The sequence below is a fragment of the Nocardia sp. NPDC058705 genome, assembly GCF_042749305.1.
In the GTDB taxonomy this organism is placed as follows: domain Bacteria; phylum Actinomycetota; class Actinomycetes; order Mycobacteriales; family Mycobacteriaceae; genus Nocardia.
In genome coordinates, this window is sequence record NZ_JBHYRN010000034.1 from 1 (window position 1) to 55,102 (window position 55,102).

61 protein-coding genes (1 of these 61 cut by a window edge) are annotated in these 55,102 nt (G+C 67.3%); 43 read left to right on the plus strand and 18 right to left on the minus strand.

Annotated features, from left to right (window positions below; genetic code table 11):
• Positions 1-191 precede the first annotated feature (191 nt).
• The 6 genes from ACFW6D_RS28130 (at position 192) to ACFW6D_RS28155 (ending at position 5,281) form a co-directional block, all read left to right on the plus strand.
• Entirely contained in the window at positions 192-1,013 is an 822-nt protein-coding gene (locus ACFW6D_RS28130) for a crotonase/enoyl-CoA hydratase family protein (protein ID WP_379333019.1), read from the plus strand.
• Between the two features lie 106 nt (positions 1,014-1,119).
• Positions 1,120-1,608: a MarR family winged helix-turn-helix transcriptional regulator gene (locus ACFW6D_RS28135; RefSeq protein ID WP_379333021.1), complete on the plus strand. Its 489-nt coding sequence runs from the start codon at positions 1,120-1,122 to the stop codon at positions 1,606-1,608.
• 5 nt (positions 1,609-1,613) lie between these two features.
• Positions 1,614-3,371 (plus strand): DHA2 family efflux MFS transporter permease subunit, encoded by a 1,758-nt coding sequence (locus tag ACFW6D_RS28140; protein WP_379333121.1) that lies wholly within the window; start codon positions 1,614-1,616, stop codon positions 3,369-3,371.
• 7 nt (positions 3,372-3,378) lie between these two features.
• On the plus strand, positions 3,379-4,113 hold the full coding sequence (locus ACFW6D_RS28145) for a sensor domain-containing protein (protein ID WP_379333023.1): 735 nt from the start codon (positions 3,379-3,381) through the stop codon (positions 4,111-4,113).
• Positions 4,110-4,628 carry a sensor histidine kinase gene (locus ACFW6D_RS28150; protein WP_379333025.1) on the plus strand — a complete coding sequence of 173 codons (519 nt, stop codon included), beginning with the start codon at positions 4,110-4,112 and terminating at the stop codon, positions 4,626-4,628. The genes ACFW6D_RS28145 and ACFW6D_RS28150 overlap by 4 nt, the downstream gene beginning before the upstream one ends.
• Positions 4,616-5,281, plus strand: a complete 666-nt coding sequence (locus ACFW6D_RS28155; RefSeq protein ID WP_379333027.1) for a LuxR family transcriptional regulator — start codon at positions 4,616-4,618, stop codon at positions 5,279-5,281. Before ACFW6D_RS28150 ends, ACFW6D_RS28155 begins: the two co-directional genes overlap by 13 nt.
• A 14-nt stretch (positions 5,282-5,295) precedes the next feature.
• On the opposite strand, the gene ACFW6D_RS28160 is transcribed toward ACFW6D_RS28155, so the two are convergent.
• On the minus strand, positions 5,296-6,483 hold the full coding sequence (locus tag ACFW6D_RS28160) for a serine hydrolase domain-containing protein (RefSeq protein ID WP_379333029.1): 1,188 nt from the start codon (positions 6,481-6,483) through the stop codon (positions 5,296-5,298).
• Positions 6,484-6,678: 195 nt separating this feature from the next.
• Here ACFW6D_RS28160 and ACFW6D_RS28165 point away from each other — a divergent pair, with 195 nt between their 5' ends.
• A complete protein-coding gene (locus tag ACFW6D_RS28165; protein WP_379333031.1) occupies positions 6,679-6,906 on the plus strand; it encodes a hypothetical protein in 228 nt (75 codons plus the stop codon).
• A 59-nt stretch (positions 6,907-6,965) separates the two neighbouring features.
• Here ACFW6D_RS28165 and ACFW6D_RS28170 read toward each other — a convergent pair whose 3' ends face one another.
• Positions 6,966-7,454, minus strand: coding sequence for an inorganic diphosphatase (locus tag ACFW6D_RS28170; protein WP_266297542.1), 489 nt, complete (start codon positions 7,452-7,454; stop codon positions 6,966-6,968).
• A gap of 163 nt (positions 7,455-7,617) precedes the next feature.
• Between ACFW6D_RS28170 and dacB the strand changes: the two genes are divergently transcribed.
• From dacB to hpt, 4 genes are all read left to right on the plus strand, one after another.
• Positions 7,618-9,078 carry a D-alanyl-D-alanine carboxypeptidase/D-alanyl-D-alanine-endopeptidase gene (gene dacB / locus ACFW6D_RS28175; RefSeq protein ID WP_379333033.1) on the plus strand — a complete coding sequence of 487 codons (1,461 nt, stop codon included), beginning with the start codon at positions 7,618-7,620 and terminating at the stop codon, positions 9,076-9,078.
• A gap of 12 nt (positions 9,079-9,090) precedes the next feature.
• Positions 9,091-10,149: a zinc-dependent metalloprotease gene (locus tag ACFW6D_RS28180; protein WP_379333035.1), complete on the plus strand. Its 1,059-nt coding sequence runs from the start codon at positions 9,091-9,093 to the stop codon at positions 10,147-10,149.
• Positions 10,150-10,344: 195 nt separating this feature from the next.
• Positions 10,345-11,499 (plus strand): tRNA lysidine(34) synthetase TilS, encoded by a 1,155-nt coding sequence (gene tilS, locus ACFW6D_RS28185; protein ID WP_379333037.1) that lies wholly within the window; start codon positions 10,345-10,347, stop codon positions 11,497-11,499.
• A gap of 24 nt (positions 11,500-11,523) precedes the next feature.
• A complete protein-coding gene (hpt, locus tag ACFW6D_RS28190) occupies positions 11,524-12,075 on the plus strand; it encodes a hypoxanthine phosphoribosyltransferase (RefSeq protein WP_101464749.1) in 552 nt (183 codons plus the stop codon).
• A gap of 48 nt (positions 12,076-12,123) precedes the next feature.
• Here hpt and ACFW6D_RS28195 read toward each other — a convergent pair whose 3' ends face one another.
• Complete coding sequence (locus tag ACFW6D_RS28195; RefSeq protein ID WP_379333039.1) at positions 12,124-14,520, minus strand: serine/threonine-protein kinase; 2,397 nt, start codon at positions 14,518-14,520, stop codon at positions 12,124-12,126.
• Positions 14,521-14,743: 223 nt separating this feature from the next.
• Between ACFW6D_RS28195 and ACFW6D_RS28200 the strand changes: the two genes are divergently transcribed.
• Positions 14,744-16,093 carry an amidase gene (locus ACFW6D_RS28200; RefSeq protein ID WP_379333123.1) on the plus strand — a complete coding sequence of 450 codons (1,350 nt, stop codon included), beginning with the start codon at positions 14,744-14,746 and terminating at the stop codon, positions 16,091-16,093.
• Positions 16,094-16,151: 58 nt separating this feature from the next.
• On the opposite strand, the gene ACFW6D_RS28205 is transcribed toward ACFW6D_RS28200, so the two are convergent.
• Positions 16,152-17,048 (minus strand): LysR family transcriptional regulator, encoded by an 897-nt coding sequence (locus ACFW6D_RS28205; RefSeq protein ID WP_379333041.1) that lies wholly within the window; start codon positions 17,046-17,048, stop codon positions 16,152-16,154.
• 343 nt (positions 17,049-17,391) lie between these two features.
• On the minus strand, positions 17,392-17,664 hold the full coding sequence (locus tag ACFW6D_RS28210; protein WP_379333043.1) for a DUF2277 domain-containing protein: 273 nt from the start codon (positions 17,662-17,664) through the stop codon (positions 17,392-17,394).
• A gap of 125 nt (positions 17,665-17,789) precedes the next feature.
• On the opposite strand from ACFW6D_RS28210, the gene ACFW6D_RS28215 reads away from it, so the two are divergent.
• Positions 17,790-18,647 (plus strand): DUF1266 domain-containing protein, encoded by an 858-nt coding sequence (locus ACFW6D_RS28215; RefSeq protein WP_379333045.1) that lies wholly within the window; start codon positions 17,790-17,792, stop codon positions 18,645-18,647.
• Between the two features lie 192 nt (positions 18,648-18,839).
• Here the strand turns inward: ACFW6D_RS28215 and ACFW6D_RS28220 are convergent, their stop codons facing one another.
• The gene (locus ACFW6D_RS28220) at positions 18,840-19,838 is read right to left on the minus strand and encodes a hypothetical protein (protein WP_379333046.1); all 999 of its coding nucleotides are present in this window, start codon (positions 19,836-19,838) and stop codon (positions 18,840-18,842) included.
• A gap of 212 nt (positions 19,839-20,050) precedes the next feature.
• On the opposite strand from ACFW6D_RS28220, the gene ftsH reads away from it, so the two are divergent.
• The 20 genes from ftsH (at position 20,051) to ACFW6D_RS28320 (ending at position 39,543) form a co-directional block, all read left to right on the plus strand.
• A complete protein-coding gene (gene ftsH, locus ACFW6D_RS28225) occupies positions 20,051-22,417 on the plus strand; it encodes an ATP-dependent zinc metalloprotease FtsH (RefSeq protein ID WP_379333048.1) in 2,367 nt (788 codons plus the stop codon).
• A 316-nt stretch (positions 22,418-22,733) separates the two neighbouring features.
• Positions 22,734-23,327 (plus strand): GTP cyclohydrolase I FolE, encoded by a 594-nt coding sequence (gene folE, locus ACFW6D_RS28230; RefSeq protein WP_379333125.1) that lies wholly within the window; start codon positions 22,734-22,736, stop codon positions 23,325-23,327.
• A complete protein-coding gene (gene folP / locus ACFW6D_RS28235) occupies positions 23,324-24,205 on the plus strand; it encodes a dihydropteroate synthase (RefSeq protein WP_379333050.1) in 882 nt (293 codons plus the stop codon). Before folE ends, folP begins: the two co-directional genes overlap by 4 nt.
• Positions 24,202-24,624 carry a dihydroneopterin aldolase gene (gene folB, locus ACFW6D_RS28240; protein WP_379333052.1) on the plus strand — a complete coding sequence of 141 codons (423 nt, stop codon included), beginning with the start codon at positions 24,202-24,204 and terminating at the stop codon, positions 24,622-24,624. Before folP ends, folB begins: the two co-directional genes overlap by 4 nt.
• The gene (folK, locus tag ACFW6D_RS28245; protein ID WP_379333054.1) at positions 24,621-25,160 is read left to right on the plus strand and encodes a 2-amino-4-hydroxy-6-hydroxymethyldihydropteridine diphosphokinase; all 540 of its coding nucleotides are present in this window, start codon (positions 24,621-24,623) and stop codon (positions 25,158-25,160) included. Before folB ends, folK begins: the two co-directional genes overlap by 4 nt.
• Complete coding sequence (locus ACFW6D_RS28250) at positions 25,154-25,627, plus strand: DUF3180 domain-containing protein (protein ID WP_379333056.1); 474 nt, start codon at positions 25,154-25,156, stop codon at positions 25,625-25,627. The genes folK and ACFW6D_RS28250 overlap by 7 nt, the downstream gene beginning before the upstream one ends.
• Before the next feature lie 68 nt (positions 25,628-25,695).
• On the plus strand, positions 25,696-26,898 hold the full coding sequence (locus ACFW6D_RS28255; RefSeq protein WP_379333058.1) for a DUF6779 domain-containing protein: 1,203 nt from the start codon (positions 25,696-25,698) through the stop codon (positions 26,896-26,898).
• 259 nt (positions 26,899-27,157) lie between these two features.
• Complete coding sequence (locus ACFW6D_RS28260) at positions 27,158-28,198, plus strand: Rossmann-like and DUF2520 domain-containing protein (protein WP_379333060.1); 1,041 nt, start codon at positions 27,158-27,160, stop codon at positions 28,196-28,198.
• Positions 28,198-29,154, plus strand: a complete 957-nt coding sequence (gene panC / locus ACFW6D_RS28265) for a pantoate--beta-alanine ligase (RefSeq protein WP_379333062.1) — start codon at positions 28,198-28,200, stop codon at positions 29,152-29,154. The genes ACFW6D_RS28260 and panC overlap by 1 nt, the downstream gene beginning before the upstream one ends.
• Before the next feature lie 12 nt (positions 29,155-29,166).
• Positions 29,167-29,586 (plus strand): aspartate 1-decarboxylase, encoded by a 420-nt coding sequence (panD, locus tag ACFW6D_RS28270; RefSeq protein ID WP_379333064.1) that lies wholly within the window; start codon positions 29,167-29,169, stop codon positions 29,584-29,586.
• 21 nt (positions 29,587-29,607) lie between these two features.
• Entirely contained in the window at positions 29,608-30,390 is a 783-nt protein-coding gene (locus ACFW6D_RS28275; RefSeq protein WP_379333066.1) for a type III pantothenate kinase, read from the plus strand.
• Between the two features lie 128 nt (positions 30,391-30,518).
• On the plus strand, positions 30,519-31,115 hold the full coding sequence (locus ACFW6D_RS28280) for a cysteine dioxygenase family protein (RefSeq protein ID WP_364584063.1): 597 nt from the start codon (positions 30,519-30,521) through the stop codon (positions 31,113-31,115).
• A gap of 8 nt (positions 31,116-31,123) precedes the next feature.
• Positions 31,124-31,546: a rhodanese-like domain-containing protein gene (locus ACFW6D_RS28285; RefSeq protein ID WP_379333127.1), complete on the plus strand. Its 423-nt coding sequence runs from the start codon at positions 31,124-31,126 to the stop codon at positions 31,544-31,546.
• 286 nt (positions 31,547-31,832) lie between these two features.
• Entirely contained in the window at positions 31,833-33,299 is a 1,467-nt protein-coding gene (gene lysS / locus ACFW6D_RS28290; protein ID WP_379333129.1) for a lysine--tRNA ligase, read from the plus strand.
• Positions 33,300-33,414: 115 nt separating this feature from the next.
• Positions 33,415-33,777: an Lsr2 family protein gene (locus tag ACFW6D_RS28295; RefSeq protein WP_266297504.1), complete on the plus strand. Its 363-nt coding sequence runs from the start codon at positions 33,415-33,417 to the stop codon at positions 33,775-33,777.
• Positions 33,778-33,896: 119 nt separating this feature from the next.
• A complete protein-coding gene (locus tag ACFW6D_RS28300) occupies positions 33,897-34,508 on the plus strand; it encodes an FHA domain-containing protein (protein ID WP_379238722.1) in 612 nt (203 codons plus the stop codon).
• Between the two features lie 124 nt (positions 34,509-34,632).
• Positions 34,633-35,286 carry a DUF1772 domain-containing protein gene (locus ACFW6D_RS28305; protein ID WP_379333068.1) on the plus strand — a complete coding sequence of 218 codons (654 nt, stop codon included), beginning with the start codon at positions 34,633-34,635 and terminating at the stop codon, positions 35,284-35,286.
• A 77-nt stretch (positions 35,287-35,363) separates the two neighbouring features.
• Positions 35,364-36,296, plus strand: coding sequence for an esterase/lipase family protein (locus tag ACFW6D_RS28310; protein WP_379333070.1), 933 nt, complete (start codon positions 35,364-35,366; stop codon positions 36,294-36,296).
• A gap of 274 nt (positions 36,297-36,570) precedes the next feature.
• Positions 36,571-39,138 carry an ATP-dependent Clp protease ATP-binding subunit gene (locus ACFW6D_RS28315; RefSeq protein ID WP_379333072.1) on the plus strand — a complete coding sequence of 856 codons (2,568 nt, stop codon included), beginning with the start codon at positions 36,571-36,573 and terminating at the stop codon, positions 39,136-39,138.
• Positions 39,139-39,240: 102 nt separating this feature from the next.
• Positions 39,241-39,543, plus strand: coding sequence for a putative quinol monooxygenase (locus ACFW6D_RS28320; protein ID WP_379333073.1), 303 nt, complete (start codon positions 39,241-39,243; stop codon positions 39,541-39,543).
• 4 nt (positions 39,544-39,547) lie between these two features.
• Here ACFW6D_RS28320 and ACFW6D_RS28325 read toward each other — a convergent pair whose 3' ends face one another.
• Complete coding sequence (locus ACFW6D_RS28325) at positions 39,548-40,006, minus strand: YfbM family protein (protein ID WP_379333075.1); 459 nt, start codon at positions 40,004-40,006, stop codon at positions 39,548-39,550.
• Positions 40,007-40,131: 125 nt separating this feature from the next.
• Between ACFW6D_RS28325 and ACFW6D_RS28330 the strand changes: the two genes are divergently transcribed.
• Positions 40,132-40,779 carry a VWA domain-containing protein gene (locus tag ACFW6D_RS28330; protein ID WP_379333077.1) on the plus strand — a complete coding sequence of 216 codons (648 nt, stop codon included), beginning with the start codon at positions 40,132-40,134 and terminating at the stop codon, positions 40,777-40,779.
• 2 nt (positions 40,780-40,781) lie between these two features.
• On the opposite strand, the gene ACFW6D_RS28335 is transcribed toward ACFW6D_RS28330, so the two are convergent.
• Genes ACFW6D_RS28335 through ACFW6D_RS28350 form a run of 4 tightly spaced genes read right to left on the minus strand, consistent with a single transcriptional unit; the run spans position 40,782 to position 43,547 of the window.
• Positions 40,782-41,093, minus strand: a complete 312-nt coding sequence (locus tag ACFW6D_RS28335) for a helix-turn-helix domain-containing protein (RefSeq protein WP_379333079.1) — start codon at positions 41,091-41,093, stop codon at positions 40,782-40,784.
• A 6-nt stretch (positions 41,094-41,099) separates the two neighbouring features.
• The gene (locus ACFW6D_RS28340) at positions 41,100-41,456 is read right to left on the minus strand and encodes a type II toxin-antitoxin system RelE/ParE family toxin (RefSeq protein WP_379333081.1); all 357 of its coding nucleotides are present in this window, start codon (positions 41,454-41,456) and stop codon (positions 41,100-41,102) included.
• A 45-nt stretch (positions 41,457-41,501) separates the two neighbouring features.
• Positions 41,502-42,212 carry a response regulator gene (locus ACFW6D_RS28345; protein ID WP_379333083.1) on the minus strand — a complete coding sequence of 237 codons (711 nt, stop codon included), beginning with the start codon at positions 42,210-42,212 and terminating at the stop codon, positions 41,502-41,504.
• Between the two features lie 36 nt (positions 42,213-42,248).
• Positions 42,249-43,547: a sensor histidine kinase gene (locus tag ACFW6D_RS28350; RefSeq protein WP_379333085.1), complete on the minus strand. Its 1,299-nt coding sequence runs from the start codon at positions 43,545-43,547 to the stop codon at positions 42,249-42,251.
• A 144-nt stretch (positions 43,548-43,691) separates the two neighbouring features.
• Between ACFW6D_RS28350 and ACFW6D_RS28355 the strand changes: the two genes are divergently transcribed.
• Positions 43,692-44,591 (plus strand): ABC transporter ATP-binding protein, encoded by a 900-nt coding sequence (locus ACFW6D_RS28355; RefSeq protein ID WP_379333087.1) that lies wholly within the window; start codon positions 43,692-43,694, stop codon positions 44,589-44,591.
• Entirely contained in the window at positions 44,588-45,448 is an 861-nt protein-coding gene (locus ACFW6D_RS28360; RefSeq protein ID WP_379333089.1) for an ABC transporter permease, read from the plus strand. The genes ACFW6D_RS28355 and ACFW6D_RS28360 overlap by 4 nt, the downstream gene beginning before the upstream one ends.
• Before the next feature lie 153 nt (positions 45,449-45,601).
• On the opposite strand, the gene ACFW6D_RS28365 is transcribed toward ACFW6D_RS28360, so the two are convergent.
• On the minus strand, positions 45,602-46,198 hold the full coding sequence (locus tag ACFW6D_RS28365; protein ID WP_379333091.1) for a TetR/AcrR family transcriptional regulator: 597 nt from the start codon (positions 46,196-46,198) through the stop codon (positions 45,602-45,604).
• Between the two features lie 103 nt (positions 46,199-46,301).
• Between ACFW6D_RS28365 and ACFW6D_RS28370 the strand changes: the two genes are divergently transcribed.
• The 4 genes from ACFW6D_RS28370 (at position 46,302) to ACFW6D_RS28385 (ending at position 48,297) form a co-directional block, all read left to right on the plus strand.
• A complete protein-coding gene (locus ACFW6D_RS28370; RefSeq protein ID WP_379333093.1) occupies positions 46,302-46,955 on the plus strand; it encodes an FMN-dependent NADH-azoreductase in 654 nt (217 codons plus the stop codon).
• Positions 46,952-47,272: a DMT family transporter gene (locus ACFW6D_RS28375; RefSeq protein ID WP_379333094.1), complete on the plus strand. Its 321-nt coding sequence runs from the start codon at positions 46,952-46,954 to the stop codon at positions 47,270-47,272. The genes ACFW6D_RS28370 and ACFW6D_RS28375 overlap by 4 nt, the downstream gene beginning before the upstream one ends.
• Before the next feature lie 68 nt (positions 47,273-47,340).
• The gene (locus tag ACFW6D_RS28380; RefSeq protein ID WP_379333096.1) at positions 47,341-47,787 is read left to right on the plus strand and encodes an SRPBCC domain-containing protein; all 447 of its coding nucleotides are present in this window, start codon (positions 47,341-47,343) and stop codon (positions 47,785-47,787) included.
• Positions 47,788-47,859: 72 nt separating this feature from the next.
• On the plus strand, positions 47,860-48,297 hold the full coding sequence (locus ACFW6D_RS28385) for an OsmC family peroxiredoxin (RefSeq protein ID WP_379333098.1): 438 nt from the start codon (positions 47,860-47,862) through the stop codon (positions 48,295-48,297).
• 77 nt (positions 48,298-48,374) lie between these two features.
• Here ACFW6D_RS28385 and ACFW6D_RS28390 read toward each other — a convergent pair whose 3' ends face one another.
• The 4 genes from ACFW6D_RS28390 to ACFW6D_RS28405 form a co-directional block, all read right to left on the minus strand.
• The gene (locus ACFW6D_RS28390) at positions 48,375-48,827 is read right to left on the minus strand and encodes a hypothetical protein (protein WP_379333100.1); all 453 of its coding nucleotides are present in this window, start codon (positions 48,825-48,827) and stop codon (positions 48,375-48,377) included.
• A 36-nt stretch (positions 48,828-48,863) separates the two neighbouring features.
• On the minus strand, positions 48,864-49,637 hold the full coding sequence (locus tag ACFW6D_RS28395) for a CbtA family protein (protein ID WP_379333102.1): 774 nt from the start codon (positions 49,635-49,637) through the stop codon (positions 48,864-48,866).
• Positions 49,628-49,828: a CbtB-domain containing protein gene (locus ACFW6D_RS28400; RefSeq protein WP_019044677.1), complete on the minus strand. Its 201-nt coding sequence runs from the start codon at positions 49,826-49,828 to the stop codon at positions 49,628-49,630. The genes ACFW6D_RS28395 and ACFW6D_RS28400 overlap by 10 nt, the downstream gene beginning before the upstream one ends.
• 227 nt (positions 49,829-50,055) lie before the next feature.
• Positions 50,056-50,379, minus strand: coding sequence for an antibiotic biosynthesis monooxygenase (locus ACFW6D_RS28405; protein ID WP_101464713.1), 324 nt, complete (start codon positions 50,377-50,379; stop codon positions 50,056-50,058).
• Between the two features lie 177 nt (positions 50,380-50,556).
• Between ACFW6D_RS28405 and ACFW6D_RS28410 the strand changes: the two genes are divergently transcribed.
• Positions 50,557-51,300 (plus strand): alpha/beta fold hydrolase, encoded by a 744-nt coding sequence (locus ACFW6D_RS28410; protein WP_379333104.1) that lies wholly within the window; start codon positions 50,557-50,559, stop codon positions 51,298-51,300.
• A gap of 2 nt (positions 51,301-51,302) precedes the next feature.
• Here the strand turns inward: ACFW6D_RS28410 and ACFW6D_RS28415 are convergent, their stop codons facing one another.
• Entirely contained in the window at positions 51,303-52,181 is an 879-nt protein-coding gene (locus tag ACFW6D_RS28415) for an A/G-specific adenine glycosylase (RefSeq protein WP_379333105.1), read from the minus strand.
• Between the two features lie 90 nt (positions 52,182-52,271).
• Between ACFW6D_RS28415 and ACFW6D_RS28420 the strand changes: the two genes are divergently transcribed.
• Together ACFW6D_RS28420 and ACFW6D_RS28425 are read left to right on the plus strand one after the other, a co-directional pair.
• Positions 52,272-52,895 carry a carbonic anhydrase gene (locus ACFW6D_RS28420; protein WP_379333107.1) on the plus strand — a complete coding sequence of 208 codons (624 nt, stop codon included), beginning with the start codon at positions 52,272-52,274 and terminating at the stop codon, positions 52,893-52,895.
• A gap of 83 nt (positions 52,896-52,978) precedes the next feature.
• Positions 52,979-53,644: a hypothetical protein gene (locus ACFW6D_RS28425; protein WP_379333109.1), complete on the plus strand. Its 666-nt coding sequence runs from the start codon at positions 52,979-52,981 to the stop codon at positions 53,642-53,644.
• A gap of 154 nt (positions 53,645-53,798) precedes the next feature.
• On the opposite strand, the gene radA is transcribed toward ACFW6D_RS28425, so the two are convergent.
• Positions 53,799-55,102, minus strand: the 3' portion of a protein-coding gene (gene radA, locus ACFW6D_RS28430) for a DNA repair protein RadA (protein WP_379333111.1). Its footprint extends 97 nt past the window's final position; the window shows 1,304 of its 1,401 coding nt (coding positions 98-1,401); its start codon lies beyond the right edge, outside the window; it ends in the stop codon at positions 53,799-53,801.

The window sequence follows — 55,102 nt, forward strand, 5'->3', positions numbered from 1 at the left end:
CAGCGCTTCGCGCATGCGCAACGGCGGCTAACTCGCGGCCGGGCCGCTACCGCCGCTGCGCGGCGGGACCCTCCTCGAGGTCGGGTCGTGGTGGTTGGGAGTGCGGGCATGGCGGATTTGGGGTGTGTGGTCGCGGGTTGTTGCTGCGGGGGTGGGGGTCGGTGCGGATCGAGGCAGGCGATAATCGGCGGATGAGTGAATGGAAGGCCTTTGCTGTCGAGATTGCCGACAACGTTGCCCAGGTGACCTTGACGGGGCCGGGTAAGGGCAATGCGATGGGTCCTGATTTCTGGCGTGAGTTGCCGGAGGTCTTCGCTGAGCTCGACGCTGATCCGCAGGTGCGGGCCGTGGTCATCACGGGGTCGGGTAAGCATTTCTCGTATGGGCTCGACCTGGCCGCGACGGCGGGGACGTTGGCGCCGGTGCTGGCCGACGATGCGAAGGCGGCGCCGCGTACGGAGTTCCTCAAGGAGATCCGGCGGATGCAGGCCTCGGTGACGGCGCTGGCGGAGTGCACCAAGCCGGTGATCGCGGCGATCTCGGGGTGGTGCATCGGTGGTGGGCTCGACTTGATCGCGGCCGCTGATATCCGGCTGGCCAGCGCTGATGCCAAGTTCAGCTTGCGTGAGGCGAAGGTGGCGATCGTCGCCGATATCGGGTCGCTGCAGCGGCTGCCGGGGATCATCGGTGAGGGCAATCTGCGGGAGTTGGCGTTCACGGCCAAGGACATCGACGCGGCGCGCGCCGAGCGGATGGGGCTGGTGAACGAGGTGTTCGACGATCAGGAGGCCGTGCTTGCCGCCGCACACGCGATGGCGCGCGAGATCGCGGGCAACCCGCCGCTGGTGGTGCAGGGCATCAAGGACGTGCTCGAGCAGCGGACCAGCCCGGCGGTGGCCGAGGGCCTGCGCTATGTGTCGACGTGGAACTCGGCGTTCCTGCCCTCGAAGGACCTCACCGAGGCGATCACGGCGGTGTTCCAGAAGCGTGCGCCGCAGTTCAAGGGCGAATAAAGGCTCAAGGGCGAGTAAAGGCGGTTCAAACGGTTGCCCCGGCGACCGTTCTGCCCACATACTTGCATCACGCAACTAATTGATTGATGCAAGTAAAGGTAAAAGTGTGACCGATAGTGAACCCGCGATCGACGCGATCGCGATCCAGCTCGTGCGATTGCACCGGCTGCGGGATAGGGCGATGGCCCAGATCAAGGACCGTTCCGGTATCGACCCGGCGGGCTTTGTCGTGCTGTTCCGGCTGGTGTGCGACGGGCCGATGCGCTCGGGCGCGCTCGCCGAGGCGGTGCACTCGGACGCGTCGACGGTGAGCAGGCAGGTCGCGCAACTGGTGGAGCGCGGCCTGGTGGTGCGCGTCGCCGACCCCGACGACGGACGCGCCACCGTGCTCGAGGTGACCGACCACGGCCGCGAGACCGCCGACCGGATCCGGGCGCGACGCCGGGAATCGATCGCCATCATCACCGAGGACTGGCCCGCGCAGGACCGCGAGCACTTCGCCGCGCTGCTGACCAGGTTCGTCGAGGACTACGACGCGGCCCGCCCGGTCCTGCTCACCAGGCCGCCCGCTCTGAGCAGTACGGAGAACTCGTGACGACAATCGCAGCCCCGGTGGAATCACCCGCGGGCTTCACCCACCGCCAGATCCTCACCATCCTGTCCGGCCTGATGCTCGGCATGCTGTTGGCCTCGCTCGACCAGACGATCGTGTCGACCTCCATCCGCACCATCGCCGACGACCTCGACGGCTACTCGCTGCAGGCCTGGGCGACCACCGCCTACCTGATCACCGCGACGATCAGCACCCCGCTCTACGGCAAGCTCTCGGACATGTTCGGCCGAAAGCCGTTCTTCCTGGCGGCAATCGGGCTGTTCATCATCGGTTCACTGCTGTGCACGCTGGCCACCTCGATGTATCAGCTGGCCGCGTTCCGCGCCTTCCAGGGGCTGGGCGCGGGCGGGTTGATGTCGCTGGCGCTGGCCATCATGGGCGACATCATCGGACCCCGCGAACGTGCCCGCTACCAGGGCTATTTCCTTGCGGTATTCGGTATTTCGAGTGTGCTCGGACCGGTGCTCGGCGGCCTGCTGGCCGGGCAGGACACCATCTTCGGCATCACCGGCTGGCGCTGGGTGTTCCTGGTGAACGTGCCGCTGGGACTGCTCGCGCTGGTGGTGGTGACGCGGGTGCTGCACCTACCGCGTAAGCCGCACGCCACCCACCGCATCGACTTCGCAGGCGCGATGGTGCTCGCGGTCGGACTCGTTCCGCTGCTGATCGTGGCTGAGCAAGGGCGCGTATGGGGTTGGGGCAGTACGGGTTCGATCATTTGCTACGTGATCGGCGCGATCGGTCTGGTCGCTTTCGTCGCGGTCGAGAAGTTCATGGGTGACGCGGCGTTGATCCCGCTGCGGATCTTCAACAACGTGACTTTCGCACTGGGCGTGGTGATCTCGTTCGTCGTCGGTGCGGCGATGTTCGGCGGCATGTTGCTGCTGCCGCAATACCTGCAGGTCGTGCGCGGTGCGGGGCCGACCGAGGCCGGTCTGCAGATGCTGCCGATGGTGCTCGGGCTGATGATCGGTTCGATCCTGTCGGGTCGGTTGATCTCGAAAACCGGTCGCTACCGGGCCTTCCCGGTGATCGGCGCGATCATGCTGACCCTCGGGTTGTTCCTGCTGCACCTGCTCGACGCGAACAGCCCGCTGTGGCTGGCGATGCTGTTTATGGCGGCCACCGGTTTCGGCCTCGGCAATCTCATGCAGCCGCTGACCCTGGCGCTGCAGAATGCGTTGCCGCCCAAGGACATGGGCGTCTCGACCGCATCGGCGACCTTTTTCCGTCAGATCGGTGGCACCCTCGGCGCTGCGGTGTTCCTGTCGATCCTGTTCTCACTGCTCACCCCCGACATCACCGCCGAAATGCAGCAATCGGCCAAGGATCCCGCCTATCAGCAGGCCGTGATCGAAGGTGCGCAAAGCGCGAACCCCGTCGATGCCGCGCTGGCGAAGGGTCTTCTCGCACATGACACTTCGGCCGCCGGTGAGGTGCTGCAGGACAGCTCGATCATCCAGGAACTCGATCCCGAACTCGCCAAGCCGTTTCAGGCGGGCTTCGCCGACTCGATGTCGACGGTGTTCCTCGTCGCGGCCGGTGTCGCGCTGATCGCGCTGCTGCTGGTGCTGTTCTGGAAGGAGGTCCCGCTGCGGATGTCGGGCGGCATCCAGGCGGCAGGTGACGCCAAGGCGGCCGAAGGCGTCGGTGCGCTGGTCGACCCAACCGCCCAGTCCAGTGCTCCCGCCGAGGATCGCGCTGAGGAAGGGCGTCGCCTGGGACAGAGTGCGCCACCGGCATGATCATCGGGTGAGTCGATTCGGCAGCGGCGGTGTAAGGCGACGGGTGCGTCGCCTACCCGCCGCTGTCGGCTATCTGGTGGTCGGTGGCCTGACCGGGGTGGCGTCGTTGTTCGCGGTGGTGGCACTGGCGATTGTCGCTGCCGCGAGCCTGATCGGGATCGGGATTCCGGCCCTGCCGGAGGCGGTCAAGTTGATCCGGCCGCTGCTGGCGGTCGAGCGGCGCAGGGCAGGCAAGCGGCTCGGGACCGCGATCGTGCCCGCCTATCAGCCCTTGACCGGCGACCTGCGACGTCAACTCGCCACGTTGGCCGCCGATCCGGCGAATCGGCGCGATCTCGCCTGGCTGGTGCTTCACGCGATCATCGGATTGCCGCTGGCCGCGCTGGCGGTGGCGCTGCCGCTGAGCGCGGTGCAGCATCTCGGGCTGCCGATCTACTGGAGCTTGTCGGCCGAGGACACCGTGACGAGCGGCGGGATCGTCATCGGGTCGCCGACCGCGGCCGTGGTGTGCGCGGTGGTCGGCATCGTCTACGGTGCGGTCGCCCTGCGCTCGCCCGAGGCGGCGAATGCGCAGGCCCGGCTGGCGCGAGCATTGCTCGCACCGGACGAGAACGCTCGGCTGGCCGATCGGGTCGTCGAACTGCCGCGACAAGGGCCGCCGCGCTGGACGCGCACGGTGCCGAACTACGCCGCATCGAACGCGATCTGCACGATGGCGCCCAGGCCAGAATCGCGGCGGTGATCATGCAGCTCGGGCTCGCCGAGCAGTTGCGCGACCGTGACAGCGACGCCGCCGATCGGATGGTGCGGACCGCGCAGGACACGGCGTCGGCGGCCCTGGCCGAACTACGCGATGTGGTGCGCAGCGTCTACCCACCCGTCCTCTCGGATCGAGGCCTGAACAGCGCCGTGTCCGCGCTGGCTGCCCGCAGCCCGATTCCGTGCGTGCTCGAGACGAACGGCAGTGCCCGGCGGCCGATGGCAGTGGAAGCCGCCGCCTACTTCGTGATCGCCGAGGCCATCGCCAATGCGACCAAGCACTCCGGCGCCGACCTGCTGTCGATCGAGCTCGGCGGGCCACCCGCTCTGCTCACCGTCGAGATCCGCGACGACGGCGCGGGCGGCGCGAAGGTGACCGACGGCGGTGGCCTGGCAGGTATCCGGCGCAGGGCCGAGGCGCTGGACGGGCGGATGACGCTGAGCAGTCCTGCCGGTGGGCCTACTGTGGTGCGGGTGGAGCTGCCGTGCGGGTCGTGATCGCCGAGGACGATGCCCTCCTGCGGGAAGGCCTCGCCCTGCTGTTGCAGACGGCCGGGATCGATGTGATCGCCGTCGTGGACAACGCCGACGACTTCCTCGCCGTCGTCGTCGCCGACCGCCCGGACGCGGTGGTTGTCGACGTTCGACTCCCACCCACCTTCACCGACGACGGTCTGCGCGCGGCCGTGCGCGCCAGAGCGGTGCACCCCGGTCTGCCGGTGCTCGTCCTTTCCTCCTACGTGGAGGACAGTTACGCCGCCGAGCTGCTCGGCGACGGCGGCGGTGGCGTCGGCTACCTGCTCAAGGAACGGGTCGGCAGAGTCGACCGATTCCTCGAATCCCTGCACCGGGTCGCCGCGGGCGGTACCGCGATGGACCCGGAGGTGATCGCGCAGCTGCTGGTGCGCCGCAAGGCCGACGATCCGCTGTCCACCCTGACGGTTCGCGAACGCGAGGTGCTCGCGTTGATGGCGGAAGGCCAAGACAACTCCGCCATCGCCGAACGCCTGACAGTCACCGAAGGCGCTGTGCTCAAACACATTCGCAGTATCTTCGCCAAACTCGGTCTGTCGGCCGACGAATCGGGCCATCGCCGGGTTCTCGCCGTGCTGGCCTACCTCAATGCCCGTCCAGGACACACCCGAGAGTGACTTCGGTGCGCGGCTCACGACGCGCACACAACGGTGTCGAAGGCCTGCTCGATGATCTTCGACTCGTCCGCACTGGTCGGCAGCTCGTTCACGGTGAGGGTCACCGCTACCCCCTCGGCGGTGACACCGGTGCGGGTGTCGAAACCGGGGATGCTGCCGCCATGGGCGAAGGTCTTCTTGCCGCACGAGGTGGTCTGCTCGACCAGGCCCAAACCGTAACCAGCGGAAGGCATTCGGTCGAAGGGTACCGTCTGGCGCATCTGCTCGAGTTGCGCGGGCGGGAGTAGCTCGCCTGCCAGCAGGGCGATGAAGAAGCGGTTCAGATCCGAGCCGGTGGCAATCATCGCGCCCGCGGTACCGCCCCAGGAGGGGTCGAAATCGGTGAAATCGATACGGGTGCCGTTGATTTCCTGATAGCCACGCGGGTGTGGGGCGCGCAGGCCGGTATCACCGGCGGTGGGGAAGTAGGTATCGCGCAACCCGAGTGGCTCGATGATCCTGGTCGCGATCTCGGCGGCGGCGGGGCGGCCGGTGACCTGATCGATCAGCATGCCGAGCAGGATGTAGTTGGTGTTGGTATAGACCGAGCGGGCGCCGGGTTCGTACTGCGGCGGCATCGTCATCGCGATGCCGACGAGCTCGGCGGGCGAAAAGTGGCGCAGGCGAATGAGTTCCGGGTCGGGCTCGATCTGCTGTGTGCCTCGGTCGGCGCGCAGGCTGGGATCGCCACCGGCCAGGTAGTCCGGTAGGCCGCTGGTGTGCTGGAGCAGTTGACGCACGGTGATGCGGTTGCCGTCGTTGCCGCTGCCACGGACGACGCCGGGTAGATACCGTTCGACAGGGGCGTCGAGTTCGACCTTGCCCTCGGCGACCAACTGCAGGACCACGGTCGCGACGAAACTCTTGGTATTGCTGCCGATTCGGACGTATGCGTTGTCGGGAATCGGTGCGCCGGTACCGATATCACCTACTCCAGCGGAGACCGTCCGCTCGCCGGAGGGGCTGGTGATCACGGCCTGGACGCCCGGAAATCCTGCCCGCATCACCGTTTCCAGCGCCTGCCGAATCTCGGGCCGATCCGGTTGCGCCGTGGCGGCACGGCTCTCGGGGCCGCAGGCGGTGACCGCGAGCAGGGCGAGCAATCCGGTTCCGGCCACGACGGCGCGCAGTGACTTGGTCGAGAAAATGGCGTTGATCTGCATGATTCGAGCCTAGGAACGTGCGGTTGCCGTGCCTATGACGCGCGCACCCGAATCGACGGTAGTGCCGGCACTACCAAGGGTGGGCAAGGTGAAACGACCAAGGGGAGGTTGAATTTACCCCTAGGGGTGGCTGTTGAAACCTGTGCGCCGCAATAACTTCGAGAAGTCGAAATTGCACGCATCAGGAGAGACAACATGCGCATCAAATCCACCATCGCCGCCGCCCTGCTGGCCGTCGCGACCGTCGCCGGGGTGTCGGCGGTCGGGGCGGGCAGTGCTGCCGCCGCGCCGTACGGGACGTACTACGGCACGTACTACGAGCTCTACCAGTGCCGCGCGGCAGGCGAGGACCCCTACACCGGTGGGTACTACTGGGAGTGCACCGAGACCTGGGACGGCTGGGAGCTCTACATCTGGTACTGACAGCAAAACGGGAAGTCCGAAAATCATTCGGACTTCCCGTTTTTCGTGGACAGCCCAGCTCAGTGGCCGGATTCCTTCAGGCGAGCGAAGGACTCGTCGATGATCTTCTCGGCCTCGGCGCGGCCCAGCCACTCCGAACCCTCGACGTACTTGCCGGGCTCTAGATCCTTGTAGCGCTCGAAGAAGTGCTTGATCGCCGACAGTTCGAACTCCGAGACATCGCCCAGGTCCTGGATGTGGTCCCAGCGCGGGTCGCCCGCGGGAACGCACAGCACCTTGTCGTCGCCGCCTGCCTCGTCGGTCATGCGGTACACACCCACCGGGCGGGCCTCGACGATCACGCCGGGGAACACCGACTCGGGCAGCAGCACCAGCGCGTCCAGCGGGTCGCCGTCCTCGCCGAGCGTGTTCTCGATGAAGCCGTAGTCGGCCGGGTAGCCCATGGAGGTGTACAGGTACCGGTCGAGCTTCACCCGGCCGCTCTCGTGATCGACCTCGTACTTGTTCCGAGAACCCTTGGGAATCTCGATGGTGACGTCGAACTCCACGCCATCTCCTTGTTCGTTCGAGTGCTTGTGTGCCGAATCGCCAGATCGTTCTGGGGAACCGTTGCGCAACGAGGATAGTGTGGTGTGCTGGTACACCGACGCGGCAGGCGGGCGTAGTCGCGCAGTCGAGGCGTGTCGGGCGGCGTTATAGGGAGACACGGTCGTGACAGACGGCAGTAATCCGGGATCGCAGACGCAGGGGCGTCGCAGGTCCCGCTGGATCTGGTTATCGGCGGTGGTCGTGGCGCTGCTGGTGATCGCGGGCGGATTCGCCGCGATCGCCCAGCCGTGGACGCCGGAATTCCGGCACGGCGGGCTCACCGTGGCCGCGCCGCCGGACACCGGCCAGGTGTTTCCCGAGGTAGCGCCGGCCCGATCGGACGCGCCCGCACCGACGGTGGCGGGGATCGCCGCGGCGCTCGCCCCGGTGATCGGCAATCCTGATCTCGGCGCGTTCGCCGGTCAGGTGAGCGATCCGGGCAGCGGGACGGTGCTGTGGAGTCAGGAGCCGACCAAGGCGATGATTCCGTCGTCGACGGCGAAGATCATGCTGGTCGCGGCCGCATTGCTGACGTTGCCCGATGATCAGCGGGTCGCCACGAAGGTCCTCGCCGGTGCGCCCGGTGAGCTGGTGCTGGTCGCCGGTGGCGATCCGACGCTGACCCTGCAGGCCGACGGTGGCTACTTCACCGACGGCGCCAAGATCTCCGACCTCGCCGCGCAGGTGCGGGCCGCGGGCAAGCAGGCGAACGCGATCGTGGTCGACACCTCCCTGTACTCGGGCCCGACGATGGCCTCGGGCTGGGATCCGATCGACGTTCCCGAAGGCTCGATCACGCCGATCGAACCGATCATGATCGACAGTGGCCGCGCCGAATTCTCGGTCGACTACTCCCCGCGCACGTCCACCCCCGCGCTCGACGCGGGCCGCGCGCTGGCCGCCGAGCTCGGGATCGATCCCGGCGCGGTGCGCGTCGGTCAGGCCGCGCAGAACGGGACACAGATCGCGAAGGTCGAATCGGCGCCACTGCGAGTTCGACTGCACGACATGATGATTCACTCCGACAATGTGCTGGCCGAGACCATCGGGCGGGAACTGGCGATCGCCTCGGGTCAGCCCGCCTCGTTCGCCGGGGCAGCTGCGGCCACCTCGGCGGCGCTGTCGGCAGCCGGATTCGATATCAGCGGACTGCATTTGGCCGACAACAGCGGACTCTCCGTCGACGACCGGGTGCCACCGAAACTGCTCGAATCGATCATCGCGACCGCGGCAAAGCCGACCGGCAGCGGGGCCGTGGTGCCCGCCGGAACGCAAGCCAGGCCCGAAAACGACCCGCGCGCAGCGGCACTCGCGCCACTGCTGGACGACCTGCCCGTCGCGGGCGGCACCGGCACCCTGGCACCGCGCTACGCCCGCTTCGTCACCCAGAACCGGCAGGGCGCGGGCTGGGTGCGCGCCAAGACCGGAACTCTGAGCGTGGCCAGCGCGTTGGTGGGATATGTACTCGACCGCGACGGACGGGTACTCACCTTCGCCCTGATGTCCAACGACCGGCTGCCGGAGGTCAGCAGACCGGCCCTGGACGCGGTGGCCGGTGCCCTGCGCAACTGCGGTTGCTCGTAGAGAGCGGGTGGTATGACCGACAAGACCGAGCGCAAGAGTTCCGGGTTCAGCGGGGCAGTGGATTGGCGGCTGGCCGCGCGGACCGGGGCGCTGCTGGCGCCCGCCGGGCCGCGCGTGTCCAGGCAGACCGCCGAGCAGGTCGTGGCCGAACTGGCGTCGGCCTCGGTGCTGGCCGAACTGCCGGTGCGTGAGGTCAGCGGGCTGCTCGACGATCGGCCGGTGCCGGAGGCGCGGATCGTCGATCGGCCGGGGTGGATCTCGGCGGCCGCCGATTCGATGGCGGTACTCACCGGGACCGAATCCGCTGATGGCGGCAAGTTCGTCGGCAAGCCTGCGGGGGTGCAGGCCGGGACGATGCTGGCGTTTCTGTCCACCGCGATACTCGGGCAGTACGACCCGTTCACCGGTGAGGACGGCACCTTGCTGCTGGTCGCGCCCAATATTCTCGGCGTCGAACGTGCGCTCGGCGTCGATCCCAGCGACTTCCGGCTGTGGGTGTGCCTGCACGAGGTGACGCACCGGGTGCAGTTCTCGTCGGCGCCCTGGCTCGCCGGGTACATGCGCTCCAACGTGGACATTTTGAGCGAGGTCGGCGAGGAACCGATGAGCGAGATGCTCACCCGGTTGCTCGGTGAGGTGCGGGCCCGGCGCAACGGGGACAACGCCGATGATCCGAATTCACGGGGTGTGGTCGGGTTGTTGCGTGCGGCTCAGGCGCCGCCGCAGCGCGAGGCGCTCGACCGGTTGCTGATGCTCGGGACGCTGCTCGAGGGGCACGCGGATCATGTGATGGACGCTGTCGGGCCCGCTGTGGTGCCGACGGTCGCCGATATCCGGGCGGCCTTCGATCGGCGCAGACAGCGGCCTTCGAATCCGATTCAGCGGCTGCTGCGGGCGTTGCTCGGGGTGGACGCGAAGGTCGCGCAGTACGTGCGGGGGAAGAAGTTCGTCGACGCGGTGGTCGAGCGGGTGGGGGTCGCGGAGTTCAACACGGTGTGGACGAATGCGGACACGTTGCCGCTGCTGGACGAGATCGATGAGCCCGAGCGGTGGATTCGCCGAGTGCTCTAGCTTGCCGGCGACGTTTGGCCGGACTGAGGTGTGCGGAGTCGGGTATGCGGCAAGACTCCGTAGGGGGAGGGTCACCCGGGCCCGTCGGTGAGCGGCGGCCGAGCGCAGACATCACTGGGCACTGTCGGTACAGCTCGTTCCCGGTGAGTTACCCATGTCCTCCCGGGGGTTCGTTGCGCTGGGTAGCCTGCTCAGATGAGGGAACCGGGTGGTGTGCGGCTGCCGGAGACGGCGGCGGTGCTCGCTGTGCGGCGGGGTGTGCGGGAGTGGGTGGCCGCGCGGGGTGGGCGTGGGCCGGTGGTTGTCGGGTTGTCCGGTGGGGCTGATTCGCTGGCTTTGGTGGCCGCCGCTGTTGTCGAGGCGGGGCCGGTGACTGCAGTGGTTGTCGATCATCGACTGCAGGAAGGCTCTGGGGAGGTGGCCGAGCGGGCGGTCGCGCATGCGATGGGGCTCGGGTGTGTAGGGGCGGTGGTTGTGCCCGTTGATGTGGGGCGGGCCGGGGGTGTGGAAGCGGCGGCTCGGGTGGCTCGGTACGCGGCGTTGGAGTCGGTGCGGGACGGGCGGCCGGTGTTGCTCGGGCACACCCTCGACGATCAGGCCGAGACGGTGTTGCTCGGTTTGGCGCGAGGGTCGGGCGGGCGGTCGATTCAGGGGATGGTGGCGTGGAATGCGCCGTGGGGGCGGCCGTTGCTGGGGGTGCGGCGGGCGCAGACGGTGCGGATGTGCGCGGATATGGGCATCGAACCCTGGCACGACCCGCACAACACCGACCCCAGCTACACCCGGGTTCGTGTGCGCGACGAGGTGCTGCCGCTGCTCGAAGACGTCCTGGGCGGCGGCGTGGCGCAGGCACTCGCCCGCACCGCCGACCAATTGCGCGAAGACGGTGCGGTGCTCGACGGTTACGCCGACACCCTGCTGCGGGCCGCACGCACTGCCGATCCGGCTGATTCCGTCGATGTCGTCGCGGGTGCGGAGTCGACCACCGAGCGGCGATCCTTGGAGGAGTCCGACGCGACCACCGGGCGGCCCGCAGACTCATCGCCCTGTCGCCCCGACTCGACCTCGGATCGACGGCGCGGTGGGTTCGACGACATCCATCGGCCCGCACTATCGATCGAGATCCTGGCCACTGCGCCCGCCGCACTGCGTCGCAGGGCAGTTCGCGCGTGGCTCGTCGATCAGGGTGTCACCGGGCTCGTTAACGCCCATTTACAGGCAATCGACGAGTTGGTGAGCAACTGGCACGGGCAGGGCGGAGTGGCCGTCGGGGGCGGCACAAGGGACCACAGGTTGGTCGTGACGCGCGAACGTGGCACGCTGGCGGTGCGAGCACAGCCGCGCATTTGATGCCACGAAGGGACACCCACTTCCGTGTACGGAGACGACATCGCATCGGTGCTGATCACCGAAGACGAGATCAAAGCCAAGATCGAAGAACTGGCCGAGCTCGTCGCCAAGCGGTACCCGCCCGATTCCCCCGAAGGTGACCTCCTGCTGATCTGCGTCCTCAAGGGCGCGATCTTCTTCATGACCGACTTCGCCAGGGCGCTGCCGATCCCCACCCAGCTCGAATTCATGGCCGTGTCGTCCTACGGCTCGTCCACCTCGTCCTCGGGCGTGGTGCGCATCATGAAGGACCTGGACAAGGACATCGCGGGCCGCAACGTCCTGATCGTCGAGGACATCATCGACTCGGGTCTGACCCTGTCCTGGCTCAAGCGCAACCTGTCCACCCGCAACCCGGCCTCGCTGGAAGTAGTCACCCTGCTCCGCAAGCCCGACGCGCTGCGCACCCCCGTCGACGTCGCCCACGTCGGCTTCGACATCCCCAACGAATTCGTCGTCGGCTACGGCCTCGACTACGCCGAGCGCTACCGCGACCTCCCCTACATCGGCACCCTCAACCCGGCCGTGTATTCCTGAACGATCCCCCGTCCCCGTATCTTGTTGCGGGGGCGGGGATTTCGAATGTCAGCTGACGACGCGTTCGAGCGCTTTCAGATCGGCCTCCAGCTCCCGGAACAGCACGTACGAGCCGACGAACGCGATGATGCCGCCGATGCACAGCACGCGAACGGCGACGATCACCGACGGAATATCGGCAGGCGGTAGGAAGGTCAGGCTCGCGACCGCCAGCAGTGGCACCGACGCCGCCACGGCCAGATACCAGGTGCACCGGCGGCTCAGTGCGCGCAACCAGGTGCCGTCGTCGTCGCTGATCTCGCCGTGGCGCATGAACACCGGGTAGATGCAGCGCACGAGGTAGAAGGTCACCAGGAAGAACGGGTAGGCCACCGCTATCGCACCGCAGACCAGCAGTGATGCCAGGAAATGGACCACCGCGCGACTCGGGACGTCGCCGGTGGACAGTTGCAGGGCGAGCGGGAACGTCAGCCCCGCCAGCGCCCACAGCGAGAACGCGACGATCACCGCGCGGTCGCCGAGCCGTAGGGAGTCCTGTCTGGCGCGGCGCAGGGTGTCGGGGTCGTAGCGGCGGCCCTTGCGCAAGCCACCGGGTACCCACAGGACGAATCGCGACAGATAGATCAGCAGCGCGGCGCCCGCGGGGAAGAAGATCAGGTTCACACCCGCGGTGATGAAGATGAAGGTCTGCTGGGCGGTTTCGCCGAGGCGACTGACCACCAGGGTCTGGTTGTGCTGGATGTTGTACCAGGATGCGAGGCCGTTGGGGATACCGATCGCCAGCACCAATACCAGCAGCGGCCACTTGCGCCACACCATCCGCCAGCTGTTCGGCGGCGGGTCGACGAGGTCGCGGGCACGGGCGTCCAGACACAGGTCGAACTGTTTGGCCAGCACCCCACCGTCGGCCCAGCGACCCGAACGATCCGGGTCGAGGCAGGTCAGCAGGACCCGACGCAGCGCCGCGGGACAGTTCGCGGGAACCCGGTCGAGCGCGGCCGGGTCGACGCCGCCGGTACGCCGTTCGAGCATCGCCTCGAGGGTGGTCTCGTCGCCGTGCCCCTCGGCTTCGGCGGTGTTGTCGTCGAACGGTTTCGCCCCCGTCAGCAGCTCCCACAGGACCACGCCGAGCGAGTAGATGTCGGCGCGGGTGTCGAGGTCGGCGGCGCTGCGGCCCAGACTCGGGTGACAGGCCTCGAGCTGCTCGGGCGACATGTACGACAGCGACCCGCCGAAGTAGGCGACCGGGCTGGTACCCGCGACGGTGCGGCTGAAGCTGATGTTGAAGTCGGCGAGCTTTGGCACGCCTTCGGCGGTGAGCAGTACGTTCGCCGGTTTCACATCGCGGTGCAACACCCCGTGCTCGGCCGCGTAATCGAGCGCCTCGGCCAACCGTCGGCCCAACCAGGCCACCGTCTCCGGCCAGCTCAGCGCGGCGATCTCGGTGCGCACGCTCGAATCGGTCGGGCGGATCTCGCCCTTCTCCGCCATCGCCGTGTCCACCGCGTCGAGCAGCAGTTTGCCACTGCGCTCGGCGGGCGGGGTCTCGCGCACCCAGCGCAGCAGGCCGAGCAGGGTGCCGCCGGGCAGGAATTGCATGTAGAGCAGGCGAAGGCGCCGCCTTGCCGAGGGGGCCGAGTCGGTGTCGAGCAACTGCTGGTCGAACACGCGCACGATGTAGTCGTGGTCGAGCTGGGCCAGAGTTTGCGGTTCGGTGCCGCGATCAGCGGAGATCTTCACCGCGACCAGCCGCTGCATCGACGTCTGCCTAGCCAGGAAAACGCGCGCGAACGCACCCGAACCGAGCCCGGTCAGCAGTTCGAAATCGCCGATGCGCTGGCCGATCTCGATGCGGTCGAGCGGCTCGAACGCTCCCGGCGCTGAGTGCGCTGCCGTCGCGGCCGAGGTGGCGGTCGCGGTGAAGTCGAGCTGCGGGCTGGTCATCTGGGTACTACGAATCGAGTCGGGAGAGTGGTTCACCGTGGCGTCGGATTCGTCGGCGCGATGGGTGCTCTGGTCGAGCTCGTCGGTATTGAGCAGGCCGCGCAGACTGGCCGCCTGCTCCGGATATTCGCGCAGGCAATCGCGCGGATCCACGCGTTCGCCGCTGTGCCTGCGGATGACGAATTCCTCGAAGACCAACCCGGCGGGCAGCGCGGCCTGCTCGAGTTCGGGGAACTCGGCGCAGTAGTGGGTCAGCCGTTTGCGGGTGATGTCGGTGCTCGCGTGATGCAGCCAGCGGTGGCGCAGGTCGACCCGGATCAGTTCGTGCAGGGCCTGCGCGCGCAAGGTGGCCGCGTCGGGCAGGAACTCGGCGATCTCGGGCGGCCGCCCGGAGGCCGTGCCCCACGCGGCCGCGAACGCCTCGACCATGTCGACGCGCACATTCGTGGCCCGACCGGGAGTCGCGTCGGGATGTTCCCCGTTTCCGGTGTTCTCGCTCATCAACCGACCTAAAGGTTTGCGCGGATCGGTGCGAAATTCATTCCGCCACACCCGCCGCCATCGCCGGAGAGCTGTACTTGAAATGATAACTTGCGCCTCTAGAGCTGATCACCCGAATTTCGACGACCGTGCGACGGGGGCGAATCCGCAGATGAACGAAGACCTCACAGCGGTAGCATGGGAGTCCGTCGACGACGACGGCGTGACGGACGCTGAGGTGACGATGGATTCCCCCCGCCCGCCCGCTGACGAATACCCCATCGGTGGCCCCGCGGCGGCGCTGGCCGCCCGGGTTCGCGCGGGCACCATCACGCCCGCCGACGTCACCGCCGACGCACTCGCCCGCATCGCCTCGGAGAACCGCAAGATCAACGCGTTCACTGTGGTTCGAGCCGAGCAGGCCAGGGCCGAAGCCCGGGAATTGGCCGCCAGAGCCGACCTCGACGAGCTGCCGCTGGCCGGGGTGCCGGTGGCGGTGAAACAGAACATCGCGGTCGCGGGGGAGGCGACCAGGGTGGGTTCGGCGGCCACCTCCGCCGAGCCGGCGAGCGCCGATCACCCGGTGGTGGCCAGGTTGCGGGCGGCGGGCGCGATCGTTGTCGGGTTGACGGCCATGCCCGAACTGGGCCTGTGGGCCAGTACCGATTCGCTCGGCTGTGTCACCCGCAATCCGCGCGATGTCGGCCGGTCGACGGGCGGTTCCTCCGGTGGTGCGGCCGCGGCGGTTGCCGCCGGACTCGTCCCGATCGCCCACGGCAACGACGGACTCGGCTCGATCCGGGTGCCCGCCGCAGCCTGCGGAGTGTTCGGCATCAAGCCGGGTAGACACGTGGTGCCCGCGCAGATCGGCGCCGATTCCTGGGCCGGACTCGCCGAGAACGGCGTGCTCGCGACGACGGTGTCGGATGCGGCGCTGGCGCTGTCGGTACTGGCCGGACGCTCCGACCTGGCCGAGCTGCGCAAGCCACAGCGACTACGCATCGGACTTGCCGTGGCTCCGCCGTCGCGGCTGGTTCGAGTGGATCGACACTGGACGGCGGCAGCGCGCACCGCGGGTGCGCGCGCGGCGGTGGCCGGGCACGAGGTGCAGCCGGTGGAACTGCCCTATGGTGACGCGGCGTTGTTGATGTTGCTGCGCTGGCCGAGTGCGGGTCTGGCCGACGCCGACGCGCTCCCGAATCCCGAACTGCTCCAACACAGAACCAAGCGCCATCTGGCGATCGGCAGGGTGATCCAGCGACTCGGCCTGGTCCGCCCCAGCCAGATCGACCGGACCGAAGCCCGACTGCTGGAATTCTTCGAGGACTTCGACGTGGTGATCACCCCGACGCTCGCCGCGCCGCCACCCAAGGCCAAGCAGTGGAGTGGGCGCGGGTGGGCCGCGAATGTGGTGTCCTCGGTGCGTTACGCGCCGTTCACCGGACTGTGGAACCTGCTCGGCTGGCCCGCGGCGTCACTGCCGATGGGTACTCATCCGGAGGCGCACACGCCGTTGGCCGCGCAGCTGGTCGGCCCGCCGGGCAGCGAGGCCACCTTGCTCGGCCTCGCCGCCCAATTGGAAATGTCGAGTTAGGCCGAACCTGCGCGCTCCGGCCGTGCGCGGCTGAGGAGCGCCGACGCGCCTGTGGCTCTCAGACCGCGATCGGCTGCGGCTGCGGTGTCGGCTCGGAGAAACCACCGTCGACTGCGCGACCGGCGAATTCCAGAATGGTCGGGCGAGTGTCGTCGGCCCGCCACGCCACGGCCAGCTCACACGGGGTGAGACCGGCGACCGGACGCGCGGTGAGCCCGGGCCAGCGGTACATCGGCACATTGTTCTCGGCCAGCAGGCACACGCCGAGACCGAGGCTCACGGCCTCGAGCTTGTCCTCGGGGGTGGCCGCCTCGGCGCCGATCTTGGCCGCCTTGCCGCCACGGGCGTCGTTGCCGAGCCAGAAGTCGCGGACCGCGCCCGCTTCGGTGGGCAGGGCGACGAAGGGCTCGTCGAGTAGGTCGGCGAAGTCGATGCTGTCCTGCTCGGCCAGCGGGTGCGTTTCGGGCAGCAGCACCCAGCGGGGCTCGGTGCGCAGCACCTGCCAGCGGTAACGGTTGGGGTCGGGCAGCGGCAGCCACACCAGCGAGAGGTCGGCCTGTCGACCGGCGAGGCCGCTGGACGGGTCGTTCCACGACGCGGCGTGCAGGGCGAGGCGGTGACCGCTTGCGCTCTCGAGGTCGTTGAGCAGACCACGGCCGAGCGCGGACTGGATCCCCACGCGCAGCACCTCGCCTGCTTCCTGGAGGGACACGTTGGTCACCTCCCACAGCTCGAGGATCTTGCGGGCGCCTTCGAGCAGTTCCTTACCGGCGACGGTGAGGGCGACGCTGCGCTGGTTGCGGTCGAACAGGACCACGTCGAGCTGGCGTTCGAGCTGGCGGATCTGGCGCGACAACGTCGGCTGAGCGATGTGCAGCCGCTGTGCGGCGTTGGTGAAATGCAGTTCCTCAGCGACGGCGACGAAATACCGCAGATCGCGCAAATGCGGGTCCATAGCACCTTGCTATCAGAATCGGTCGGGAAAATCCAGCCAAAACGGGCAAGGAAGTTCGCGTAAGTGGGTCAAAACAGTCACCAGGTTGGTAACGCACAGCATATGGCCTGACATGGTGAGCTGCACCATCGGATCATCGATTGTTCGCATTGGCGGGCGGCCGAGTGGGTCAGCGGTCCATCTGGGCGTCTGACCAGGGGAAATGCGCCGTCTTTCACATTCGGCATCCGGCTGTGGCCTGCGCCGCGTCGTGGTCGCTCGCGCGCAAAGGTGCCGCTGACCACGGTTCGCGCCCGAATGTCCCGGATTGAGTGACTTTAGTCACAAAGAAGTTTCGAGACGGCTACTGGGTCTCCTGAACCTCACCCTCGCGAGCCGCGATGCGGCGCAGCGGAGGTTCGGTGGGCGGGGGGACCCGGCGATCGGGCAGCTCCTCGAGCAGGGTGGTCGTCGCCGCGGCGATGGCGGCGACGGCTTTGTCGACGGCGGGTTTGGTGGCGCTGCTCAGGCCGGAGATGCCGCCGACCTTGCGCACATATTGCAAGGCGGCCGCGTAGATCTCCTGCTCGGTGGCGGCAGGCTCCAGACCACGCAAGACGGTGATATTTCTACACATGTCAGAACCATAGACCTGGTGAGCATGACGCGACAGGCGAAGAAACAGGTGATCTGAAATTCTCGTGACGCACGCGAGATTCGCAGGCCGCCCGTGATCGGGGTCACCGCACTAGACTCGGCCGCATGCCTGCCAGGGGAGTACCAGCGCTGACCACCTTTCCCTATCCGGAACTGGACGAGCGCGAAGAAGATCACTGGTCGGGCGCGGGTGTGAGCGACGACGAACTGCGCGCCCTCGCGCTCGGCGCCTTCTACTCCACCCGCTGGGACGCCTTCCACGACGCGATGCTGCTCGGCCCCGAACGTGAACACCCACTCGGTGACCGTCGCGAACTGGCCATCGACACCCTCACCGGCGCCTGGGGCATCACCGACGGCACCGAAGCGCGCGCCTCGATGGAACAGCTCCTCGAAGGCATGCATGCACCGCTGTACTCCTTGGTGCATCCGCTGGTGATGGCCTCGGTCAATGCCAGTGAGCGCGACCGTTTCGGTGAGCGGGCCGACAAGCAGCGCGCCTTCCTGCGTCAGGTCGGATCGTTCCGTGGCATGGACAATCCCGAAGCACTGGTCCGTGACTACGACATCTGGGCCCAGGCCATCAAGATCGGCTTCACCGACCACCTGTCACGCCCGCTGCCCAACGACATCCACGCCTGGGACCTGGCCCGCGTCGTCGCGGTGGCTCGCATGGCGTTCACCGCGGGCTATATCGACGCCGACGTGGCGTGGGAATACTGCATGCGCGCGCTCGCCCCCGCGCAGCGCCGCTACCGCAACTGGCGCCAGTTCGGCGACGCCTACCTCACCGGCTGGACCTACTGGCAGGCCACCGAGGACCTCGCCGAACTGAAGAACGGCGGCGTCGACCGGCGGATGGAACTGGTGCGCCTGTGGACCCGCCCCACCAGCCCGTGGCGGCGCATCGAGCTGAATGAGCCGGAGCAGAAGGCCGAAACCGAAGGCGCCGAGCCGAATTGATCCGCCACCCGACGCTGAAATCCTGACCCAGCCCCGCACCACCCGACCTCGAGGAGGGTCCGGCGCGCCAGCGGCGGTTGCGGCCCGTCCCGTCGATCGGGCGCCGTTGCGTAGGCGACGAAGGAGCAAGCAACGGTGTCCGATCGACGGGACACAAGGGGGCTGCGACTCGAGCGCGCCAGCGCTCCAAAATTACAGGCTGCGCAGAATCCCGCGGCCGTAGCGCTGGAATTGGGTGTCGTCGACCATGCCGAGCGAATGCCGCTCGACCAGTAATTCCCATTCCGCGTATAGCTGATTGACGCCCGGATCGGCAGGCCCTGGCGCGCCGTCGGCCGCCTGCCTGCGCACAGCGAAATTCACCGCGCAGGTGACACGTTCGGTATCGGCACGATCCACGCCGGCGAAATGCAGTGTGCGATTGCCGTCGTTGATGTCGATGCCGGAGCCGCCGTGGCGGGTATCCACTTCACCGGGAGCCGAGCGCGTGCCTTCGACAGTGCGGGCGCCGAGAATCGCGGCCACCGCCAATTCGAAGGCATAGCGTTCGCCGGTGCCGATGGAGATGAACAGCACCCGGGTGGTGGTCGCCGCGAGCAGGCCGGTGCCCGATCCCGCTGGCGGTGCGGCGACCGCGATGGCGGTTTCCAGCACGTATTCGTCGGGGGTGACATATCGATTCAGCGCGGTGACCGCCGAACGCGCGTCCTTGCGCGGGGCCATCCGGCGCACGGCGCGCTCGACATCGGCGCGGGTCGGCCCCGACTTGCCCCACTCTGGCGCGGGCGGGGTGAGATCCGGCGCTGCCACATCGATGCGCTGGGTGGCCATGATCTGGTCGTTGATCCGGTCGACGATGCCGAGGGCGGCAGGCACGTCGTGCTCGGCGATGAGCACCGGAAGGGGAGTGCGGTCGGCGGGAACGCCGGTGAGGACCGCAGTGGGATAGCGCAGGTAGATCTCGATCACCACCGCCTCGTCGGCGCGCCGGTTGAGGCGCACCTTGAGCAGCTCGGCAATGGGAACGTCGAGAACACGTTCGCCGTCGGTACCCGGCCGGAGGACGACGAGCCGTCCACCGCCGTGGCGCAGAATCGCTGTGGGTGTTCGTAGCTCGACGATCTCAATACCCCCTGCGCTGTAGTTGTGTCGTCGCCCACGATAAGGCGGGCATGACATGATTGTGGCCACTTGCCACAACCCGGTCGAAGCGTTCGGGAACCACTTGCGTTCTCCGGCCGTTTACCAGTGCAACTGCACCAGCAGCCGAACAGCGCGATGTATCGAACTAGACCGTACGCGGTAACGTGGCATGTCCGCATCCGAAACCCGCCGATCTCGACGCTTCGCACGCACACCCGGAGTAATAACCGGAAAGGACTGGGCCGTCCGGCCGACGCTCTATGAACCGCAAGACAGTGTTTCGCACCTTGGCGATCATCTCGGGCATCATGCTCATGATCTGGCTGTTCAGCTTTCTCAGCGATGACACGCGCGGCTGGGAGAGTGTCGACACTTCCGTTGCGCTGGCCCAGCTCGAGGACAAAGCGAACGTCAAGAACGTGCAGATCGATGACAAGGAGCAGCAGCTCCGCATCGAACTGAACAACGGCAACGAAGCCACGAGCAACAACTCCAAGATCGTCGCCAAGTACCCCAGCGGTGGGGAGAACTCCGCGCAGGTCCTCGATGCCGTGCAGAAGTCCGGCGCGCCCTACGACACGGTGGTCAAGCAGGAGAGCTGGCTTTCCCAGCTGCTGCTGTTCATCGTGCCGATGGTGCTGCTGGTCGGCCTGTTCATCTTCGTGATGTCGCGCATGCAGGGCGGTGGTCGCGGCGGCATGATGGGCTTCGGTAAGTCCAAGGCCAAGCTGCTGACCAAGGACATGCCCAAGACCACGTTCGCCGATGTGGCCGGTGCCGACGAGGCCGTCGAAGAGCTGTACGAGATCAAGGATTTCCTGCAGAATCCGGCCCGCTACCAGGCACTCGGCGCGAAGATCCCCAAGGGTGTGCTGCTCTACGGGCCGCCCGGAACCGGTAAGACGCTGCTGGCCCGCGCGGTCGCAGGCGAGGCCGGGGTGCCGTTCTTCACCATCTCCGGTTCGGACTTCGTCGAGATGTTCGTCGGTGTCGGTGCTTCCCGCGTGCGTGACCTGTTCGAGCAGGCCAAGCAGAACAGCCCCTGCATCATCTTCGTCGACGAGATCGACGCGGTCGGCCGCCAGCGCGGCGCGGGCCTCGGCGGCGGTCACGACGAGCGTGAGCAGACGCTCAACCAGCTGCTCGTCGAGATGGACGGCTTCGGCGATCGCTCCAATATCATCCTGATCGCGGCCACCAACCGGCCCGACATCCTCGATCCCGCGCTGCTTCGCCCGGGCCGGTTCGACCGGCAGATCCCGGTCGGCAACCCTGACCTGGCCGGTCGCCGCGCGATCCTGCGGGTTCACTCGGCGGGCAAGCCGATCGCCCAGGACGCCGATCTCGAGGGTCTGGCCAAGCGCACCGTCGGCATGTCCGGCGCCGATCTGGCCAACGTGATCAACGAGGCCGCGCTGCTCACCGCCCGCGAGAACGGTTCGGTCATCACCGGCGAATCGCTCGAGGAATCGGTCGACCGCGTGATCGGTGGCCCGCGCCGCAAGAGCCGCATCATCAGCGAGCACGAGAAGAAGATCACCGCCTACCACGAGGGTGGTCACACCCTGGCGGCGTGGGCGATGCCCGATATCGAGCCCGTCTACAAGGTCACCATCCTGGCGCGCGGTCGCACCGGCGGTCACGCCATGACCGTGCCCGAGGACGACAAGGGCCTGATGACCCGCTCGGAGATGATCTCCCGGCTGGTCTTCGCGATGGGTGGCCGGGCGGCCGAGGAGCTGGTGTTCCACGAGCCGACCACCGGCGCGTCCTCCGATATCGACCAGGCCACCAAGATCGCTCGCGGCATGGTCACCGAGTACGGCATGAGTGCCCGTCTCGGTGCGGTGCGCTACGGCCAGGAGCAGGGCGACCCGTTCCTCGGTCGCTCGATGGGCGTGCAGGCCGACTACTCGCACGAGGTCGCCCGCGAGATCGACGAGGAGGTGCGCAACCTCATCGAGGCCGCGCACACCGAGGCATGGTCGATCCTCAGCGAATACCGCGAGCAGCTCGACACCCTGGCCACCGCGCTGCTCGAGCGCGAGACGCTGCACCGCAAGGACCTCGAGAAGATCCTCGCCGGTGTCGAGAAGCGTCCTCGTATCACCGCGTTCAACGATTTCGGCGACCGACACCCGTCGGACAAGCCGCCGGTGAAGACGCCGGGTGAGCTGGCCGTCGAGCGTGGCGAGCCGTGGCCGCCGGTGCAGCCGGCGCCGGTTCCGGTGCCCAACGGCGCACCGCCGGTCGACCCCAACGGTTACCCGGGCCAGCCCTATGGCCAGCCCGCGCCGCCCGCCGCCGGTTACCCGTTGCCCGCCGCGCCGACCCAGGCGTTCCCCCGGCAGTCGGGAACGCACGGTTCGCGGCCGGATTACGGTGCTCCGGCCGGGTGGTCGGCTCCGGGTTGGCCGCCGCGCGACGAGCAGCAGCAGCAACCGCAGCCGCCGCCGCAGCAGCCCCAGCCGCCGCAGGATCAGGGCAGTGCGTGGGGACGTCCCGAACAGCAGCAGCCACGGCACGCCAGCGACGGTTTCCAGCCGTGGGGTGCCCAGCCGCAGCCGCCCGCGCGTGACGCCGATTCGGAGAACAAGGACTGGGAAGGGCCGAACGGCCGCCACTGACCGGTGGCCGACTAGGCTCGATCGTCGAATGCCGGATGATCATCGGCGTTCGGAACTGGTTCTCGACCTACGCTCGACTGTCGAATACTGGGTGATCACCGGCATTCGGTAGTGGTTCTCGGCCCGCCCGCCTCTGGCTTTCCAGTGCAGGTCTGCCAGATCGGACTGACCGTTGTCAGTGCGACGAAGGAGTGCGCGGGAAACAGGGCCGAGAACCGGCGGCGTCAGCCGCAAATATCACGGAGGTGCGGAGAAGTTGTCGGCGAACAAGCAGGATCTCGATCCGGCGGGTGAACTCGGTGCGACGAGTCCGTCGGTGCTGACGGCGCTGGCGACCGGTGCGCCGTTCGATCAGCTGCGAGCCGAGAACGCGGTGCGTGAATTGTTGATCGCGGTCGGCGAGGACCCCGACCGTCCCGGTCTGCTCGACACCCCCGCACGGGTGGCACGGGCCTACCGGGAGATGTTCGCGGGGCTCTACACCGAGCCCGACGCGGTGCTGGCGACCACCTTCGACGAGGGTCATCAGGAACTCGTCCTGGTCCGCGATATCCCGATGTACTCCACCTGCGAGCACCATCTGGTCTCGTTCCACGGCGTCGCGCACGTCGGCTATATCCCCGGTCCGCACGGCCGGGTGACGGGCTTGTCGAAGCTGGCCCGCGTCGTCGATCTCTACGCCAAGCGTCCGCAGGTGCAGGAGCGGCTCACCAGCCAGATCGCCGACGCGGTGATGCGCAGGCTCGACCCGCGCGGCGCGATCGTGGTGATCGAGGCCGAACACCTGTGCATGGCCATGAGGGGAATCCGCAAGCCCGGCGCCAGTACCACCACCTCGGCGGTGCGCGGCCAGCTACAGACCGATGCCGCCTCGCGATCCGAGGCGCTGGACCTGATCCTGCGCAAATGAGCCAGCCACTGGTGACCGCCCGCGACCAGCGCTCGTGCGTGGTCATGGGGGTGGTCAATGTGACCGCTGATTCCTTCTCCGACGGCGGTCGCTACCTCGATCCCGAACTCGCGATCGCCCATGGTGTCGAGCTGTACGAGGCGGGCGCCGACATCGTCGACGTGGGCGGTGAGTCCACCAGGCCGGGCGCCGACCGGGTCGATCCCGCCGCCGAGGTCGCCCGGGTCACTCCGGTGATCCGCGGGCTGGTCGCCGCGGGCGTGCCGACCAGCGTCGACACCATGCGCGCCGAGGTCGCCGAGGCCGCGCTGGCGGTGGGCGCTTCGATCGTCAACGACGTTTCCGGCGGTCGCGCCGACCCGAACATGGTGAAGGTCGTCGCCGAAGCCGGCGTGCCGTGGATCCTCATGCACTGGCGCGCCGCCGCCGACTACCGGCACATCGGCCCCGCCGATCATTACGACGACGTGGTCGCCGAGGTGCGCGCCGAACTCGCCACCCAGGTCGACCTGGCAATCGCCGCGGGCGTGACCCCAGACCGCCTGATCCTCGACCCCGGCCTGGGTTTCGCCAAGAACGCCGAACACAACTGGGAACTCCTGGCGGCCCTGCCTGAACTGGTCGCGGACGGACTCCCGATCCTCATCGGCGCCTCCCGCAAACGCTTTCTCGGCGCCCTCCTCGCCGACGATTCCGGCCCCCGCCCGCCCGACGGCCGCGAAACCGCCACCGCCACCCTCTCCGCCTTGGCCGCCACCCACGGTGCCTGGGGTGTCCGAGTCCACGACGTCCGCGCCTCCCTGGACGCCATCGCCGTCGCGGACGCCTGGCGCCGAGCAGCCACCGCCCGAATCACCGTCCGAGGAGTCACGCGATGAACTCACCCCTGTTGCCGCCGCCTGCCGGTAGGCCCGCGTCTTCGCGGATCGAGTTGCGTGGGCTGCGCGCGTTCGGCAGGCACGGTGTGTTCGATTTCGAACGTGAGGACGGTCAGGAGTTCGTCGTCGATCTGACGGTGTGGGTCGATTTCGCCGCGGCCGCCGCCTCCGACGACCTCGCCGACACCGTCGATTACGGCGCGCTCGCCGAGCGGGCCGTACGCATCGTGACCGGCCCGCCGCGCGATCTGATCGAGACGGTGGTCTCCGAGATCGCCGACGACGTGATGGCCGACCCGCGGATCGAGGCGGTGGAGGCGGTGGTGCACAAGCCGTCGGCGCCGATCCCGCACACGTTCGAAGACGTGCGCGTGGTGGCGACGCGGTATCGCACGGTGGCTCCGGGGTCGCGGCGATGACTCGCGCCGTGCTTTCGATCGGCTCGAACCTGGGCGATCGGCTCGCACATCTACGCAGCGTGCTGGACGCGCTGGGGGAGCGGACCATTGCAGTTTCGCCCGTCTACACCACCGCGCCGTGGGGCGGTGTCGACCAGGACGACTACCTCAATGCTGTTGTCGTAGCGGAAGATCCGGCCTTCGATGACTACGCGTGGCTGCGTTTCGGTCAGGAGCTCGAGCAGGCCGCTGACCGTGTCCGTGAGATTCGTTGGGGCGCACGCACTCTCGATGTCGACATTGTCCAGTGCGCCGACGATGCGGGCACGTCGATCGCCCGCGACACAGATCCCACGCTGATCCTTCCGCACCCGCAAGCCCCCAACCGGGCCTTCGTGCTGATCCCGTGGATGGCAGTCGACCCCTCCGCGCACCTCCTCGTAGACGGCGCCGCCCGCCCGATCGTGGAGCTGCTCGCCGAACTCGACCAGTCCGAAAGAGACGGCGTGCTCCGCACTGACCTGGTGCTACGCGACGAAAGCGCCCGATCGTGCTGAAACCCACCCGGGTACTCGACCTCGCGCTGAACGTGGTGGTCGCCGCCGCGGTCGCCTGGATCGCCACCCGGTTCGCCTACTCCAACTTCCCGGCGATCTCGGTTGCCGCAGGTGCTTCGCTGTTGCCGGTCGCCGCGATCGAGGCGGCGCTCGGCTTCGCGATCAAGGCCAAGATCGCCGACGAGCAGATCGGCGACGGTTCGGGTCAGATGCATCCGATCAATGTCGCGAGGGGGGTGGCGCTGGCGAAGGCGTCGCTGCAGGTGGGTTCGCTGGCCGCCGGTGTGTGGCTCGGTTTCCTGCTGTGGGTTTTCCCACAGCGCGGGACCGTGACCGCGGCTGCTGCCGATTCGCCGGGTGCGGTGGTCGGCCTGCTGGCCGGTTCGGCCCTGGTTGCTGCGGCTTTGTGGCTGGAGTATTGCTGCCGTGCGCCGGAGGACCCGACCGACGACCCGGCTACTACATAGCAACTTGCGAATGGAATCACTGTGACCTTTGGTGGGCCCACCAGCCGATTCCGGCTACCCTGGCCCTCATGGTTTCACCCTCCCGCAGCACGGCGCCCCGACGACGGCGGGACGACGCGGGAAAATTCTTCGTCGGTTTCCTCATCCTGCTCGGTCTGACGGCCAGCGTTTTCCTGATCTTCAGCGAAAATGTCCAGTACGTGCGGATCGGGCTGGTAGCGGCCCTATGGGCAGCGGTGATCGGTGCGCTCGCGGCCACCCGCTACCGCAAGGACGCGGCCGTCGACAAGGCGAAGGTGCGCGACCTCCAGACGGTGTACGAGTTGCAGCTCGAGCGCGAGATCAACGCCCGGCGTGAGTACGAGATGGGGGTCGAGGCGCGGGTCCGTGCCGAAGTCGGCGCCGACTCCTCCGAAATCGCCGCCCTGCGCGCCGAGCTGACCCTGCTGCGTCAGAACCTGCAGGTCCTTTTCGACGGTGCCCTACCCGACGAGCAGGTCGCCTTGCAGGCCGACGCCGTGCGGATCGACGCCCTGCCCGCTGGCGAGTTCAACGCTTTCGACGAATCGGACCACGATTTCGACGATAGCCCGGTGGATGCCAATGCCGCCTGGTTCGGGCCGTGGCAGCAACCGCCCAGCGCCCTGAAACCCGTGTTCATGCAACCGGTTTCGGCCAATTTCGCCGACCCCTACGACGACCCGGTCACGGCCGAAACCTCCGCGATCCAGCTCGACGAGTACGCCGAAGCCCAACAGGCGGCCGCCGCCGAGCCGACCCCCGCGCCCGCGAAGCCGTCCACCAAAACACCCCCGCCCCGCCTGTCGTCCCCGCACACCCGCAAGGTGAGCGAGGTACCCGAGCCGACCTCCAACGGCACGAAGGCAAACGGCAACGGCAAGCCCGCACTCGCCGAGCGCACCCCAGCTCCCGCTGAGGCCAACCCCACTCCGGCCCCTGCGGCGACGTCCGCTCCGGTCCCCGCGGCTACGCCCGCCCCGGCACCCGCCGCGACGCTGGCACCGGCAGCGACGCCCGCCCCAGCCGCTGTGGCTACGGCCGAGCCCGCCCCGGCCCCTTCGGAGCCCACCCCAGCTCCGGTCGCCGCCACCGAGCCCACTCCGGCTGAGCCCGAGCCCGCCAAGCGACCGGAGAAGGCCCCCTCAGTGGGCACCAGCTCCCGCCGCCGCCGACGCGCCGAAACCGAAGGCACCGCCCGCCTCTCCGTAGCCGACATCATGGCCAACCTCGAATCCGAATCCACCCGCTGACCACGAACAGATCCCGCAACAACTGATCTCGCAAGAACGTCGGTAACTCGCCGGGTACGAGCTAACTGACCGTGTCGCTGAAGCTTGCCGCGTTGCCCACTCTCTCCGCGCTCGAGTCCGGCCAGAGTTCGCGGGGCGGCGGGTGAGTGCCAACCCGCTCATCACCCAACCGCCGCCCGCCAATACCGCAGCTCACATCACCTGACTCAGTCCTGAAGGCGCGGAGTAGCGGAATGAGCGCTAGATCACGGTGGGGGTGATGGCGCGGGGACCACACGCACCTCTATTCTCGACTCGTAACGTCTGGTACCCGCACCGCGGGACTGGAACGCAAATCGAGAGGACAACGTTGACCTCGAGAAGTGTCAATTCCGATGGCGCGAATTCGAGTATCGACCCAGCGCCCGCACGTCTGACGGTAGGAATCGTCTCGGCGGGACGAGTGGGTTCCGCACTCGGCGTAGCGCTCGAGCGAGCCGGCCACGTGGTGTTCGGTGTCGCCGCGATCTCCGACGCCTCGGTGCACCGCGCGCGTACCCGGCTGCCCGAAGCCGAGGTCCTGCCGATCGAGCAGATCGCCCAGCGCAGCGAACTCCTCCTGCTCGCCGTCCCTGACGCCGAACTGGCAGGCCTGGTTCGCGGCCTGGCGAGCGCGAATGTGGTCCGCCCCGGCACCATCGTCGTGCACACTTCCGGCGCGAACGGCGTCGCGATTCTCGAGCCGCTCACCAAACAGGGCGCTCTCGGCCTCGCCATTCACCCCGCCATGACCTTCACCGGCCACGACGAGGACATCGCCCGCCTGGCCAACGCCTGCTTCGGCGTCACCGCCGCCGACGAGGTCGGCTACGCCATTGCGCAAGCCCTGGTCATCGAAATGGGCGGTGAGCCGGTGCGCGTCGAGGAAGACCAGCGTTCGCTCTATCACGCGGCCCTCGCGCACGGCAGCAATCACCTGGTCACGGTCATCGTCGACGCGGTCGCGGCCCTGCGCGAATCCCTGTCGGGCCCCGGCCTGCTCGGCCAGCCCCTGGTCGACGACCAGCCCGGCGGCCTGCCCGAACGCTTGCTCGCCCCGCTGGCCTCGGCCGCCCTCGACAACGCCCTGCGCCGCGGCCAGGCCGCGCTGACCGGCCCGGTCGCCCGCGGCGATGTCGACGCCGTCGCTGCCCATCTCGCCGCACTCGCGCAGGTCGACGACCGCCTGGCCGAGGCGTACCGCGCCAATTCGCTGCGCACCGCCGAACTAGCCGAAACCGATCCGGCACTGCTGGAGCTCCTCGCCAAGGAAGGCCACTGATGGAACCCCGAGAAGTGCATCACCACCAGGGCGGCGCCCGCGCCACCGGCGCTTACAAGCCCGGCGTCCTGACCGTGCACCACAACCCCGAGGTCCTCGACACCGTGGCCAAGGCGCTGCGCGGTGCCGGTCGCACCGTCGGTTTCGTGCCGACGATGGGCGCGCTGCACGAGGGTCACCTCGCGCTGATCCGCCAGGCCAAGCTCAACAATCAGGTCGTGATCGTCTCGATCTTCGTCAATCCGCTGCAGTTCGGCGAGAACGAGGACCTCGACGCGTACCCGCGCACCCTCGACGCCGACCTCGAATTGCTCCGCACCGAGGGCGTCGACCTGGTCTTCGCGCCGAGTGTGTCGGATATGTACCCGGACGGCATGCGCACCACGATCCACCCGGGCCCGCTCGGTGACGATCTCGAAGGTGCAAGCAGGCCAACACATTTCGCGGGCATGCTCACCGTCGTCGCGAAGCTGCTCAACATCACCCATGCCTCCGAGGCGTACTTCGGTGAGAAGGACTACCAGCAGCTCACGCTGATCCGGCAGATGGTGCGCGACCTGAACATGGACGCGAAGATCGTCGCCTACCCGACCGTCCGCGAGGCCGACGGCCTGGCGCTTTCCTCGCGCAACCGCTTCCTCGACGCCACTCAGCGCGAGTCGGCGCTGGCCCTGTCGGCCGCGCTGGCCGCCGGTCGTCATGCCGCCGGCCTCGGCCCGGATGCTGTCCTGGAGACCGCCCGCGCGGTCCTCGACGCCGTCGACGGCCTCGAGGTCGACTACCTCGAACTGCGCGACGCGAACCTGGGCCCGGTGTCCACCGCCGGCAACGCCCGCCTGCTGGTCGCCGCCAAACTCGGCGACACCCGCCTGATCGACAACGCCCCCGTAGTGCTCGGTGCCCAGATCGACGGCCACCCCGACGCGAATTCCCTACCTGCCTCGCAGGCGCACTGAAAGGCGACGACGATGTTGCGCACCATGATGAAGTCGAAGATCCACCGTGCCACCGTGACCCACGCCGACCTGCACTATGTCGGTTCGGTGACCGTCGACCAGGACCTCCTGGACGCCGCCGATCTGCTCGAGGGTGAGCAGGTGTGCATCGTCGACATCGACAACGGCGCCCGCCTCGAGACCTATGTGATCGCGGGCGAGCGCGGTTCGGGCGTGATCGGCATCAACGGTGCCGCCGCCCACCTCGTGCACCCCGGTGACCTGGTCATCCTCATCGCCTACGGTCAGCTGGACGAGGCCGAGCTGCGCGAGTACGCGCCCAAGGTGGTCTTCGTCGACGAGCGCAACCGCCCGATGGAGCTCGGCTCCGATCCCGCGCACGCGCCCGAGGGCTCCGGCCTCACCTCACCGCGTTCCCTGTCGATCGTCTGAGCGCGGCGGGGGGCTGGAACAATGCTGCTGACGATCGACGTCCGCAACACGAGCATCGAACTCGGCTTGTTCTCTGGCAGTGGTGAACACGCGAAACTGGTGCGGCACTGGCGAATTCACACCAATCCGCTGATCACCGCCGACGAGTTCGCGATGCAGGTGCGCGGCCTGGTCGGCGCCGATCTCGACCAGATCGTCGGCGTCTCGGCACTGTCCACGGTGCCGCCGGTGCTGCGCGAACTGCGCACCATGCTCTCGCGGTACTGGTCGCATGTACCGCACGTGCTGGTGGAACCCGGTGTGCGAACGGGTATTCCGCTGCTGGTCGACAATCCGAAGGAAGTCGGCGCGGACCGCATCGTGAACTGCCTCGCCGCCTTTCGCAGCTTCGGTGGCCCCGCGATCGTCGTCGATTTCGGCACCGCGATCTGCGTCGACCTGGTTTCGGCCAAGGGCGAATTCCTCGGCGGCGTGATCGCGCCCGGGGTGGAGATCTCCGCCGAAGCCCTGGTGGAACGCAGTGCGATGCGCCGCGTCGAGCTGGCGCGGCCGCGTTCGGTGGTGGGCAAGAACAGCATGGAATGCATCCAGTCCGGCGCCATTTTCGGCTTCGCCGGGCTGGTGGACGGCCTCGTCGATCGCATTCGCGACGAATTCGACGCGTTCTCGGGCACCGATGTCACCGTGGTCGCCACGGGGGCGGGCGCGCCGCTGATCGTGCCGGAGTCGGAAACCATCGACTCCCACGTCCCGCATCTCACGCTCACCGGCCTGCGCCATGTCTACGAGCGCAACAAGAAATAGTGTCTGCTAAACTATCGCTCGTGATCTTCCGTGTGAGCACCCAGGAGTGTTGTCGAGGCTAATCTGCCTCGACCGTTCGAGGCTGACGTTTTCCCCTCGACCGTTTTCTCACACCTGGAGATGCGCTCATGCGTTCTTCTGTCCTTTCCCTTCCGTCGGCACGCGACGAATACTCCGCGACGCCCCCGCTCGACCGGGCGATCGCTTCGGCATTGCCCACCCGGTTGCGTCCTGCTGACCTGCTGCGACTCACCGACGAAGGCGCCGAAGACGTCCTCTCCGGTCGCTACGACCACCTCCTCCCGGCCGACGGCATCTGGCCCGCCGACGAGCGTTGGGCAACCCGCCTTTCCCACGACGACGAGGTCGATGTCTGGCTGATCAGCTGGACGCCAGGGAAATTCACCGATTTACACGACCATGCCGGCTCGCTCGGCGCCCTCACCGTGCTCAGCGGCGCCCTTTCCGAATACCGCTGGAATGGCACGGAGTTACGCAGGCGCACGCTCGCCGCAGGTGATCAGGCGTCGTTCCCGATCGGCTGGGTGCACGACGTGGTGCGCGCGCCCGCCGCCGCCGAATCCGTCGGCCCGCTCGACCCCACCTTGAGCGTGCACGCCTATTCCCCGCCGCTGTCGGCGATGTCGTATTACGAAGTGACCGGCCACGGCACGCTGCGCCGAACCAAAACCGTCCTCACCGACCAGCCCGAAGGTGATCTGTGATGAGCCGTTTGACGATTGATCAGATGCTCGAGAACGCTCGCGCGCGTTTGCGTCGGGTGTATGTGTACGACGTGGCCGCCGCCCTCGAGCGAGGCGCGATTCTGGTCGACATCCGCCCCGCCGCCCAGCGAGCGCGCGAAGGTTCGCTGCCGGGCGCGCTGGTGATCGAGCGCAATGTGCTGGAATGGCGCCTGGATCCGACCTCGTCGGCACGGTTGGCCCTCGCTGTCGATCACGATGTGGAATGGATCATTTTCTGCTCGGAGGGTTACACGTCGAGTTTGGCGGCGGCCGCGCTGCAGGAGTTGGGACTGCACCGGGCCAGCGATGTGATCGGCGGTTACCAGGCGTTGAAGTCGGCGGGACTGCTGACCGTCGGTGTCGGTGTCCCACATTTCGCCCGTGAGGTCAGCGCGCTGGCCTCGCTGTAAACCGGGGAGCACCGCAAAGTGTGCCCGGCGAATTGTGAAGTGCCTCACTGATTTCGCAAGCACATGGGTAACTCCCCACCCACCTCCCAGCCGTCGCGTGCATAACGTGAGCCCGAGAGCTGACTTGTCGCGCTTCCGGGCGGCCCGCTGAATACGCGGAGCGGCGGGGGAGCGGCGAGCAATTCAATTTCGGCGACCGCTAATGTTGTCGAACGTGAGCACTCCTAACCCCGCCGCACCCGGCCGCGCCGCCACTCCCGCTGTGGACACCGATGTTCCCGAGCAGATGCGGATTCGCCGGGACAAGCGGGAACGTTTGCTCACCGAGGGCGGTGAGGCCTACCCCGTGGTGGTCCCACGCACCCACACGCTCGCCGAAATCCGTGCCGCCTACCCGGATCTCGAAGCTGACACCCAGACCGGTCTGCAGGCCGGTATCGCGGGCCGCGTCATTTTCGTCCGTAATACCGGCAAGCTGTGCTTCGCCACGCTGCAGGAAGGCGACGGCACCAAGCTGCAGGCGATGATCAGCCTCAACGGTGTTGGTGCCGACGCGCTGGCCGCCTGGAAGGCCGATGTCGACCTCGGTGACTTCGTGTTCGTGCACGGCGAGGTCATCTCCTCGCGCACCGGCGAATTGAGCGTGATGGCCGATTCCTGGTCGATGGCGGCCAAGTCGCTGCGCCCGCTGCCGGTGGCGCACAAGGAGATGAACGAGGAGTCGCGCGTCCGTGCGCGCTACGTCGACCTGATCGTGCGTCCAGAGGCCAGGGAAATGGCTCGGACCCGCGTGAATGTGGTCCGTGCGCTGCGCAACGCGCTCGAGCGCCGCGGTTTCCTCGAGGTCGAGACCCCGATGCTGCAGACCATCCACGGTGGCGCCGCCGCGCGCCCGTTCGTCACCCATTCCAATGCGCTGGACATGGACCTTTTCCTGCGGATCGCGCCGGAGCTGTTCCTCAAGCGTTGCGTGGTCGGTGGCCTGGAGAAGGTCTTCGAGATCAACCGGAACTTCCGCAACGAAGGCGCCGACTCCACCCATTCTCCCGAGTTCGCGATGCTGGAAACCTACGAGGCCTACGGCACGTATGACGACTCCGCGACGATGACCCGAGAATTGATCCAGGAAGTCGCGCAAGAGGCATTCGGCACCCTTCTGGTGACACTCGCCGACGGCACTGAATATGATCTCGGTGGCGAGTGGACCACCGTCGAGATGTATCCCTCGCTGTCGGAGTCGATCGGAGTCGAGGTGACTCCGGAAACGACAGTCGAGGAATTGCTCGCACTGGCCGATCGGGTAGGTCTGGAAATTCCTTCCGGCAAGGGCTACGGTCATGGGAAACTGGTCGAAGAACTATGGGAACACGCGTATGGCGACAAGCTCTACACGCCGACTTTCGTTCGCGACTTCCCGGTGGAGACTTCACCGCTCACCCGTCAGCATCGCAGCAAGTCCGGTGTCACCGAGAAGTGGGACCTCTATGTTCGCGGCTTCGAGTTGGCAACGGGCTATTCGGAACTGGTGGATCCGGTGATCCAGCGCGAACGTTTCGTCGACCAGGCAAGGCTGGCCGCGGCAGGCGATGACGAGGCCATGGTGCTCGATGAAGACTTCCTCACCGCGATGGAACACGGGATGCCGCCGACCACCGGAACCGGTATGGGAATCGACCGCTTGTTGATGGCACTCACGGGTTCGGGAATCCGAGAAACGATCCTGTTCCCGATTGTCCGGCCCACTAGTCGCTGACCAGTGAATTCATGGGGTGAAGACCCCATGTTGGAAATTTCGCATTTCGGGGTATTCTTGCCTCGGGTATTCGGCCTGGAGGCAGGCTTGACGATTTCGAGAGGACGTTCATCTCATGGCAAAGAAGGTCACCGTTAGCCTGATCGACGATGTCGACGGTGAGTCCATCGCGGACGAAACCATCGAGTTCGCTATCGATGGGGTTTCGTACGAGATCGATCTGTCGGACGCTAATGCGGCGCGCCTGCGTGAAGGCCTGGACGAGTGGGTCGCCAACGCCCGCCGCGTGAGTGGTCGTCGCCGGGTGAAGGCCGCAGGCGCACCCGCACCGCAGGGCAAGAGCCGCGTTTCCATGGACCGTGAACAGAGCGCCGCAATTCGCGAATGGGCTCGTCGTAAGGGCCACAAGGTCTCGGCCCGCGGTCGTATCTCGGCCGAAATCACCGACGCCTACAACAAAGAGGTCGGCAAGAGTTGAGTTATCGGTGGTGCGGGTGCCGCGAGTTCGCGGCCCCGCCTGCCTGCCCCTCGCGGTGATCGGGGACGTAGACTGTTGGCCGTGCACAAGGTGTTTCGAGTATCCGACGGTGTTGCGGCGTGAGCTCTTTTCTGCGGTACACCGACGACACCGGTAAGCAGCACGAATTGGCCTTGGAGGCCGGTCAGCAGCGGGTCACCATCGGTCGCAATGTGCAGGCCGATCTGGTCCTGGCCTGGGACGCCGAGGTTTCGCGTCTGCACGCCGCCGTGGAACATCTCGGCGCGCACTGGACCATCATCGATGACGGACTTTCGCGCAACGGCACCTTCGTCAATGGCGAGCGGCTGGTCGGGCGCCGTCGGCTGAGTCCCGGCGACCGGATTCGGGTCGGGACCACGCTCGTGCATTTCTTCGATTTCGGCGGGGTCGTCGACGACGCGACCCATACCGCCTCCGGGTCCATCCCCACGATGCGCTCGCTCACCGATACCCAGCGCGCGGTGCTGATCGCGCTGTGCCGTCCGTACAAGCACGGCACCGGCTTCGCGACGCCCGCGTCGAATCAGCAGATCGCCGAGGAATTGTTCCTCTCGATCGATGCCATCAAAACCCATCTGCGCGCGTTGTTCTCGAAGTTCGGGGTGGAGAACCTGCCGCAGAACCAGAAGCGCACCCGGCTCGCTGCCTTGGCCATGCAGAGCGGAATGATCTCCGACCACGATTTGTGAGCGCGACGCTCGCGTAGGTCGATGAGCGCCTGAACTATGTCGCGGACCGGCGCTGGGCGGTTGACTTACTCGTATCACCGGAGCGCCCAGATCGAGCTCCGGGCCACGAGTCAGGAGACATCGCATGTTCGCAGTTCGGATGGCCACCATGGTGCTGGCGCTGCTCAGCACCGGACTTGTCGCGGGAGTGTTCTTCGCCTACGCGATCTCGGTGATGCCCGCACTGGCGCGCACCTCCGATCGCACGTTGATCGAGGTCATGCAGAAGGTCAACATCGTGATCATCAACCCGTGGTTCATGTTCGCGTTCATGGGCACCGTCGGTTTCACCGCGTTGGCCGCGGCGCTGCACCTCGGTGGCGACCACCGCACGACGCTGATCTGGATCGGAATCGCCTTGGCGCTCAGCGTGATCGCCTTCGCGGTCACGGCGGCGTTGAACGTGCCGCTCAACGAAGCGCTGGACGCTGCAGGCGATCCCGCGGCGATCGCCGACACCGCCGCTGTCCGTGCCGATTACGAGTCGGCGTGGGTCCGCTGGAACATCGCGCGCACGGTCCTGACCACCGCGTCGTTCTTGGTGCTGTGCGGGGCGATGTTCGTCGCCGGGGTTCAGCACGGCAAGTCCGCCGATGCTGCTGCGGGACTGGATGTTTCGCAGCCGAGCGGGCAGGTTTACGCCCAGCACGGCGGTCCTGTTGCCGGACAGCAGTTTTCGCAGCAGTCCGCTGCTCCGGTCGCCGGTGCGCCTTACCGCTCGCAGCACCGGGGTCGATGATTTCCGTGCGGTAGCGCCACGCGATCACTAGAACGTGTTCCATGATAAGTGGAACACGTTCTAGTGAGGAGTCGTTCATGCGACGTAGTTCGCTTCTGGTGCTCGCCGCGGCGGCCCTGCTCGCCTGCCTGCCCGCCACCGCGTCGGCCCAGCCCCTCTCGGTCGACTACAACTTCTTCGCCGGCATTCCACCGGAGCTCACCAACCCGGGCGGGTCGCTCCCCGGCGCGAACGACCCGAACTGCGTCCCGTCACCCGAACATCCCGACCCGGTGGTCCTGCTGCACGGCACCGGCGGCGGAGGGCAGACGAACTGGGGCGTATATGCCCCGCTGCTGGCCAACGAGGGTTATTGCGTATTCACCCTCACCTACGGCGCCTACGGCCTCCCGTGGCCCGTTTCGGCGGTCGGTGGCATGCGTCCCATCGAGCAGAGCGCCGCGGAGGTTTCCGCCTTCGTCGACGGGGTGCTGGCCCGCACCGGCGCCGAGCGCGTCGACCTGATCGCCCATTCACAGGGCAATATCGTCGGCAACTACTACATCAAGCGGCTCGGCGGCGCGGACAAGGTCGGCAAGCTGGTCGGGATCGCGCCGCCGTGGCTCGGCACCAACGCGTTCGGGGCGGGCGATATCGCCCACTTCAGCCGAGCGCTCGGCGCGGGTCCGGCCTTCGACGCGGTGAGTTCGTCGCTGTGTCAGGCGTGCGGGCAGATGTTCACCGGTTCGCCCTTCATGACCGCGCTCAACGCCGACGGCGTGTACGACCCGCGCGTGCGCTACACCAATATCGTCTCCGCCATCGACGAGCTGGTCGTCCCGCACACATCGGGGCTGGTCCCGGGGCCGAACGCCACGTCGATCGTCGTGCAGGACGGGTGCGCGCAGGACTGGTCAGAACACCTGGCCATCGCGGGCAGTCCGCGCGCGGCCGGTCACGTCCTCAACGCCCTCGACCCCGCCAGACAGGCCCCGGTACCGTGCGAATTCGTCCCACCCTTCACCGGATGACCCTCCTGACGCGATTTCGCTACAGGCAAAACTGAACAGGAAACGAATGCCGCGACGTGCGCGTTGTGAGTGAGTGACCATGTTATCGCCGGTCCTCAATAGGGTGGACCGGCGGCGGTGCAATCCCCTGCCAACTAGAGTGGATGGCGGGGGCCGCAACCCCCGGGCTTCATGGCAGGCTGACGACGAAACTTGTCGGTCCGACGCCCTAGGTTGTATCGAGCATACTGCGGCGTCTGTTGCCAGAATGTCGGAGCAGGAGAGTGAGGGAGCGATGTTCGAGAGGTTCACCGACCGCGCGAGGCGTGTCGTTGTCCTGGCCCAAGAAGAGGCCCGGATGCTCAACCACAACTACATCGGCACCGAGCACATCCTGCTTGGGTTGATCCACGAGGGCGAGGGCGTGGCGGCGAAGTCGCTGGAGTCCCTTGGCATCTCGCTGGAGGGTGTGCGTAGCCAGGTCGAGGAGATCATCGGGCAGGGCCAGCAGGCGCCGTCCGGTCACATCCCCTTCACCCCGCGTGCCAAAAAGGTGCTGGAGCTGAGCCTGCGCGAGGCGCTGCAGCTGGGCCACAACTACATCGGTACCGAGCACATTCTGCTCGGCCTCATCCGCGAGGGCGAGGGCGTCGCGGCCCAGGTGCTGGTCAAGCTGGGTGCCGACCTCAATCGTGTCCGTCAGCAGGTCATCCAGCTGCTGTCCGGGTACCAGGGCAAGGAGCCCGTCGAGGGCGCCGGTCCGCGCGGCGAGGCGGGTACACCGTCCACGTCGCTGGTGCTCGACCAGTTCGGCCGTAACCTCACTCAGGCCGCGCTCGAGGGCAAGCTCGACCCGGTCATCGGCCGCTCGAAGGAAATCGAGCGCGTCATGCAGGTGCTGAGCCGCCGCACCAAGAACAACCCGGTGCTGATCGGCGAGCCCGGTGTCGGTAAGACCGCGGTCGTCGAGGGCCTGGCTCAGGCCATCGTCAACGGTGAGGTCCCCGAGACCCTCAAGGACAAGCAGCTCTACACCCTCGACCTGGGTTCCCTGGTCGCGGGCAGCCGCTACCGCGGTGACTTCGAAGAGCGCCTCAAGAAGGTGCTCAAGGAGATCAACACCCGCGGCGACATCATCCTGTTCATCGACGAGCTGCACACGCTCGTCGGCGCGGGTGCTGCCGAAGGCGCCATCGACGCGGCCTCGATCCTGAAGCCGAAGCTGGCCCGTGGCGAGCTGCAGACCATCGGTGCCACCACCCTCGACGAGTACCGCAAGTACATCGAGAAGGACGCCGCCCTGGAACGCCGTTTCCAGCCGGTGCAGGTGGGCGAGCCGACCGTCGAGCACACGATCGACATTCTCAAGGGTCTGCGCGACCGCTACGAGGCGCACCACCGGGTCTCCATCACCGACAGCGCCCTCGTGGCCGCCGCCACCCTGGCCGATCGCTACATCAACGACCGGTTCCTGCCGGACAAGGCGATCGACTTGATCGACGAAGCGGGCGCGCGCATGCGCATCCGCCGGATGACCGCTCCGCCGGACCTGCGCGACTTCGACGACAAGATCGCCGATGCTCGTCGGGAGAAGGAAAGCGCTATCGACGCGCAGGACTTCGAGAAGGCCGCGCGTCTGCGCGACAAGGAGAAGCAGCTCGTCGCCAAGCGTGCCGAGCGGGAGAAGCAGTGGCGTTCCGGTGATCTGGACGTCGTGGCCGAGGTCGACGACGAGCAGATCGCGGAGGTGCTTGCCAACTGGACCGGCATCCCCGTCTTCAAGCTCACCGAGGAGGAGACCACCCGTCTGCTCCGCATGGAAGACGAGCTGCACAAGCGGATCATCGGCCAGGAGGATGCCGTCAAGGCGGTCTCCAAGGCGATCCGCCGCACTCGCGCCGGTCTGAAGGACCCCAAGCGTCCGTCGGGCTCGTTCATCTTCGCCGGCCCCTCGGGTGTCGGTAAGACCGAGCTCGCCAAGTCGCTGGCGAACTTCCTGTTCGGCGACGACGACGCGCTCATCCAGATCGACATGGGCGAGTTCCACGACCGCTTCACCGCTTCTCGTCTGTTCGGTGCCCCTCCCGGGTACGTGGGCTACGAGGAGGGCGGCCAGCTCACCGAGAAGGTGCGGCGCAAGCCGTTCTCGGTGGTGCTGTTCGACGAGATCGAGAAGGCGCACCAGGAGATCTACAACACGCTCCTGCAGGTGCTCGAGGACGGCCGTCTCACCGACGGTCAGGGTCGTACGGTCGACTTCAAGAACACCGTGCTGATCTTCACCTCGAACCTGGGCACCTCCGACATCTCCAAGGCCGTGGGCCTGGGCTTCACCCAGTCCAACGCCGAGGGCTCGAACTACGAGCGGATGAAGCTCAAGGTCAACGACGAGCTGAAGAAGCACTTCCGCCCCGAGTTCCTCAACCGCATCGACGACGTGATCGTCTTCCACCAGCTCACGAGCGAACAGATCGTGATGATGGTGGACCTGATGATCGCCCGTGTCGGCAAGCAGTTGAAGAACAAGGACATGGCGATGGAGCTGACCGACCAGGCCAAGAGCCTGCTCGCCAAGCGCGGCTTCGACCCGGTCCTGGGCGCGCGTCCGCTGCGTCGCACGATCCAGCGCGAGATCGAGGACCAGCTGTCGGAGAAGATCCTCTTCGGCGAAATCGGCGCGGGCCAGACCATCATGGTCGACGTCGAAGGCTGGAACGGCGAGGGCCTCGGCGAAGACGCCAAGTTCACCTTCACCGGCAAGACGAAGCTGACCAAGGAGACCAAGGGCGACGACAAGCCCGAGGTAGTCCTCACCGGCGCAGCCGAGGGCACCGCGCCCGAAGCCGCAGCCTCCGGCGAGTAATCAGCTGAACGACTGAGCCCGCCCCCTGGAGTTCCAGGGGGCGGGCTTTTCGCTGTTCGAAACCGGCTCGTGTCTTCCCACCGGGATTGCTACATTGACCATATGTCCGCCCCGCTCAGCGCCGTAGTCCTGATCGCCACCCACCCGGGGAAGGGGCCCGACCAGATCGCTGCCTTCAACACGCTGGCTCCGCTTGTTCGCGCCGAACCGGGCTGCCTGCGCTACGACCTACACTCTGTCCCCGGGAACCCGGACCGCTTCGTACTGTTCGAGGAGTGGAAATCCGCCGAGGCGCTGGCTGCCCATGACTCCTCGGAGCATATGCGGGCGGCCGATATCGCCAATAAAGCATTCCGCGCTGGTCCAGCCGAACTCATCGTCATCGACCCGAAGCCGGTGGCCTGAACCGTTATTCGAATCGGGTGAGGACGGGGGAGTTCTTTTCGGCGGCGAACGTGAGAAAGCTCCGCAGTCCTTCGTAGTGTTCCCGGAGGAAGTCGCGGCTGAAGTCGGTGTCCCAGATGTCCGGGCATACATCGTTGTCGTCCATGACCTCGGGGTCGAAGTGCGCGTCGAGGACGGCGAACGGGGTCGATGTCATGGTGCGGGCGGCGGTGGATACCTCGTCGGCCGTCCAGACGCGTGGTTCGCCGTCGCCTGCCCATGGGTCGAGGTCGCGGATCAAGTCGAGGTCGATGCCTGCTGCTTCGAGCAGGTATCGCAGGCCGTCCCACGCCTTGTCGATGTCGCCCGCGGGTTCGCCGGTGCGGTCGATGGCGTCGATCAGGTCGAATGCGGCCTCGGCATCGGCGGTGATGCGGGCGGCGTCTTCGTCGGAGATGCGGTGGAATGCGAGTACTGGTCCCATGGTGGGAAAGGTAGGAATCCAGACTTGGCGATAGCTTGGCGTCCGCTTTTCGCCGGTCCTGCGGGCGAATTTCGCGGCGTACGGTGGGAATTGCTTATCCAACCGACACGGGGGTGTTCGCACACATGACTGATTCCGATCGCACGCTGATTGCCGTATTGCTCGACCGTTCCGGGTCGATGCAGACGATCAAGGCCGATACCGAAGGTGGGCTCGCTGCCTATTTCGAGCAGCAGCGGGAGGTGCCGAAGAAGATCGAGGTGACGCTCGCGCAGTTCGACACCACCTACGACGTGGTTTACGCGAACCTGCCGCTCGAGCAGGTGCCCGCGCCGAACCTGCAGCCGCGCGGCGGAACCGCGCTCTATGACGCGGTCGGCAAGCTCGTCACCAGCGTGGGCGCCGAGCTGGCCGAGCGCCCGGAGCAGGAGCGCCCCGGCACCGTGATCGTCGTGGTCCTCACCGACGGCCACGAGAACTCCAGCCGCGAATGGACCCACGCCGCCGTGAAGTCCCTGATCACCCAGCAGCAGGACGTCTACAACTGGACCTTCGTGTTCCTCGGCGCCAACATGGACGCCGTAGAAGTGGGCACCAACCTCGGCTTCGACCCCGGCTCGGCCATTACCTACGCCCCGGTCGCAGGCGGCGTCCGAGGAGCCTTCGACGCCCTCTCCGCCTACTCTTCCCGAGCCCAAGCCGCCCCGGCGGGCGCAGCCAGACGCGCCCGTTTCTCTGCCTCCGAACGCAAACAAGCCAACCAGGGTGAGTAGCCCTACGCTGCGTCGACCTTCTCGAACCGTGCGACGAACCGAACTTCGAGGGCATACGCCAAACGCTCGAGCATGCCGATAGTGGGTGTCCCGCCCCCCGATTCGAGTCGCGAGACCTCAGGCTGACGTAGTCCGGCCCGCTCGGCCAGCTGTGTCTGCGTCAGCCCGAGTTCCAGCCGCCGTTCGCGAATCGCTTCGGCCAGCTCGATCGCCAGAATTGCCTCAGCCCGTCCGGCCGCGTACTCGCCCGCGTCGAACCCGGGACTGCTCATCCGCTCACGGCGCAGTTCGTCCATCGATGGGTGCTCAGTCATGATCGGTTACCTCCTGTCGAAATCTGTGTGGGCACAACCGTGTTCCGATTCGCATACCTTGCGCAATGCCTTGGCCCGCGCTACTTCGTCGGTCTCCCGCATGCGAGTCTTGCGGAAAACTGTCAGCAGCACGATGCGACGACCCGGAGCGAGCCAATAGGTGATTCGCATTTCTCGCGGGTGCAGGTGAAAGCGGAGTTCGCGCACCCCGCCACCAAGATTGCGTGACCACGGTTCACTCAGGGTGGTCGCTCGTTCGGCAAGCATGCCCACATACACGTCTACCTGGGCGAACTCGCGCGTACTCAAAGAGCGCAGCCATCGGGCTACCTCGGGTTCGAGTTCCACCAGATACAGGTGCATAAGATTGATCCTATATAGGTCAGATCCTATATTGCAATGATGGCCTCACTGCCAACCCGGGCGGACCAGCCCTGACTCGTAGGCGATGACTACGAGTTGGGTGCGGTCTCGGGCGGCCAGTTTGGTGAGGATTCGGCTGACGTGGGTGCGGGCGGTGGCGGGGGACATGTAGAGGCGGCTGCCTATTTCGGCGTTGGTGAGCCCTTCGGCTACCAGGGTCATCACCTCGCGTTCCCGGTCGGTGAGTTCGGCGAAGGCGGCGGGGGGTGGTTGCTTGGTGTGGGTGGCGAATTCGGCGAGGAGGCGGCGGGTGACGCCGGGGGAGAGGAGGGCGTCGCCCGCGGCTACTACGCGGACGGCGCGGAGCAGGTCGGCGGGTTCGGTGTGTTTGACCAGGAACCCGGCGGCACCGGCGCGGATCGCCTCGAAGACGTATTCGTCGAGTTCGAAGGTGGTGAGGACGACGACGCGGACCGCCGCGAGTTTCGGGTCGTCGGCGATCATGCGGGTGGCGGCGAGGCCGTCGACGATGGGCATGCGGATGTCCATCAGCACCACGTCGGGGACAAGCGCGCGGGTCATTCGCACGGCCTGCTCCCCGTTTTCGGCCTCGCCGATCACCTCGATATCGTCCTGGGCGTCCAGGAGAGCGACGAAACCGCCACGCACCAGCGCTTGATCGTCGGCGACCAGCAGTCGGATCTTCGCCGAACCTGCACCGATCGGCAGGTCGCCGTCATCGCCGGGGTTACTCATGCTGGGTCGCCGTTACGTGAACCACCCGCTGCCCGCTCACGCGCTGGCCTCCTTGCCGTTGGTGAGCTCGGAGCGTGCGCCTGCCGACCGCGAATCGCCCGACAAAGCCACCGGTCGAGCGGGCAATCTGGCCGCCACCCGGAACCCACCGGACGGTCGTGGCCCTGCGGTGAGCGCCCCGCCGAGCGCATGCGCGCGTTCCCGCATCCCGATGATCCCGTTGCCGCCGATCCCCGTTCGGACCGCCGTCCCGGTGGGCCGCGTGTTGTCGACGGTGATGTCGATGGATTCCGGCGTGTATCGCAAGGTGATCAGGGCTGTCGCGCCGGGCGCGTGCCGCACCACATTGGTGAGCGATTCCTGAATGATCCTCGCCGCCGCCACATCGATCACGCTCGGCAGCTTCTTGGGCATGCCGATGATCTTGGTGTCGACGTCGAGCCCGGTCGCGCGGGTGCGTTCGAGGAGGGTATCGAGGTCTTCGAGGGTGGGTGCGGGCGCCCGTGGGGCGGGCCGTGGCGGCACCGCGACCTCGTTCGAATCCGGCTCGGCAGCAGTGCTTTCAGGATATTCCGGTACGACGGTCGCACCGCTGCGGATCGCGTGAAGGAGCGTATGGACCTCGGTCAATGCCTCTTTGGACGTGGTCTTGATGGTGGCCAGTGCTGCCGCGGCCTGCTGCGGTTTGCGATCGAACAGTTCCAGCGCGACAGAGGACTGCACATTGATCAGCGAAAGACTGTGCGCGAGAACATCATGCAGCTCACGGGCGATAGCCAGCCGTTCCTCGGAAGCCGCCCTCGCCTGCTGGGCTTGCTCGTCACGCGCCGCGGCCTCGGCCCGCTGCTCACGCGCCAACACCACGGCCCGCCGCTGCCGCACCCCCTCAGCGATCCCGACCAGCACGCCCATCCACGCGAGCAACCCGAATATCTGCCACACATCGGAGTGCCGCCCGAGCAGTGCGGGCAACGGCCACACCATCAACAGATAGCCGAGAGCCACCACCGGGTATGTGCGCCAACGTGATCCGCTGACAGCGGCGGTGAGGAACGCGATGATCAGCGAAAGGAAGATCGGCCCGTAGCCGTAGTCGCGCAGCACATACGCCACCGCGGCGACGAACGCCACCAGCAATACCGGTTCGGGCAACACCCGCCGGAACCCGAGCGCGATCGGCCCGGCGAGCAGCAGCAGATACGCGAACGCATCCAACGACCGCACCCCGGTCTGACTCGCATTCGCACCGGAACTCGCCGCCAGCTGAATCACCGCGACGACCACCGCCAGGCCCCAGTCCCGCACGACCGAGCCACGCACCCACTTCGCAGACATGCCCACCTGCTCAACCCTATTGCGTGCACGCGCCCACCGCGTCGGCCTACACACGTATTTCCCGCGACTGCGCCTCGCGGCGTAGTGCCGAGCACGCCGCGCGACGGATGCCCGAGCACCCTCTGAGCGCGGATTCTGATTCCCATGAACGAATCGATCGTGGTCACCACCGAGTTGACCAAACGCTATGGCGAGCACCTCGCGGTGGACGCGGTGAGCATGCGGGTCGCGGCCGGGGAGATCTACGGATTCCTCGGACCCAACGGCGCGGGCAAAACCACCACGTTGCGCATGCTGGCCGGTCTCATCCGGCCCAGCTCGGGCACCGCGACCGTCCAGGGCCTGAGTCCCGGCGACCCGGAGGTATTGCGCCGGATCGGCGTGCTCATCGAGGGCCCCGGCTTCTACCCCTACCTGTCCGGTCGCGACAACCTGCGGGTCCTGGCCCGTTATCGCGGCCACAGCAACGCCGAGGTCGAGACGGCGCTGGAACGTGTCGGCCTTGCGGACCGGGCAGCCGACCGCTTCCGCACCTATTCGCTCGGCATGAAACAGCGCCTCGGCGTCGGCGCGGCCATGCTCGGCGACCCTGATCTGCTCATCCTCGACGAACCGACCAACGGCCTCGATCCGGCGGGGTTGGCCGAAATGCGCACACTCATCACCGATCTCGCCTTCGACGGGCACACCGTGCTGTTGTCGAGCCACCAGCTCACCGAGGTGCAGGAGATCTGCCACCGTGTCGGGGTGATCTCCGGTGGGCGGCTGCTCGCGGAATCGACAGTCGCCGAATTGCGCGGCACCGCAACTGTTCTGGTTCGTGCCGAACCCGTGGACGTGGCGCTCTACGCCGTGCGAACAGTCACCGATGCGCCTGTTCGGGCGGGCGCCGACGGCATAAGGGTCGAAACCAGCGCCGCGATGGCGCCGGATGTGGCACGCGCTGTCGTCGCGGCAGGCGCGGACCTGATCGAACTGCGGGTGGACGAGAGATCCCTGGAAGAAGTGTTCTTCGAGATGACGGCTGTGGAGGTAGCGAAATGAACGCCATGACAAGGGATCTCACCGCGAGTGTGCGCGCTGAAGCGCTGCGCCTCGGTCGCTGGCCCGCCTTCTGGATCGTCCTCGGCACCTGGATCCTGCTCAACCTGACCTTCGCCTACCTGTTCAACTACCTCGCCTACACCTCCGGCGAAAACGGGGCGATGTCGGACGGCCTGCCCCGCGATGTCCTGCTCGGCCAACTCATGCCCGCTGCGGTCCCCGAAGTGTTCACCCAGGGCATGTCGATGTTCGGGGGCGCGCTGGTGCTGATCCTCGGTGCTCTGGCCGTGGGAAGCGGATATGGCTGGGGCACTTGGAAAACCGTATTCACCCAGGGCCCGAGCCGAGCGATGGCGGTGGCGGGACTCCTTTTGACCCTGCTGGCAGTGGTCTTCGTGCTGGTCCTGGCCGCCTTCGCCGTCGATATCGGCATCGCCACGGTGATCGCCGCCAGCGAATCTCAGCCGATAACGATGCCTTCGCTGAACGACTCGACGATCGGAATCATCACCGGTACAGCCATTCTCGGCATGTGGACCCTCGCGGGCGCCCTCATCGGCGCAATCGCTCGCGGCCCGGCCTTGGCTGTCGGCCTCGGCCTGGTGTGGGTGTTGGTGGTGGAGAATCTGCTCCGCGGTGTGGCGGGCATCCTCGGCCCGATCGAAGCCGTCACCAACCTGATGCCCGGCACCGCCGCTGGTTCGGCAGCCGGCGCGATGCGTACGGTGGAGGGCCCGGCCAACCCTGGTGTCCTCGACATCCTCACCCGTGGTGAATCTTTCGCCCTGCTGGCTGTGTACGTGCTGACCTTCGCGGGCGGCACGATCTGGCTCATGACCCGCCGCGACCTCACCTGACTCGCGCGGAGATCGGCGGCAGGCCACAACGGTCTGCCGCTTCTTCGTGGCATGTCCGTGCAGGGCTACCAGGGCGGGCGGCGGGCGCATCTCCGCACCCGGCGTACCTGATTCGAGGAAGCGCCCCTGCGGCAATGTAGTTCGGTCGAGAAGCTAAGGCGCACTGAGTATTCGGTGAGCGAGAGTGGATAGACCGGCGATGATCTGCTCGGGCGAAAGTCCGCGGTCGCGCTGCTGGAGGTAGACCTCGGCGGCGAGCGGTGCGAGGACCGTATCCACCAGCGAATCAGGTTGTGGCACAACGGCCTCGACGAGCAGAGACCGCACGTGGACAGCCCAGAAGCCGTAAGCGCCGGTGGCGAAACGGGCACCCCCGGTCTCGGCGCCGAGCACGAGATGTGCGTGTGCGGTGAGCAATTCGATCATCGCCGCGTAGAAGGCGGCCAGCCGGTCGGCCGGGGGTGCGCCGGGGCCGAGTGGGGGTGCACCGCGCAGGAGCTGCTCCTGGAGGGCTCGTTCGTGCTCGTCGAGCAGGGCGACGGCGATGGAGTTGCGGTCGGGGTAGCGGCGGTAAAGGGTGCCGCGGCCGACGCCCGCCGCCCTGGCGATGTCGTCCATGGTGACCGTGCGTGGGTCGCGGGTCGCGAAGAGTTCGGCGGCCGCCGCCAGCACTTTCGCGCGATTGCGGGCCGCGTCGGTGCGCTCGGTAGGCGGTGACGCACCGCTGAGCAGGTCGGATCGGGGCTCCATGCTTCGACTCTAGCCCAGAAAAGAATATGTGGACACGATGTCCACTTGTGTTCTATCGTCGAGAAATCAGCAAACGGACATCATGTCCAGTTAGGGAAATGCCATGACACACCTGCTGCACCTCGACGCCAGCGCCCGCACCAACTCCCTCAGCCGCAAGCTCGGCGCCGAATTCGTCCAGGCCTGGCGCGCGGCGGAACCCCACGGCACCTACACCTATCGCGACCTTGCCGACGAGCCGACGCCGTTCATCGACGAAGGCTGGACCGAACTGTGCGACGCGGTCCTGGCCGCCGGGGCCACCGGCCTCGACCGACTCGCGGACCTGGCCGTCACGCCTGCGACACAAGCTGCCTGGCGGGTGGTCGAACCGCTGCTGGCGCAGGTGCTGGCCGCCGACGTGATCCTGATCGGCACACCGATGTACAACTACTCCATCCCCGCCGCCCTCAAGGCCTGGCTCGACCAGATCACCTTTCCGCGAATGTCATTGGGGCAGCGCAGGTTCGTCGTGGTCACGGCTCGTGGCGGCGCGTACTCGCCCGGCGCGCCCAAGGCCGCGTTCGACTACCAGGAACGCTTTCTGCGCGACTTCTTCGCCGGTCATTTCGCCGTCACCGACACGGTTTTCGTCAACGCCGAACTCGCCAATGCCGTCCAGGATCCGAACCTCGCCCACCTGCGCGACGCCCACGCGGCATCGCTTGCCGCCGCGCAGGCCGAAGTGCGGCTGCTCGCAAAGGAATACGTGCGATGAGCTGGATAGTGCTCGGCCTGGCCGGACTCGTCGAGATCGTGTGGTCGCAGACCATCAAACCCACCGAGAACTTCACCAGACTCGGTTCGACCCTGCTCTGCATCGCGCTCGGCTCCCTGGCCGTCTACCTGCTCTCGCGCGCGATGCAGACCCTCCCGGTCGGCACCGCCTACGCCGTATTCACCGGGATCGGTGCCGTCGGCGCGATCGGGCTCGGGGTGCTGGTGCACAAGGACCCGCTGAGTGCGGGGCGCGTGCTGGCACTGTCGCTGATCGTCGGTGGCATCGTGCTGGCGCGGGCCACCGCGACCGAATGAAGTGCGCGAGAGACGCTGTCGCACACCCGATGCGGCATTCGGCCGGTCAGGACCGGTAGAGTCGGCTGATGGACCAGCAAGTTCGCCCCCCGGACCTGTCCACGCGCCCGCACGAGCTCACCGTCGAGCGTGTGATGACAGCGCAGCCCAGCTTGCTCTACGCGGCCTGGACCCAAGGTCTCGACCTGTGGCTGGCGGTTCCCGGATCGGTCCTGATGCGCCCGGCCGTCAACGAGCCGCTCTACTTCGACACCGGCTCCGACGACAAACGTAACCCCCACTACGGCCGCATCCTGCTCCTGGAGCAGAACCGTCGGGTCGAGTTCACCTGGGTCACCGCCGCCACCGACGGCGTCGAAACGGTGGTCGCCGCCGAATTCCTCAAGCAGCCGCGCGGCATCCGCCTCCGCCTGCGCCACTGCGGGTTCCCGACCGCCGCGATTCGGGATCTACACCAGCAGGTCTGGCCCGACAAGCTTGAACGCCTCGACGAAGTCACCAGCAAGGTCTCCTGAGCGGGACCCCATCCGTCGACGCGCGAGTAGGTTCGTCACCGAACGCACCACACACGAATCGAAAGGATCGCGATGCCGACTCGTAGCGCACGCACACTCTGGTCAGGCGGACTGCAGGGCGGGTCCGGGCAGGTCGAACTGGTCAGCTCGGGGGTGGGCAAGTTCGATGTGAGCTTCCCGCGCCGAGTGGCCGACACGGCCGAGGGCACCAGCCCGGAGGAACTGATCGGGGCGGCGCATTCGTCGTGCTACTCGATGGCGCTGTCGGCCGAGATCGCCAATGCCGGTGGCACGCCGGAAAGCCTTGACGTGACCGCCGACGTCACGTTGGCGCCGGACCCGGCAGGCGGCTTCGGCATCAGCAAGATCAAGCTCACCGTGCGCGGACAGGTCTCGGGGCTCGACGCCGACGGGTTCGCCGCGGCGGCCCTCGCGGCCAAGAACGGTTGCCCGGTCAGCAAGGCTCTCACCGGGGTCGCCGAGATCGAGCTGGACGCGGCACTGGTCTGAACCGGCGCAATCACGCAAACGGCCGTCGCGGAATCGGAAAACTGATTCGCGGCGGCCGTTTTGCGTGATCACGCCGGTCAGCGCTGGGTGAACCAGCGATGCGCGGCCGGGGCGTACATGGCCGGAATCGCGATGACGACAGCCAGGATGTGCACCGCGCGGCAGCCGGCCAGCACGATCGAGCTCTCGGACATGCCGTCGAACAGGGTCGTGTAGTCGTCGGTGGACAACACGACCGCCAAGGGCTCGATGATCAGCGAGATCAGGCCGACCACGCCGATGCCGACGGTCAACACCGCGCGGGCAACGCGGCTGCCGTTGAGCATGTACAGCGCGACCCCGGCGACGGCCAGGTAGATGGCGAGCCGCGGTAGCAAACCCGTGGCGGTGGCGCCGAATTCTCCGCCGCCACGAACAGCGCGCAACAGTCCTTCCGCGACGCCCGCGGCCAGGGCGGTGAGGAGTCCGCCGAACGCGACATGCACGGCGCGGGGGCGGGTTTCGGAAACAAGAAAGGCAGTGCCGGTCATGCCACCGACACTGCCCGTCTCAGCTGCTCGCGAGGATCACCCTGCGGTAGGAACCTTGTCCACTACCGCAGTGCTACGCCGCGCGGCGAATTCGGTGAGCGCGGCGAACGCCAGCCCCAAACTCACCCACAGCGTGGTTGTTTGGGCCAGCGAGGCCACCCGGAAATTCCACAGCAGGGTGGCGGGGAAGTCGTCGGCCACCTCGTTCACGCCGGGCAGTAGCACGTAGCCGACCGTGGTGACCACGACGAACGCGCCGACCCCGGCGATGAGCCGCAGCGTGTCCGACGCGGCGAGCGCGCGGTAGGCGGCGACGGCTGCCGCGACGGCCAGCAGGCCCAGGACGACGGCCGCGACCCACAGCCAGGTGCGCTCGTTGATGGTTTCCGGATCACCCACCGCGGGCGGGTTGGCCGGATATTTGAAGAACGGCACCGCCACGATCGCCGCCCACGCGAGAACCGCTGCGGTCAACGACAATTGGGTCCCGGACAGTTTCGTGAACCGGCGTGCGACGTTGATCGCCGCCGCGAACAGCGCACCGAACGCCATGCCCGCCAAGCCGAGCGCGAGAAACTGTCCCGCCTTCTGACCCGACCGGCTGACCAACGCTTCTTCCCCGTGGGAATGCCCCTCGGCAGCATCGGGTGCGTGCGAATGCGCGGCGGAACCGGCTTCCTCGATGGCGATCGCGGCGTCCACCTGGGGCTCGCCGACGAAATAGCCCACTGTCGCGGCCAGCAGACCGGCGATCAAACCGGCCAGCAGGCCACGCAACAGCAGGGTCTTGAGTGATCCGATCAGTGGCACGGGACACCGAGCAGGTGACGTCCGTCGTGCATCAGCTCGTGCAGGAACATCCCGCTACGCGAGACGGCCCCCTGGTCGAAACCGACCAGGTACAAGGCGAGCAGTGCAAGAAGAACGACACCGACCGTGACGAGCACGGTTGCGAGGGTGTCGAGGCCGGTCGACCGGCTGGGTGAATGCGCGATAGCCATTCGAGTCCTCCTGTAGGGATACGCGTCCCACGGTTGAAGTGTGGTGCGAAGGTGCCGGTGTCTGGCTCTCCGGCACCGGTGACCCGGTACATGGATGACAGTGGCGCGACCGCTCCGGACTCACACCGGAATTACCGCGCACCCTCGCGGATGTTGCCTCGAACTGTGACAGCCCCGAGCCGTCCACGTCAATACGCGTATGCGCATGTCCAGCGGAAACGCCGCTGTCAGGCCTTCGCGGGCACGTCGAGGACGACCTCGAACTCGAGCAGCGAGGCACCCGTCGACACCGGCTTCGGACGCTCGCCGTCGCCACCGTTACCGGCGTGCGCCGCGCGGGCCGGACCGTCACGCCACGCGGCGAACGACTCCTCCGAATCCCATTGCGTCACCACGAAATACCGGTTGTCGCCGGCGACGGGGCGCAGCAACTGGAACCCGAGGAAACCGGGGGAGTTCTCCACCGCGCCCGCACGAGCGGCGAACCGCTTCTCCAACTCGGGGCCCGCACCCTCGGGAACTTCGATCGCATTGATCTTCACAACAGCCATAGGAGTGACAGTACTTTCCTCGGTAGCGACGAGTTGGGCGCGTAGGTCGCGCACCTTCTCGGCTGCCACCGGTGCGACCGCTCCCGGCGGGCACGCCTTCGTCGCGCCTCTGGTCGGTCCGGATCGTGGCGGACTCGCTTGCGGCGACGCGCCTTGGCGTCGGGCAGTATCGGTGGTGTGTTGTACGACGAAGGTGGGTCGGGTGTGCCGATCCTGCTGTTGCACGGGCTGATGGGCAGTGCGCGGACGTGGACCGATCAGGTGCCGTGGTTGCGTGGGTATGGGCACGTCTACGCCGTCGACGCGGCAGGACACGGGCGGCCGACGCCTCCGGAGCTCACCACCGAGGCGTTCGTGGCCGACCTGGCCGAGCGCACCGCCGCGATCACCGAGCCGATGGTGATCGTCGGGCATTCGATGGGGGCCATCCACGGCTGGGTGTTCGCGGCGACCTATCCCGAGCGGGTGCGTGCGATCGTCGTCGAGGACATCGCCCCCGATTTCACCGGCCGCACCGCCGCCCACTGGGCCGAATTGATCCACTCCTGGCCGCAACCGTTCGCCGACGAACAGGCCGTGCTCGACTACTTCGGCCCGGTCGCGGGCACCTATTTCCTGCGAGCGTTCACCGAGGCGGCCGACGGCTACCGCCTACACGGCGAGGTGGACACCTTCCGCGCGATCTCCGAAGAGTGGGGCACCCGCGACTTCTGGACCGAATGGAAGTCGCTGCAGGTGCCCGCGCTCCTGATCGAAGGCGAGCACACCATCACCCCACCGGGCCAGATGCGCACGATGGCCGAGGTGATTCCCGATGCGGAGTACGTGCGCATCGAAGACGCAGGGCACCTGGTACACGACGAACAGCCCGAGGCATACCGCGAACACGTCGGCCGGTTCCTGCATCGCGTGACGCGCTGAACCTACCCGGCAGCGCTTCCCTCGCCGGCGAGCGCGAACAGACCATCGTCGGTCTGCTCGATCAGTCCGTCGACCAGCAACGAATCCAGCGCCCGCGCACGTTGCCCCGGATCGCGCGTCCACGCCAGGTCGAGGCGGATCCGCTCGACCGGGCCCGACGCGTCGCGCAGGACATCGAGCAGCCGCCCGCGCGCCTGACGGTCGGTGCCCTCGTACTTCTGCACCTTGCGTGCGACCGCGGCGGCGGGTTTCCCGGCCTCCACCCATGCGCAGCGAGGCAGCGGGCAGCGGGCGCAGTCGGGATTGCGGGCCGTGCAGATCAGGGCGCCCAGTTCCATCAGGGCTGCCGAGAATTTCGCGGCTCGCGGCACCGGAACAGGCAGGAGGGCTTCGGTCTCGGCGAGATCGCGCGAGGACGGGTTGCCCGGTTCGCGACCGTGCACCGCCCGCGCGACCACGCGGCGAACGTTGGTGTCCACCACGGGAACTCGCTGCCCATAGGCGAAACAAGCCACCGCCCGAGCGGTGTACGCGCCGATCCCGGGAAGGCCCAGCAGCACGTCCACATCGGCGGGCACCACGTCGCCGTGTTCGGCCGCCAGCACCCGCGCACACTCGTGCAAGCGCAACGCCCGCCGCGGATACCCCAGCTTGCCCCACGCCCGCAGCACCTCCGCCTGCGAGGAAGCCGCCATCGCCGACGGCACCGGCCAGCGCGCCACCCACTCCCGCCAGATCGGCTCCACCCGGACCACCGGCGTCTGCTGCAGCATGATCTCGCTCATCAGGATGTGCCACGCGGTCGCGTCGGGCTCGCGCCACGGCAGCTCACGTGCCGTTTCGTCGAACCAGCTCAGCAGTGCTTCTGCGTCGATGCTCACCGTTGTCGTTCTTTCTGAGCCAGTCTCTCTTTGCCGACCCGTAACGCGCCAGACTCGCTGGTAACCACGGGCGTGTGCACAATGGTCGGTATGCCTGGTTCCAATCCGATAAGCGCCTGGAAGTCGCTGCGTGAAGGCAACGAGCGCTTCGTCAATGACACTCTGCAGCATCCTAGCCAGGGCGCTGCCGACCGAGCCAAACTCGTCGGGGGCCAAAACCCGCACGCGATCCTGTTCGGCTGCGGCGACTCCCGGGTCGCCGCCGAACTGATCTTCGACCAGGGCCTCGGCGACATGTTCGTCGTGCGCACCGCGGGTCACGTCGTGGACAGTTCGGTGCTCGGCTCGATCGAATACGGCGTCGAGGTGCTCAATGTGCCGCTGATCGTGGTCCTCGGTCACGACAGTTGTGGCGCCGTGAAGGCCACCATCGACGCGCTCGACGGCGGCGAGGTGCCCGGCGGGTTCATTCGCAGCGTGGTGGAGCGGGTGACTCCGTCGATCCTGGTCGGGCGTCGCGAGGGCCTCAGCACGGTCGACGAACTCGAGGCGCGGCATGTGGTGGAGACCAGCAAGCTGCTGATGCAGCGGTCGATGATCATCTCCCAGCGTGTCGCCACTGGTCAGTGCGCTATCGCCTGCGTCACCTACAAGCTCGAGGACGGCCGGGCGCAGCTGCGGCGCACCGTCGGCAATATCGGCGAGGTGGTCTGAACCGAGACCTGAGTCCCGGTTCGGCCCGGCGACACGCCGAGGTCATCGAGCGCGCCCCTGCGCGCTGCGCTTACCTTTGAGGTGTGCTGGAACCGAATGGACCGCTGTCACCGGAGATCTACTGGCGCCGCCGTGCACTCGCGATCGGCGTCATCATCGTCGCGCTCGCGATCGTGATCTGGCTCGTCACCATGGTCGCGCGCGGTGGCGACTCGGCCGGTGCGGACTCCGCGGCGGCGACTACCACCACGTCGGCGGAGTCGAGCGCGTCCACGACGAGCTCGACTCCGACCAGCTCCTCGACCACGCCGACCAGCGCGGCAGCGACGACCAGCGCCACCGACCAGCCCGCGGCGCAGCCGTGCCAGGATCAGTCGCTTGCGCTGAAGGTGACCGTCGGCCAGCCGACCTACAAGGTCGGTGACCAGCCCGCGTTCGGCACCGTGATCACCAATATCTCGTCCGCGGCCTGCGCACGCGACCTCGGCGCGGGCCCGCAGTTCCTCGTCTACACCCTCGACGGGCAGCGCAGGCTCTGGGCGAGCAACGACTGCAACGCCGACGACCCGCCGGAAACGAAGACGCTCAAGGCGGGTGAACAGCTGTCGTACAAGGGCACCTGGTTCGGCACCACTTCGCAGCCGCAGTGCGCGGGCGAGCGCCTTCAGGTGCCCGCGGGCGCGTACATGGTTGTCGCCCAGCTCGGCGCCGTTCGCAGTGCCGCGGAGCCGTTCAACCTCGTCGCGTGAGTGCCGGTCCCCGCGTGCGGGGATATTGTGCGGGTGCGCCGTTGGTCACATGTTCGAGTTGGGTCGATTTGCAGTGTTCGCAGAATCGGCCACGGCGTCAATCCACATTGGCGAGGAAATGATCGGCAGACGCGGATTCGGGTAGTTGCCGGAGTTATTCCACCGACACCACCTCGCGCGGTGCGCGGGATTTGCGGAGTTCGGCCAGACGCAGCGCCGAGCGCAGATCCCCGACCTCGTGGATCCGCATTGTGCCGGTCTTGGTTTTCTCCGAACCGGGCGGAACCAGCGCCGTGGTGAACCCCAACCGCTCGGCCTCGGCCAGCCGCCTGCCGAGCCCGGTGACCTTGCGAACCTCACCCGCCAGCCCGACTTCGCCGAGAATCACCCAGCCCGCGGGCAGGGCGACATCGGCCTCGGCGGACGCGATGGCCAAGGCGATGGCCAGGTCGGCGGTCGGCTCGAGCAGTCGCATCCCGCCGACGGTCGCCGCGTACACATCGTGCTTGCCGAGAAACACCCGCCCGCGGCTCTGCAGTACCGCGAGCACCATCGACACCCGGTTGTAGTCGAGCCCGCTCACGGCCCGGCGCGGCTGCGGAATCTCGGTCTTGACCGTGAGTCCCTGCACCTCGGCCACCAGCGGTCGTTTGCCGTCCATCGCGACGGTCACCGCGGTGCCGGAGACGGTGTCGGTGCGATGGTGCAGGAACAGTCCGGACGGATCGTCGACGCAGGCGATGCCGTCGTCGTGCAGTTCGAAGCAGCCCACCTCGTCGGCGCTGCCGAACCGGTTCTTGATGCCGCGCACCATCCGCAGCGACGAATTCTTGTCACCCTCGAACTGCAGCACCACGTCGACCAGGTGCTCGAGCGTGCGCGGACCCGCCACGTTCCCGTCCTTGGTGACGTGCCCGACCAGCAGCACCGCTATCCCGGTCGCCTTGGCCAGCGAGGTGAGCGCCGCGGTGACCGCGCGGACCTGGGTGACACCGCCGATCACGCCGTCCACCTCGGGCGCCAGCATGGTCTGCACCGAGTCCACCACCAGCAGCGTCGGCCGCACCTGCTCCACATGGCCGAGCACGATCGACAGATCCGATTCGGCCGCCAGATATACCCGGTCGTGCACCGCCCCGGTCCGATCGGCCCGCAACCGCACCTGCCCGGCGGATTCCTCCGCGGTCACATATAACGCGGTCTCCTCACGCGCCGCCGCCCACCGGAACGCGACCTCGAGCAACAGCGTCGACTTGCCCACTCCCGGCTCACCCGAGAGCAACACCACCGACCCCGGCACCACCCCGCCTCCGAGCACCCGATCGAGTTCGCTCACCCCCGTGGACCGCGCCTGCGTGACCTTGGCGTCGATCTGCGACAACGGCGCCGCGGCCGTACTCGGCAGCATGGCCCGCCGACCGGGCGCGGCGGCCGACGCCGAAACGGCCACCTCGGTCA

Bases quoted from the DNA above. Each gene is read 5' to 3' on its own strand.
- ACFW6D_RS28130 (WP_379333019.1), top strand. From the start codon at position 192: ATGAGTGAATGGAAGGCCTTTGCTGTCGAGATTGCCGACAACGTTGCC.
- ACFW6D_RS28160 (WP_379333029.1), bottom strand. From the start codon at position 6,483: ATGCAGATCAACGCCATTTTCTCGACCAAGTCACTGCGCGCCGTCGTG.
- ACFW6D_RS28165 (WP_379333031.1), top strand. From the start codon at position 6,679: ATGCGCATCAAATCCACCATCGCCGCCGCCCTGCTGGCCGTCGCGACC.
- ACFW6D_RS28180 (WP_379333035.1), top strand. From the start codon at position 9,091: ATGACCGACAAGACCGAGCGCAAGAGTTCCGGGTTCAGCGGGGCAGTG.
- tilS (WP_379333037.1), top strand. From the start codon at position 10,345: ATGAGGGAACCGGGTGGTGTGCGGCTGCCGGAGACGGCGGCGGTGCTC.
- ACFW6D_RS28195 (WP_379333039.1), bottom strand. From the start codon at position 14,520: ATGAGCGAGAACACCGGAAACGGGGAACATCCCGACGCGACTCCCGGT.
- ACFW6D_RS28200 (WP_379333123.1), top strand. From the start codon at position 14,744: ATGGATTCCCCCCGCCCGCCCGCTGACGAATACCCCATCGGTGGCCCC.
- ACFW6D_RS28205 (WP_379333041.1), bottom strand. From the start codon at position 17,048: ATGGACCCGCATTTGCGCGATCTGCGGTATTTCGTCGCCGTCGCTGAG.
- ACFW6D_RS28210 (WP_379333043.1), bottom strand. From the start codon at position 17,664: ATGTGTAGAAATATCACCGTCTTGCGTGGTCTGGAGCCTGCCGCCACC.
- ACFW6D_RS28215 (WP_379333045.1), top strand. From the start codon at position 17,790: ATGCCTGCCAGGGGAGTACCAGCGCTGACCACCTTTCCCTATCCGGAA.
- ftsH (WP_379333048.1), top strand. From the start codon at position 20,051: ATGAACCGCAAGACAGTGTTTCGCACCTTGGCGATCATCTCGGGCATC.
- folP (WP_379333050.1), top strand. From the start codon at position 23,324: ATGAGCCAGCCACTGGTGACCGCCCGCGACCAGCGCTCGTGCGTGGTC.
- folB (WP_379333052.1), top strand. From the start codon at position 24,202: ATGAACTCACCCCTGTTGCCGCCGCCTGCCGGTAGGCCCGCGTCTTCG.
- folK (WP_379333054.1), top strand. From the start codon at position 24,621: ATGACTCGCGCCGTGCTTTCGATCGGCTCGAACCTGGGCGATCGGCTC.
- ACFW6D_RS28255 (WP_379333058.1), top strand. From the start codon at position 25,696: ATGGTTTCACCCTCCCGCAGCACGGCGCCCCGACGACGGCGGGACGAC.
- ACFW6D_RS28260 (WP_379333060.1), top strand. From the start codon at position 27,158: ATGGCGCGGGGACCACACGCACCTCTATTCTCGACTCGTAACGTCTGG.
- panC (WP_379333062.1), top strand. From the start codon at position 28,198: ATGGAACCCCGAGAAGTGCATCACCACCAGGGCGGCGCCCGCGCCACC.
- panD (WP_379333064.1), top strand. From the start codon at position 29,167: ATGTTGCGCACCATGATGAAGTCGAAGATCCACCGTGCCACCGTGACC.
- ACFW6D_RS28275 (WP_379333066.1), top strand. From the start codon at position 29,608: ATGCTGCTGACGATCGACGTCCGCAACACGAGCATCGAACTCGGCTTG.
- ACFW6D_RS28280 (WP_364584063.1), top strand. From the start codon at position 30,519: ATGCGTTCTTCTGTCCTTTCCCTTCCGTCGGCACGCGACGAATACTCC.
- lysS (WP_379333129.1), top strand. From the start codon at position 31,833: ATGCGGATTCGCCGGGACAAGCGGGAACGTTTGCTCACCGAGGGCGGT.
- ACFW6D_RS28295 (WP_266297504.1), top strand. From the start codon at position 33,415: ATGGCAAAGAAGGTCACCGTTAGCCTGATCGACGATGTCGACGGTGAG.
- ACFW6D_RS28305 (WP_379333068.1), top strand. From the start codon at position 34,633: ATGTTCGCAGTTCGGATGGCCACCATGGTGCTGGCGCTGCTCAGCACC.
- ACFW6D_RS28310 (WP_379333070.1), top strand. From the start codon at position 35,364: ATGCGACGTAGTTCGCTTCTGGTGCTCGCCGCGGCGGCCCTGCTCGCC.
- ACFW6D_RS28315 (WP_379333072.1), top strand. From the start codon at position 36,571: ATGTTCGAGAGGTTCACCGACCGCGCGAGGCGTGTCGTTGTCCTGGCC.
- ACFW6D_RS28320 (WP_379333073.1), top strand. From the start codon at position 39,241: ATGTCCGCCCCGCTCAGCGCCGTAGTCCTGATCGCCACCCACCCGGGG.
- ACFW6D_RS28325 (WP_379333075.1), bottom strand. From the start codon at position 40,006: ATGGGACCAGTACTCGCATTCCACCGCATCTCCGACGAAGACGCCGCC.
- ACFW6D_RS28330 (WP_379333077.1), top strand. From the start codon at position 40,132: ATGACTGATTCCGATCGCACGCTGATTGCCGTATTGCTCGACCGTTCC.
- ACFW6D_RS28335 (WP_379333079.1), bottom strand. From the start codon at position 41,093: ATGACTGAGCACCCATCGATGGACGAACTGCGCCGTGAGCGGATGAGC.
- ACFW6D_RS28340 (WP_379333081.1), bottom strand. From the start codon at position 41,456: ATGCACCTGTATCTGGTGGAACTCGAACCCGAGGTAGCCCGATGGCTG.
- ACFW6D_RS28345 (WP_379333083.1), bottom strand. From the start codon at position 42,212: ATGAGTAACCCCGGCGATGACGGCGACCTGCCGATCGGTGCAGGTTCG.
- ACFW6D_RS28350 (WP_379333085.1), bottom strand. From the start codon at position 43,547: ATGTCTGCGAAGTGGGTGCGTGGCTCGGTCGTGCGGGACTGGGGCCTG.
- ACFW6D_RS28355 (WP_379333087.1), top strand. From the start codon at position 43,692: ATGAACGAATCGATCGTGGTCACCACCGAGTTGACCAAACGCTATGGC.
- ACFW6D_RS28360 (WP_379333089.1), top strand. From the start codon at position 44,588: ATGAACGCCATGACAAGGGATCTCACCGCGAGTGTGCGCGCTGAAGCG.
- ACFW6D_RS28365 (WP_379333091.1), bottom strand. From the start codon at position 46,198: ATGGAGCCCCGATCCGACCTGCTCAGCGGTGCGTCACCGCCTACCGAG.
- ACFW6D_RS28370 (WP_379333093.1), top strand. From the start codon at position 46,302: ATGACACACCTGCTGCACCTCGACGCCAGCGCCCGCACCAACTCCCTC.
- ACFW6D_RS28375 (WP_379333094.1), top strand. From the start codon at position 46,952: ATGAGCTGGATAGTGCTCGGCCTGGCCGGACTCGTCGAGATCGTGTGG.
- ACFW6D_RS28380 (WP_379333096.1), top strand. From the start codon at position 47,341: ATGGACCAGCAAGTTCGCCCCCCGGACCTGTCCACGCGCCCGCACGAG.
- ACFW6D_RS28385 (WP_379333098.1), top strand. From the start codon at position 47,860: ATGCCGACTCGTAGCGCACGCACACTCTGGTCAGGCGGACTGCAGGGC.
- ACFW6D_RS28390 (WP_379333100.1), bottom strand. From the start codon at position 48,827: ATGACCGGCACTGCCTTTCTTGTTTCCGAAACCCGCCCCCGCGCCGTG.
- ACFW6D_RS28400 (WP_019044677.1), bottom strand. From the start codon at position 49,828: ATGGCTATCGCGCATTCACCCAGCCGGTCGACCGGCCTCGACACCCTC.
- ACFW6D_RS28405 (WP_101464713.1), bottom strand. From the start codon at position 50,379: ATGGCTGTTGTGAAGATCAATGCGATCGAAGTTCCCGAGGGTGCGGGC.
- ACFW6D_RS28420 (WP_379333107.1), top strand. From the start codon at position 52,272: ATGCCTGGTTCCAATCCGATAAGCGCCTGGAAGTCGCTGCGTGAAGGC.